At 67.5% G+C, this 56,307-nt stretch carries 56 protein-coding genes and 3 pseudogenes (2 of these 59 only partly in view); 34 read left to right on the top strand and 25 right to left on the bottom strand.

All coding sequences use genetic code 11. The features are described from left to right. The 12 genes from BLU62_RS19515 to BLU62_RS19460 form a co-directional block, all read left to right on the top strand. Positions 1-727, top strand: the 3' end of a protein-coding gene (locus tag BLU62_RS19515; RefSeq protein ID WP_074851517.1) for a Gp37-like protein. The gene continues 920 nt to the left of window position 1, outside the view; the window shows 727 of its 1,647 coding nt (coding positions 921-1,647); its start codon lies off the left edge, out of view; it ends in the stop codon at positions 725-727. A 45-nt stretch (positions 728-772) separates the two neighbouring features. Beyond that, positions 773-1,885: an N-acetylmuramoyl-L-alanine amidase gene (locus BLU62_RS19510; protein ID WP_074851515.1), complete on the top strand. Its 1,113-nt coding sequence runs from the start codon at positions 773-775 to the stop codon at positions 1,883-1,885. A 25-nt stretch (positions 1,886-1,910) separates the two neighbouring features. Beyond that, positions 1,911-2,384: a hypothetical protein gene (locus tag BLU62_RS19505; protein ID WP_139180050.1), complete on the top strand. Its 474-nt coding sequence runs from the start codon at positions 1,911-1,913 to the stop codon at positions 2,382-2,384. Positions 2,385-2,449: 65 nt separating this feature from the next. Then, complete coding sequence (locus tag BLU62_RS19500) at positions 2,450-2,632, top strand: hypothetical protein (protein ID WP_139180049.1); 183 nt, start codon at positions 2,450-2,452, stop codon at positions 2,630-2,632. Next, positions 2,632-2,814, top strand: a complete 183-nt coding sequence (locus tag BLU62_RS19495; protein WP_074851507.1) for a DUF7620 family protein — start codon at positions 2,632-2,634, stop codon at positions 2,812-2,814. Before BLU62_RS19500 ends, BLU62_RS19495 begins: the two co-directional genes overlap by 1 nt. Beyond that, positions 2,811-3,185, top strand: a complete 375-nt coding sequence (locus BLU62_RS19490; protein WP_074851505.1) for a putative phage holin — start codon at positions 2,811-2,813, stop codon at positions 3,183-3,185. The genes BLU62_RS19495 and BLU62_RS19490 overlap by 4 nt, the downstream gene beginning before the upstream one ends. Further along, positions 3,182-3,970 (top strand): cutinase family protein, encoded by a 789-nt coding sequence (locus tag BLU62_RS19485; protein WP_074851503.1) that lies wholly within the window; start codon positions 3,182-3,184, stop codon positions 3,968-3,970. Before BLU62_RS19490 ends, BLU62_RS19485 begins: the two co-directional genes overlap by 4 nt. Next, positions 3,967-4,341, top strand: a complete 375-nt coding sequence (locus BLU62_RS19480; protein ID WP_074851501.1) for a hypothetical protein — start codon at positions 3,967-3,969, stop codon at positions 4,339-4,341. Before BLU62_RS19485 ends, BLU62_RS19480 begins: the two co-directional genes overlap by 4 nt. Then, positions 4,334-5,401, top strand: coding sequence for a hypothetical protein (locus BLU62_RS19475; protein WP_074851499.1), 1,068 nt, complete (start codon positions 4,334-4,336; stop codon positions 5,399-5,401). Before BLU62_RS19480 ends, BLU62_RS19475 begins: the two co-directional genes overlap by 8 nt. Next, positions 5,401-6,381, top strand: coding sequence for a hypothetical protein (locus tag BLU62_RS19470; protein ID WP_074851497.1), 981 nt, complete (start codon positions 5,401-5,403; stop codon positions 6,379-6,381). Before BLU62_RS19475 ends, BLU62_RS19470 begins: the two co-directional genes overlap by 1 nt. 2 nt (positions 6,382-6,383) lie before the next feature. Next, on the top strand, positions 6,384-6,626 hold the full coding sequence (locus tag BLU62_RS19465; RefSeq protein WP_139180047.1) for a hypothetical protein: 243 nt from the start codon (positions 6,384-6,386) through the stop codon (positions 6,624-6,626). After that, entirely contained in the window at positions 6,619-9,111 is a 2,493-nt protein-coding gene (locus BLU62_RS19460) for a hypothetical protein (RefSeq protein ID WP_074851493.1), read from the top strand. The genes BLU62_RS19465 and BLU62_RS19460 overlap by 8 nt, the downstream gene beginning before the upstream one ends. Before the next feature lies 1 nt (position 9,112). Here the strand turns inward: BLU62_RS19460 and BLU62_RS19455 are convergent, their stop codons facing one another. The 3 genes from BLU62_RS19455 to BLU62_RS19445 all read right to left on the bottom strand — a co-directional run bounded on the left by BLU62_RS19455 (position 9,113) and on the right by BLU62_RS19445 (position 11,602). Next, positions 9,113-10,063: an acyltransferase family protein gene (locus BLU62_RS19455; protein ID WP_244278261.1), complete on the bottom strand. Its 951-nt coding sequence runs from the start codon at positions 10,061-10,063 to the stop codon at positions 9,113-9,115. Positions 10,064-10,241: 178 nt separating this feature from the next. After that, on the bottom strand, positions 10,242-11,270 hold the full coding sequence (locus tag BLU62_RS19450; protein ID WP_074851489.1) for a P63C domain-containing protein: 1,029 nt from the start codon (positions 11,268-11,270) through the stop codon (positions 10,242-10,244). Positions 11,271-11,374: 104 nt separating this feature from the next. Continuing rightward, the gene (locus tag BLU62_RS19445) at positions 11,375-11,602 is read right to left on the bottom strand and encodes a hypothetical protein (RefSeq protein WP_139180046.1); all 228 of its coding nucleotides are present in this window, start codon (positions 11,600-11,602) and stop codon (positions 11,375-11,377) included. Positions 11,603-11,634: 32 nt separating this feature from the next. Here BLU62_RS19445 and BLU62_RS19440 point away from each other — a divergent pair, with 32 nt between their 5' ends. After that, on the top strand, positions 11,635-12,066 hold the full coding sequence (locus tag BLU62_RS19440) for a hypothetical protein (protein WP_074851485.1): 432 nt from the start codon (positions 11,635-11,637) through the stop codon (positions 12,064-12,066). Here the strand turns inward: BLU62_RS19440 and BLU62_RS19435 are convergent. Together BLU62_RS19435 and BLU62_RS19430 are read right to left on the bottom strand one after the other, a co-directional pair. After that, positions 12,063-12,872, bottom strand: coding sequence for a tyrosine-type recombinase/integrase (locus BLU62_RS19435; RefSeq protein ID WP_074851483.1), 810 nt, complete (start codon positions 12,870-12,872; stop codon positions 12,063-12,065). The genes BLU62_RS19440 and BLU62_RS19435 overlap by 4 nt on opposite strands. Before the next feature lie 157 nt (positions 12,873-13,029). Then, on the bottom strand, positions 13,030-13,227 hold the full coding sequence (locus BLU62_RS19430; protein ID WP_074851481.1) for a hypothetical protein: 198 nt from the start codon (positions 13,225-13,227) through the stop codon (positions 13,030-13,032). 224 nt (positions 13,228-13,451) lie between these two features. Between BLU62_RS19430 and BLU62_RS19425 the strand changes: the two genes are divergently transcribed. Continuing rightward, on the top strand, positions 13,452-13,982 hold the full coding sequence (locus BLU62_RS19425; protein WP_244278259.1) for a hypothetical protein: 531 nt from the start codon (positions 13,452-13,454) through the stop codon (positions 13,980-13,982). 38 nt (positions 13,983-14,020) lie between these two features. On the opposite strand, the gene BLU62_RS19420 is transcribed toward BLU62_RS19425, so the two are convergent. Next, on the bottom strand, positions 14,021-14,374 hold the full coding sequence (locus BLU62_RS19420; RefSeq protein WP_074851477.1) for a Fe-S protein: 354 nt from the start codon (positions 14,372-14,374) through the stop codon (positions 14,021-14,023). A 73-nt stretch (positions 14,375-14,447) separates the two neighbouring features. Between BLU62_RS19420 and BLU62_RS19415 the strand changes: the two are divergent. Next, positions 14,448-16,072 (top strand): annotated as a pseudogene (locus BLU62_RS19415) (carboxylesterase/lipase family protein). A 3-nt stretch (positions 16,073-16,075) separates the two neighbouring features. Here the strand turns inward: BLU62_RS19415 and BLU62_RS35125 are convergent. The 3 genes and pseudogenes from BLU62_RS35125 to BLU62_RS35115 form a co-directional block, all read right to left on the bottom strand. Continuing rightward, entirely contained in the window at positions 16,076-17,410 is a 1,335-nt protein-coding gene (locus BLU62_RS35125) for a WD40 repeat domain-containing protein (RefSeq protein ID WP_244278375.1), read from the bottom strand. A gap of 183 nt (positions 17,411-17,593) precedes the next feature. After that, positions 17,594-17,677 (bottom strand): annotated as a pseudogene (locus tag BLU62_RS35120) (hypothetical protein); the annotation flags it as partial. A gap of 179 nt (positions 17,678-17,856) precedes the next feature. Next, positions 17,857-19,647: pseudogene (locus BLU62_RS35115) on the bottom strand (WD40 repeat domain-containing protein); the annotation flags it as partial. Between the two features lie 628 nt (positions 19,648-20,275). Here BLU62_RS35115 and BLU62_RS19405 point away from each other — a divergent pair. The 4 genes from BLU62_RS19405 to BLU62_RS19390 all read left to right on the top strand — a co-directional run bounded on the left by BLU62_RS19405 (position 20,276) and on the right by BLU62_RS19390 (position 24,562). After that, on the top strand, positions 20,276-21,490 hold the full coding sequence (locus BLU62_RS19405) for a winged helix DNA-binding domain-containing protein (protein ID WP_074851475.1): 1,215 nt from the start codon (positions 20,276-20,278) through the stop codon (positions 21,488-21,490). 61 nt (positions 21,491-21,551) lie between these two features. Beyond that, entirely contained in the window at positions 21,552-22,238 is a 687-nt protein-coding gene (locus BLU62_RS19400) for a DUF899 domain-containing protein (protein WP_074851473.1), read from the top strand. Positions 22,239-22,328: 90 nt separating this feature from the next. Beyond that, positions 22,329-23,051, top strand: coding sequence for a response regulator transcription factor (locus tag BLU62_RS19395; protein ID WP_074853029.1), 723 nt, complete (start codon positions 22,329-22,331; stop codon positions 23,049-23,051). Further along, on the top strand, positions 23,051-24,562 hold the full coding sequence (locus BLU62_RS19390) for a sensor histidine kinase (protein WP_084811837.1): 1,512 nt from the start codon (positions 23,051-23,053) through the stop codon (positions 24,560-24,562). Before BLU62_RS19395 ends, BLU62_RS19390 begins: the two co-directional genes overlap by 1 nt. Here the strand turns inward: BLU62_RS19390 and BLU62_RS19385 are convergent. After that, positions 24,555-25,397, bottom strand: coding sequence for a hypothetical protein (locus tag BLU62_RS19385; RefSeq protein ID WP_074851470.1), 843 nt, complete (start codon positions 25,395-25,397; stop codon positions 24,555-24,557). The two genes, BLU62_RS19390 and BLU62_RS19385, sit on opposite strands and share 8 nt — an antisense overlap. A gap of 10 nt (positions 25,398-25,407) precedes the next feature. Continuing rightward, positions 25,408-26,574, bottom strand: a complete 1,167-nt coding sequence (locus tag BLU62_RS19380; RefSeq protein ID WP_425284570.1) for a DNA adenine methylase — start codon at positions 26,572-26,574, stop codon at positions 25,408-25,410. Positions 26,575-26,588: 14 nt separating this feature from the next. On the opposite strand from BLU62_RS19380, the gene BLU62_RS19375 reads away from it, so the two are divergent. Further along, on the top strand, positions 26,589-27,014 hold the full coding sequence (locus BLU62_RS19375; RefSeq protein WP_074851466.1) for an HIT family protein: 426 nt from the start codon (positions 26,589-26,591) through the stop codon (positions 27,012-27,014). Positions 27,015-27,192: 178 nt separating this feature from the next. Beyond that, a complete protein-coding gene (locus BLU62_RS19370) occupies positions 27,193-28,560 on the top strand; it encodes a wax ester/triacylglycerol synthase domain-containing protein (protein WP_074851464.1) in 1,368 nt (455 codons plus the stop codon). A 25-nt stretch (positions 28,561-28,585) separates the two neighbouring features. Here the strand turns inward: BLU62_RS19370 and BLU62_RS19365 are convergent, their stop codons facing one another. Further along, positions 28,586-30,697: a RecQ family ATP-dependent DNA helicase gene (locus tag BLU62_RS19365; RefSeq protein ID WP_074851462.1), complete on the bottom strand. Its 2,112-nt coding sequence runs from the start codon at positions 30,695-30,697 to the stop codon at positions 28,586-28,588. Between the two features lie 105 nt (positions 30,698-30,802). Here BLU62_RS19365 and BLU62_RS19360 point away from each other — a divergent pair, with 105 nt between their 5' ends. From BLU62_RS19360 to purD, 3 genes are all read left to right on the top strand, one after another. Beyond that, entirely contained in the window at positions 30,803-32,056 is a 1,254-nt protein-coding gene (locus tag BLU62_RS19360; protein WP_074853028.1) for a bifunctional glycosyltransferase family 2/GtrA family protein, read from the top strand. Next, positions 32,053-34,080, top strand: coding sequence for an ArnT family glycosyltransferase (locus BLU62_RS19355; protein ID WP_074851460.1), 2,028 nt, complete (start codon positions 32,053-32,055; stop codon positions 34,078-34,080). The genes BLU62_RS19360 and BLU62_RS19355 overlap by 4 nt, the downstream gene beginning before the upstream one ends. An 88-nt stretch (positions 34,081-34,168) precedes the next feature. Continuing rightward, a complete protein-coding gene (purD, locus tag BLU62_RS19350; protein WP_208863651.1) occupies positions 34,169-35,422 on the top strand; it encodes a phosphoribosylamine--glycine ligase in 1,254 nt (417 codons plus the stop codon). 82 nt (positions 35,423-35,504) lie between these two features. Here purD and BLU62_RS19345 read toward each other — a convergent pair whose 3' ends face one another. From BLU62_RS19345 to BLU62_RS19335, 3 genes are all read right to left on the bottom strand, one after another. Continuing rightward, positions 35,505-36,452 (bottom strand): alpha/beta hydrolase, encoded by a 948-nt coding sequence (locus BLU62_RS19345; RefSeq protein ID WP_074851458.1) that lies wholly within the window; start codon positions 36,450-36,452, stop codon positions 35,505-35,507. A gap of 94 nt (positions 36,453-36,546) precedes the next feature. Then, positions 36,547-36,942, bottom strand: coding sequence for a DUF302 domain-containing protein (locus tag BLU62_RS19340; protein WP_074851456.1), 396 nt, complete (start codon positions 36,940-36,942; stop codon positions 36,547-36,549). 56 nt (positions 36,943-36,998) lie between these two features. Continuing rightward, positions 36,999-37,757, bottom strand: a complete 759-nt coding sequence (locus BLU62_RS19335; protein WP_074853026.1) for a DUF6882 domain-containing protein — start codon at positions 37,755-37,757, stop codon at positions 36,999-37,001. A 183-nt stretch (positions 37,758-37,940) separates the two neighbouring features. Here BLU62_RS19335 and BLU62_RS19330 point away from each other — a divergent pair, with 183 nt between their 5' ends. The 3 genes from BLU62_RS19330 to purB all read left to right on the top strand — a co-directional run bounded on the left by BLU62_RS19330 (position 37,941) and on the right by purB (position 40,502). Next, complete coding sequence (locus BLU62_RS19330) at positions 37,941-38,531, top strand: TetR/AcrR family transcriptional regulator (protein WP_208863696.1); 591 nt, start codon at positions 37,941-37,943, stop codon at positions 38,529-38,531. 130 nt (positions 38,532-38,661) lie between these two features. Next, on the top strand, positions 38,662-39,021 hold the full coding sequence (locus BLU62_RS19325) for a hypothetical protein (protein ID WP_375295831.1): 360 nt from the start codon (positions 38,662-38,664) through the stop codon (positions 39,019-39,021). A gap of 53 nt (positions 39,022-39,074) precedes the next feature. Beyond that, complete coding sequence (purB, locus tag BLU62_RS19320; protein ID WP_074851450.1) at positions 39,075-40,502, top strand: adenylosuccinate lyase; 1,428 nt, start codon at positions 39,075-39,077, stop codon at positions 40,500-40,502. 96 nt (positions 40,503-40,598) lie between these two features. Here the strand turns inward: purB and BLU62_RS19315 are convergent, their stop codons facing one another. Further along, positions 40,599-40,817, bottom strand: a complete 219-nt coding sequence (locus BLU62_RS19315) for a hypothetical protein (RefSeq protein ID WP_208863650.1) — start codon at positions 40,815-40,817, stop codon at positions 40,599-40,601. Between the two features lie 45 nt (positions 40,818-40,862). Further along, on the bottom strand, positions 40,863-41,141 hold the full coding sequence (locus tag BLU62_RS19310) for an Rdx family protein (RefSeq protein ID WP_074851448.1): 279 nt from the start codon (positions 41,139-41,141) through the stop codon (positions 40,863-40,865). A gap of 61 nt (positions 41,142-41,202) precedes the next feature. Here BLU62_RS19310 and BLU62_RS19305 point away from each other — a divergent pair, with 61 nt between their 5' ends. Both BLU62_RS19305 and BLU62_RS19300 read left to right on the top strand, forming a co-directional pair. Then, entirely contained in the window at positions 41,203-42,102 is a 900-nt protein-coding gene (locus BLU62_RS19305; RefSeq protein ID WP_074851446.1) for a phosphoribosylaminoimidazolesuccinocarboxamide synthase, read from the top strand. Next, positions 42,099-44,246, top strand: coding sequence for a S9 family peptidase (locus BLU62_RS19300; RefSeq protein ID WP_074851444.1), 2,148 nt, complete (start codon positions 42,099-42,101; stop codon positions 44,244-44,246). The genes BLU62_RS19305 and BLU62_RS19300 overlap by 4 nt, the downstream gene beginning before the upstream one ends. A gap of 80 nt (positions 44,247-44,326) precedes the next feature. Here the strand turns inward: BLU62_RS19300 and BLU62_RS19295 are convergent, their stop codons facing one another. Both BLU62_RS19295 and BLU62_RS19290 read right to left on the bottom strand, forming a co-directional pair. Then, complete coding sequence (locus BLU62_RS19295; RefSeq protein WP_074851442.1) at positions 44,327-45,874, bottom strand: DHA2 family efflux MFS transporter permease subunit; 1,548 nt, start codon at positions 45,872-45,874, stop codon at positions 44,327-44,329. Then, on the bottom strand, positions 45,871-46,383 hold the full coding sequence (locus BLU62_RS19290; protein WP_074851440.1) for a MarR family winged helix-turn-helix transcriptional regulator: 513 nt from the start codon (positions 46,381-46,383) through the stop codon (positions 45,871-45,873). The genes BLU62_RS19295 and BLU62_RS19290 overlap by 4 nt, the downstream gene beginning before the upstream one ends. Before the next feature lie 188 nt (positions 46,384-46,571). Here BLU62_RS19290 and BLU62_RS19285 point away from each other — a divergent pair, with 188 nt between their 5' ends. From BLU62_RS19285 to BLU62_RS19270, 4 genes are all read left to right on the top strand, one after another. Further along, entirely contained in the window at positions 46,572-47,054 is a 483-nt protein-coding gene (locus tag BLU62_RS19285) for a glutathione peroxidase (RefSeq protein ID WP_074851439.1), read from the top strand. 67 nt (positions 47,055-47,121) lie between these two features. Continuing rightward, the gene (purS, locus tag BLU62_RS19280; RefSeq protein WP_074851437.1) at positions 47,122-47,361 is read left to right on the top strand and encodes a phosphoribosylformylglycinamidine synthase subunit PurS; all 240 of its coding nucleotides are present in this window, start codon (positions 47,122-47,124) and stop codon (positions 47,359-47,361) included. 5 nt (positions 47,362-47,366) lie between these two features. Next, on the top strand, positions 47,367-48,047 hold the full coding sequence (gene purQ / locus BLU62_RS19275) for a phosphoribosylformylglycinamidine synthase subunit PurQ (RefSeq protein ID WP_074851434.1): 681 nt from the start codon (positions 47,367-47,369) through the stop codon (positions 48,045-48,047). Between the two features lie 10 nt (positions 48,048-48,057). Next, complete coding sequence (locus tag BLU62_RS19270) at positions 48,058-49,344, top strand: M18 family aminopeptidase (protein ID WP_074851431.1); 1,287 nt, start codon at positions 48,058-48,060, stop codon at positions 49,342-49,344. Here the strand turns inward: BLU62_RS19270 and BLU62_RS19265 are convergent. Continuing rightward, positions 49,338-50,105: a lytic transglycosylase domain-containing protein gene (locus tag BLU62_RS19265; RefSeq protein WP_074851429.1), complete on the bottom strand. Its 768-nt coding sequence runs from the start codon at positions 50,103-50,105 to the stop codon at positions 49,338-49,340. The two genes, BLU62_RS19270 and BLU62_RS19265, sit on opposite strands and share 7 nt — an antisense overlap. A gap of 184 nt (positions 50,106-50,289) precedes the next feature. Next, the gene (locus BLU62_RS19260; RefSeq protein WP_244278257.1) at positions 50,290-51,495 is read right to left on the bottom strand and encodes an outer membrane protein assembly factor BamB family protein; all 1,206 of its coding nucleotides are present in this window, start codon (positions 51,493-51,495) and stop codon (positions 50,290-50,292) included. Between the two features lie 156 nt (positions 51,496-51,651). Here BLU62_RS19260 and BLU62_RS19255 point away from each other — a divergent pair, with 156 nt between their 5' ends. After that, positions 51,652-52,128 carry an anthrone oxygenase family protein gene (locus tag BLU62_RS19255; protein ID WP_074851427.1) on the top strand — a complete coding sequence of 159 codons (477 nt, stop codon included), beginning with the start codon at positions 51,652-51,654 and terminating at the stop codon, positions 52,126-52,128. A 7-nt stretch (positions 52,129-52,135) separates the two neighbouring features. Here BLU62_RS19255 and BLU62_RS19250 read toward each other — a convergent pair whose 3' ends face one another. The 4 genes from BLU62_RS19250 to BLU62_RS19235 all read right to left on the bottom strand — a co-directional run. Beyond that, entirely contained in the window at positions 52,136-53,707 is a 1,572-nt protein-coding gene (locus BLU62_RS19250) for a DUF222 domain-containing protein (protein ID WP_074851425.1), read from the bottom strand. A gap of 228 nt (positions 53,708-53,935) precedes the next feature. After that, positions 53,936-55,258 carry a VOC family protein gene (locus BLU62_RS19245; protein WP_074851423.1) on the bottom strand — a complete coding sequence of 441 codons (1,323 nt, stop codon included), beginning with the start codon at positions 55,256-55,258 and terminating at the stop codon, positions 53,936-53,938. After that, positions 55,255-55,749 (bottom strand): RNA polymerase sigma factor, encoded by a 495-nt coding sequence (locus BLU62_RS19240; RefSeq protein WP_074853025.1) that lies wholly within the window; start codon positions 55,747-55,749, stop codon positions 55,255-55,257. The genes BLU62_RS19245 and BLU62_RS19240 overlap by 4 nt, the downstream gene beginning before the upstream one ends. Before the next feature lie 93 nt (positions 55,750-55,842). Next, positions 55,843-56,307: the 3' portion of an alpha/beta fold hydrolase gene (locus tag BLU62_RS19235; RefSeq protein ID WP_074851421.1), read on the bottom strand. The gene runs 414 nt beyond the window's last position; the window shows 465 of its 879 coding nt (coding positions 415-879); its start codon lies beyond the right edge, outside the window — the gene reads right to left on this strand; it ends in the stop codon at positions 55,843-55,845.

Below are 56,307 nucleotides of genomic sequence, written 5' to 3'. Positions count from 1 at the left end.
CGACAAGGTCGAGGGGACGATCGCGAACAAGCCGATCGCGGTGTACACCACCGGGAAGTACACGCCCGCAGACGAGTACGAGCAGACCACCCACACGGCGATGGCGTCGCGGGTGACCGCTGGTGGCAAGTCGCCGGAGTGGGTCAACACGCTGCTGGTCACCGGCGCCAACATGCTGCTGTCGGGGATCGGGGCGGCGGTCGGCGCCGCGCTGGTCGCCGCGACCGGCGGTGCGGCGGCACCGATCCTGCCGTTCCTGACGAACCTCGAGCTCGGCGCGTTCGAGGGTGTCGTCAAGGACACCGTCATGGCGTTCCACACCTCCGAGGACATCCAGCGCGCCAACGAGGCCGGTCCGTGGCGGTTCAAGGAGACGTTCGCCGAGTCGTCGTCGACCGGACTGTCGATGGAGACGCTGTCGGGGATGAAGTCGGCGCACTGGGCGACGAGACCGTACATCTCGCACGCCATCTCGGTGCAGAACGGATCGCCCTACTACATCGGCAAGGACCTGCAGCTCGGCGACCTCGTCGGTGTGCAGATGGCCGACGGGAAGGTCGAGGTCGAGTACCTCGAAGAGATCACCTACGAGGACTCACGCAGCGTGCGCGGCAAGTTGACGCTGCAGATCGGACGGCCCGACGCCGAACGCGAACCCGGGTCGATCGCCCTGGGCAAGATCCGCCGATTCGGCACCTGGCTCACACGAGCCGCACTGAGCGAATGACCTATCCAGCAAGCCAACCCACCACCCAGTACGGAGGTACTGACCATGGCTGATCCGATCGCCGTCTACGAGCGGCTACAGAAGGACCCCGTCATCAAGGCGACGCTGCTCGACGGCGCTCGCACCCGAGGACACGGCGACATGATCTCGCCGCTCTGGGGCAACATGGACCACCACACCGGCGCGTCCGGCAACTCCTCGCCGTGGTCGATCGCCAACCATCCGAGCCTCGGGCTGTGCTCGCAGTTCTTCCTGCCGCGCAACGGAAAGCTCGTGATCTGTGGCTACGGCATCGCCTGGCACGGTGGCAGCGGCTCCGGTTACGGCATTCGCGACGTCAACGCCCAGCTCACCGGCATGGAGATGGACAACAACGGCACCGAGGGCTGGGGCTCGATTCAGTACTGGAACGGTGTGCGGATCAACGCGATCATCCATCTGGTCGCGAAGACCAAGAAGCACGGCAGCTTGGCGTGCAACACGATTGGGCACAAGGAGTGGGCCGGCGCGGCACAGGGCAAGTGGGATCCGGGCGGCATGAACATGTCCAAGCGGCGTTCCGACATCGCCGCGGTCATGGCCGAACTCGGCGCACCGATCCCGCCGCGCGTGATTCGCAACGAGATCGACCACGTCCGCTCGTTCTCCCCGTGGCTCGGCGCCCCGACGTCGGGCGAACTCCCGCTTCGCGGCAGCGTCTCGGGCAAGGTCCGGCGCTACGAGCGCGGCAACATCTACTGGCTGGCCGCGACCAACTCCACGGTCCCGGTCCCCACCGCGATCCTCGACGTATACGAGCGATTCGACTTCGAGAACGGTCTACTCGGTGTCCCGCTGAAGTATCACGCCCTGATTCCGGCGAAGAACGCCGACGGCAACGTTATCCCCGACCTGTTCCTCGGCGACGTCCAGGGCTTCAAGAACGGTGCTATCCAGCGCCGCTACGGCCACGACGGCTACGCCCTGTACGGCCAGATCGGCGAGCGCTACGCCCGCGAGCAGTGGCACGAGGGCTCGCTCGGCTTCGCCATCTCCGACGAATACGAGCAGGACGGCATCATCCGCCAGGACTTCGAGCACGGCGCTCTGCTGTGCGATCGCAACGGCACCGTGAAGCTCGATCGCGGTGACTACCTGTACATCCCCCCGGGTCGCTGACCCCACTCACAGAAGGAGTTTCACCGTGTCTGTACCCACTCATACCCCCACGCTGGTGTTCGGTCGCGAGCCCGCGGCGTGGACGGCGGCGATCATGTCCGCGGTCGCGCTGGTCGTCGCGTTCGGCATCAACGTATCCACCGAGACCCAGGGCATCATCCAGGCGTTCGTCAACGCGGTGCTGTCGCTGATAGTGGTCATCACCGTCCGCGAGACCGTTCTTCCGGCGATCGTCGGTGTCATCGGCACCGGACTGCCGCTGTTGGTCGCGTTCGGATTCGACCTCACCGATCAGCAGCAGGGCGCGATTCTCGCCGCCGCACCGCTGGTGCTCGGCCTGCTGGTGACGCGCCCCCAGGTGACTCCCACGGTGAACGCAACAATCCACCGCGATCAACGACAACCCTTCATCACCAACACACTCCGGGACGAGAGAGTGCAGCGCGCGGACCTCGGACTGCCTCCCCGCCACGCTGCGCCCGATTCCGCCGACGACTGATGGAAGCCCTCGGGGGTTTGCCGTGGGCGGACTTGTCATCCGGCGCACTCCTCGCGGTAGTCGTCATGCTGGTGCTCCTCGGTCGGTTGGTGCCGAAAGCGCAGCTGGATCAGGCCTATAGCGACCGCGATCACTGGCGCACCGTGGCCGAGGAAGCCACCGCGCAGAACCGGCTGTTGCTGGATGCCGCCCGGCCCGCGGTGCGGATCGCCGAATCGGTACAGCAGCAAATCGCAGGGAGCGAGTGATGCGCTGGCCGTGGCAGCGCCGTCGGGAATCCGAGAGCTCCAGCGAGGCGCGCGCGGAGCTGGATCGGCTGCAGGCACAGCGTCCCGAGGTGGAGTGGCTGGCGAAAGAGGGCCGCCGCCAAACCGACCACAACCACTTCGGTGAGGGAATCGAGAAGGCGATGAGACGGAGGTATGCATGAAGCGGGCAGCGAAGAGCGCGGCCGGCACCTTGACGGCCGGTGCAGTGCTGCTGCCGGTCCTCGACCTGGTTGGTGTTGAGGCGAGGGTTGGCGCGAACGTGCTGATCGTGACGATCGCCGTGCTGTCCGGACTGTTCAGCCTCCTGTACGGATTCCGGTCGCGGTGGTCACGCACCCATGCGGGGCGGGCCGTGCTGTACCTGGCTGTAGCGCTGACCCTGTTCGCCGGTCAGGTCGGTATCTCGGCGTGGACGGGCTCGGCGTATCTGTGGCGCAACGAGATTCGATTCGTCCTGTACTTCGCGCTCGCGGTGACAGTGGCGAACTTGATCTGGACGCTCCTCATCGAGCAAGCGAAGGACAGACGATGAACCGCTATGTGGTGACAGTCCGCGGTATCGGTGAGCCGATGGGCCGGAACATGCTGACCCCGTTCGTGGATCGGCTCGGCGCCGGGTGGACGCACGTCGAGGTCGACTATCCGGCGGCGTACGGGTTCGTCAATGGCCAGCGCAACCCGCACGCCCCGGACTACGAGACGACGAAACGTTTTGGCCGCACGAATGTGCGGATCGAGTTGGCGATCATCGCAGCGGACCACCCGGACGCGGTCGTCGTGCTCGCCGGATACTCGGCCGGCGCCGACATCGTCGACGACCTCGCCGTGTCGGGCATCATGGCCGAGTTCCCACAGGTAAAGCGCGCTGTGGTGGTGGCGAACCCGTCGAACCCCGGCTCGAATGGGCTGGCCGACTACGGGATCGCCGCGCCGGAACGCGGCCGCCAGCACGTCGACTCGCGCGTCATTCCGGTCAACCACCCGGGCGATGTCATCTGCTGCTGCCCGCCGCGGTCCCCGCTGCGCGTCATCGCGACCCTCACACCGCGGATGCAGCTCGCTGACCGGTCCGTGTGGGTGCGGGACGTGCTGGCCAAGCTCGGGAACCCGACGGTCCGCGCGGAGATCGACGACAAGCTGGGTGCGTGGTGGGACCCGCGGAACTGGGGCCGCTACGACCGGGCCGCGAAAGACGCCCGCGGTTACCTCGGTGTCGGTGTCCGGTCGACGCACACGATCTACAACCGGCGGCCCCTCGGCGGGCTGTCGATGCTCGAGCACGCCGCCGACCGTGTGAAGAGGGAGGTCGCGCCGTGAGCGACGACGACGAGACCAGGCCGATGCCGTACGCGCTCGACGATCCGACCGTGCTGCGGCTCGGGAAGTTCCTGCGCAACACACCGCTGTCGAACAACGCATTCGCCCCCATCCCGGACCCTCTGTCGGAGTTGGTCGCCCAGGCGGTGTGCAACTACACCCGCGACCTCGTGTGGTCGGGCGAGGTCCGCGACTTCGTGCCGCTCGGGCACTGGGAAGCGACCCCCGACCTCGGCGACGTTCAGAGCGAAACCGTCGCGGGTGAGGTGACCCGCATGACCCACCGCGTCACCGGCATCTCCGTCCTCGGCGAAAACCCCGACCAGGCGTGGAAGCTGCTGCGAGAGAAAGTGAGACAGCACAATGGCTGACGACCCGATCGAACGCATCGGTGTAGAGCTCGAGATCTTCGCGATCCCGCAGCCCGCCGGCGCCCCGCCGATGACCGAAACGTATCTGCACGTCCGTCGCCGCCAGAACGGTGCCGCCGAACGGGCAGTGATGGGGTTGCCCGCGTACGAGGGTGCGCCAGGTCCGCCCGGGCCGCCCGGAGCGATCCACCGCGGCGAGCTCACCACCGACGAGCTCAACGCTCTCGCGCTGGTGCTCGGCGAGGACAACACCAACTGGGCGTGGCGCAACACCGACACCAACGACCAGTACGTGTGGTCCGGGGCGTCGTTCGTCGTCTACCACGGTGTGTACGGCACACCCGGTCCGGTGGGTCCGCCGCCCGCGCTCACTCCGGGGACGCTGACGATCGACGGGGATCCGGTGGCGGGCCCAGACTTCGGTGTGCGGGTGTCGGGGTCGGCCGGCTCGTACGCGGTGGGGATCGACCTGCCTGAGATGCCGAAGGGCGACCCCGGTCCGACTGGGCCGTCGGGGTCGGTCATCAACTCCGTCGACGTCGCCGCCGACTCCGACCCCACCGACGGCGACGTCCTCACCTTCCGCGAGGACGACGGCAAGCTGGTGTGGCAACCGGGCCAGTTCGTCACCGAGGAGTACGTCGTCGGCCCGGGCGGGTTCCCGAACGTCACGAAGTTGTCGACCGACACCCGCCACACCCTGTTCTCCGTCGCGATCCCGGCGAAGCCGTGGCCATACCGCTTCGACTTCGCCGGAGGCGTCGACGTGTCGTCGAAGTCGGGCACCCAGATCGACATGGAGCTGCGCACCGACAACGCCACGTCGGGACCGCTCGTCGGGTACGGCAAGGGCCAGGACGGTGAGGGCTACCGCGAGGTCGCGTTCCGCGCGCACTCCGACGTCGACCTCACCCCGGCATCGACCGAGGGCGTGATCCCCGCGAACACCGCGGTGACACTGTTCGCGTCGGCGGTGAAGGTCGCGGGCAACCTCAACTCGTGGCAGATCCGCAACACGAAGGCGCAGCTGCGGATTCGGCTGATGCGGGTCACGGTCTGATGACACCCCCACCGGAGGGGCGGGACCGCCATTACTGGCCCGCCGCCGAACCGCCTGATGACCGGATCGCGGCGACACAGGTGATCCCAACGCGGTCTGCTCCGAAGATCACGATGCCGCCACCGCAGTCCGAGGACCAGATGTCGCTGCGGGAGAGGGCGAACGCCATCTTCGGCGAGTTGGGCACCCGCTACGAACTCGAGAAGGTGCAGGAGGCGATCGCCAATCTGGAGGAGGTCGCACCCTCGTCGCCGGTCACTCCGGCGTATGTCGCCGACATCGACGACATGGTCACCTGTGGCCGTGCCGACCTGGTGCGGTGGGTGGCGGCAACGCACAACCACACCTCGGGCAGCTATGCGGCGAACTCCACCACCGGCAACGTGGCGGGCAGCTCGGGCAGCACGGTGGTGTCGCTGAATCCGGCGCCGGCCACCTACAAGCCGTCGACACCGACGAGCCTGTCGAACAGTCTCGCTCCGGTCGACTACACGCCGATCATCGTGGACCGCCGCGGCGTGGTGAAGAAGCTGCGCTGGCGGGTCGGGAACGACGCGAACGTCTTCTCGATCGAGGCGTACTACATGGCGCTCTGCGTGTACAACCCCGCGACCCTGTCCATCGAAAAGGTGTGGGACAGTGGCAACATCAAGGATGGGGTGGCGAACACCAACTCGCTGCGCGAGGTCGGCGTCGACCTCGCGATCGACCAGATCTGCACGCCCGGCCAGATCCTGTTCGTTGCCCACCAGCAGATCGCACCCGGTCTCGCGCAGGAGGCCCGCACCTATGCGTGTCGTCCGCAGACCGGCGATGTGGCCCGCCCGGGCCAGCTGCTCGACGCCTGGTACTTCCGCACACCCAACAACGTGGGCTCCATCCCGTCGACGGTGACCCTCGCGTCACTGAACCGCCGAAACGACTGCATCCCCTGGGCTGGCGTCACCGTCGACACCTCGACGCGCGGTGAGGCGGCGTGATCATGATCAACCCCAGCAACGTCGCTGACTTCCACGCCGCCGGCGAGGGCACCTACTGGTGGCACGACTCGGCCACCGACGCCTACCTCGTCACCGACACCTTCGACCCGCCGACCACCGACTCGGTTTACCTCATGCCCTGGGACGGACCGTGGTTCGCCCAGTGGGGCGAGAACTGGGCTGCGGCGGCCGATCAACTGAATTCCGTAATCGCTCGCCAAGAGGAGGAACCCACCGATGGCTGATGTCACGTACATGACCGTGACGGGGCTGTGGTCGCACATCGTCGACGACGGCATCGTCGACGGCGACCCCAACCCCGACACGGTGCACCCGACGGGGAAGGTGGTGTTCGCGCCGAAGCCGTCGAACACCGGGTTCGTCACCGCGGGTGCGGCGGGGGCGTCCGAGAGCGTCACCCTCGCCGAGGTTCCCGGGCTCGTCGCCGCGGGTGTGCTCACCGACCTGCAGGGCAACGAAGGCGTCCGGCTGGCCGCGACGATCGGCGGGAACCCCGTCCGGTGGGTCGCGCAGCCGACGCTCATGTGGGGCAAGAAGACCCTGCCGTCGAAATCCGTCACCTTCGACCCGCCCGCCGTCGGGACGACGCTGCACCTCAACGATCTGTTCGACGACATCGGCCCCCAGTCGCCGCTCGTCACCACCGAGGTGAAGGCGTACCGCGACGAGGCCGTCGCCGCCCGCGACGCCGCCCAGCAGATCCTCGACGACGTCGCCGAGGGTGTCGTTCCCGATGCGGGCGTCGCGGCACGAATCATCGATCCGGACTCGGAGACGCGAACGGCACTCGACACCACTTATGCCCCTCAGCTGGGCAAGACCTTCTACGTCGGGCAGCACGGTCTCGTGGGCGACTGGACCGGCGGTGACGCCAACACCGGCACCGGCACGAACGACACCGCCGCACTCAACGCGCTCATCGCCTCCGTGCCTGACGGATCGACGCTGATCTTCGATGCCGCCAAGACCTACCGCCTGGACCCGATCTCGATCACGGGGAAGTCGCTGACGCTGGACTTCAACGGTGCGAGCGTCGTCACCAAGACGATGTCGTCGGCCAATCTCGCGGTCGCCAATCCGTTCATCACGTGGACCTCGACGTTCGGCCCCGAGGTCGCGCTATCGTCGACCACCTTCGCTCGCGGCGCGGTTGAGGTCGTCACCAACCCATTCTCCGGCGCGAACAGCTTCACCACCGACGACCTGGTCATCCTGTCTGACAAGTATCCGGTCGCCAAGTGGGATACCGGCACCAACGTGTCGTGGGCGGGCTACGGCGAAGTCAACATTGTCCGATCCACCACTCCATCTTCGGGCCTGGTGCGACTGCGGGTCCCGCTCGCCCATACCTACCGCGTCAACGGCTCTGACGCACCGAAGCTGCGCAAGATCCTCAACCCGGTGCGCCCAGTCGTGCGGAACATCGGCCTGCTCATTGATACCAATCCCGGCGGGCTGTACACAGGCTCGATCGAGGATGGCGGCGCGCACATCTTCCACTTCAACGGCTGCATCGACCCGCTGGTGGAGAACGTCGTGGTGCGCGGATGGCAGAACCACATCTGTAGCTTCCGCGCCTGCCTGCGGCCCCGTGCTCGCCGCGTCGAGGGGCGAGACCCCTTCCAAACCGGATCGGGACACGGCTACATCGGTCGCATGATGCACTGTGTCGACGGCGAATTCGAAGACGACGTCTCCTACGGCACGCGACACCTCGCCAACTATGTGGCATCCGCCCGCTGCGGGTCACGCCGCTGCAAGGCGTACCGCCCCGCCGGCGTCAGCTTCCAGACCCACGGCCACGGCTCCCGAGACACCTACTCCATCGACGACACCGTGGTCGGCGGCGACAACTCGGGGTGGTCACATGGCAACCCGCAGTACGGCGCCGACTATGACTTCGATATCGTCCGCCCCACCTACTACGGCGAACAGAACGCGATCCTGTCCCGGTCGGGCAGCACGGGCACCCGCGTCGCGGCCCCGAAGATCCGTACCTCAGCCAAGGGCGTGGAGGTGTCAGCGCTGGCCACCGATGTCACGATTGACCTCAGCGGCGGCCTGGTTGAGATCTTCGGAACGAACCCGTCTTCGTATGCTGTCCACGCGGCCGACGTCGATAGTGGGGGAACCTCCAAGCCGGGATCGGTCCTCGTGATCGGGCCTGGCACACTGACCGGCAGCCGGGCCATTATCGCTCTCGATGTCACAGGCAATGCCGATGTGAGCGGTGTGCGCTACGGCGCGGGCCAGGCGAAGGTGTGGGACGGGGCAGGCTGGCGCACTACCGCCGCGCAGGCCGCGATCGGTTCGGCGACTGCCGACCTCGGTACGGTGCTCTCTGACGCCGGCCTCCGCACCGCTGGCGGTGCGTACCCGATTAGCACCAGCGGCCCTGCCGCGTTCAGCGGCGGCTTCCGGGTGGGCACCAGTGTCCGTACCGCCGCCGCCACCCTGACCGTCACCAACGGACCACACAACCTGTGCAACGCGACCGCGGGCGCCTTCACCCTGACCCTGCCGAACACGAGCACCGCGGGCTATCGCTTCCTGTTTAAGAAGATTGACGCCTCGGCCAATGCGGTCACGATCGCTGCGGGCGGTTCGATCGATGGTGCCACCTCAGTCGTCCTGGACGCGCAGTACGAGTGGGTTGAGGTGATGAGCAACGCCACGTCCGGCGTGTGGAGCATCGTCGGACGGGGCTGACTCAGGCGTCCTCGGGTTCCCTCCGTCGCTCCTCCTGGACCTGCGGCGGGGCCTGGCGCTTGCGACTCGGTAGCTCGAACAGCCATCCGACGGCGGTGAACTGGTCGCGCAGAAGCATGAACACGACGCTGGTGCCGATGCCGATCGCGAGCAGGACGGGGAACAGGACCCACGGGTTGGTCAGTCCATGGTTGCCGAGGACGGTGCCGGCGGATTTGATCGCGATCAGATGCACGACGTAGAGGATCAGCGAGTTCCTGCCTAGGTACTGAAGGGCGCTGCGGGCCTTCGACGCTGGGATGCGGGGCACCAAGCAGATCGCGAGAAACAGCCCGCACACCACGGGGACCACGTAGGCCGGTTCATACAGCACCTTCCAGTGGGCGATGTTGAAGCCCGAAGCGATTGCGCCGACCGCGAACACGGCGACGAGAATCAGTGGCCGATTGAAACGGGACAGCTTGTCGGCGTGCTCGGAATACACCTTGCCGAACATGAAGAACGCGAACAGAAACGCCATCTTCTCCAACCGGAAATCCTCAGTGAGGAACTGTGACGCGGCGAGCGCAATGAGTCCGGGAATCCAGAACGGGATCGGCTTGATGACGAAAGCGATGGTGTAGAAGATCAGCAGGAACCACAGATACCAGAGGTGTGTCTCGACGGGGTTGTAGACGGCGCGCCCGAGTGTGTATGCACTGATGTCGCCCTGGGCGGTGAGAGCGATTGCAGTCCACACCAGGTAGGGCCACAGAAGCTTGCGGCCCTTGCCCTCGAAGTACGTGGGCGCCGGCTTCGACAGCGACTTGTTCAGCAGCATGCCGCTGAGAAACATCAGCGTCGGCATTCGAAATGGCTGAAATGCGAGATTAAAGATCTCAATCACGCGGGGGTAGGAATCCGCGTAGTAGTTCAGCGCCAATCCGGCGTGGAGGACTACAACGAGCAGCATGGCAATTCCACGCAGAGTGTCCATCCATTCAAACCGCTGTGATTTCACTCAGTGGATATTGCCTTGAATTCCGTCGGGTAGCACATCGAGAGCGCGGTGATCGGGTTCGTTCATTCGTTCGGACTACATCACGACCCCGCCCATAACCAGAAGTGTTGGGCGGGGGGACGGACGCCGCTTACCTGGCGTCGAAGTCGAGCGGGATCGTCTCGTCATACTTCGGATGGATGCGGTCGAGGTTCTGCTTGAAAGTGTCCCAGTCGGGGCTCATCTTCATGATTGCGACAACTGATCCGAGGTGCTCTCGCAACTTCGGATAGCCGGTGTTCTGAGTGAGGTGCTGGAACAGCTTGTCCTTCGGCTTGCCCGTCTTCCCCTTACGCTGGACGCGCTTGAGCTCTTCGAGGACGCCAGGCGCCAGACGCTTATAGACGATGTCGTTGGTGAACAGTCCAAAGTACTGGGGGCGCGCGCCGAGCCCGTCCTTGGGCGGGTACTCGAGGTCGCGGAGCCGGAACATCTCCTTGTAGAAATCGTCCGGAAAGGTGCGAACCCACGGTTGCAGCTCCTTCTCGACGAAGGACTCAAGGATCTTGGCGAGTGCGTCTCGGGCGCGAATCTCTTGGTAACCGGTCGCTTCGTCAACGAGAGCAATGATGCCGGTCTGTGCGAGACCTCGGACGAGGATCTCTGCCTGTGCGGCGATGTGTTCTTGGTTCGCTGGAAGTATCCCGTCGTGCCGGGCTTTCAGGTACAGCTCGCAGACGACGGGGAGTAGTTCGGCCCGGAATCCCTTTGCTCGGCCACCGCGAGGGAGAGTGAATGTGATGGGTCGGCTAGCGGCGACGATGTCATCAGTGATGTACGGGCGGATGCTCTGTGTGCGCAAGAACGGCGGCAGGTTCTCGTCGGCGAGACCACTGCCACGTGGGTTACGACCGATTGAACGCATGAACGACGCCTGGGTGATGACACGGGTGCCGTCTTTGAGGACGTAGCACTCGATCTCGATGCCGCCGATAGTGAGTGGGGAGTCGGCGGACCCGCAGATGGCGGGAGGCGCTTCGACGGACCATCGGTCGGTCGCTGCCTTCTTTGCGATGGCTGATCGCTCTGCTGGGGTGAGTGCTTTCGCGCGGGCTCGTCCTCCGGCGGCTGCAGGGGGCGGCTCGACGCCGGTGCTTGCTGGTTTTTGCTTGCTAGTCATAGGCAGAAGGTACCACGAGCAAGCATAGGATCGGCGAATGCATGCCGCTTCGGCGATTTGGAGCGTTCGCGTCTCGCCTACGAACGATGCAGGTCGGAGTCCCCTCAGGGCTCCCAGGCATCCCCGAGCACCGCCGCCAGCCGGTCGGCGAGATCGGTCGCCTCGGCCCGCTGGTTGTAAATCACCTCGTCGCACTCAATGCCCAGCGCCAGTAGCTCGGGGTCCGGCGGCGCCCACCCTCCGTCGGAGCGGAGCTGTTGTGCAGCCTGGCGCCGGCGCATCAGGGCGCGCACAGCCTCGGCCGCGGCACGCAACACCTCGCGATCAGTCACCACATCATTGTCCCCGGCCGTAGATTCGTCCCATGGATGACGCGAAACGGGCCGAGAAGGACCGCAAGAAGGCGGAGGCGAAAGCCTCGCGCGAGGTGATGAGCTCGCTCAAGTTGCGCGAGCAGATGACATTGAAGATGGGGTTCGGCGGGCTCATCTCCAACGGTGTCAGCATCGGGTTCGGCCGCAACTCCGACCAGTGGTTCGCCCTCGCTGGATGCCACGCCACCATGCGGTACGGCGCGATCGAGAGCCACCAGAGCATCGGACGGATGGCCGCCGGCCACGCGGTGGCGGGGTGGAAAGGCGCCGCAGTCGGCGGCGTGATGGGAGAGACGGCCCAGAACATCCTCGTCGACATCACTTGGCCCAACGGCTACACCATCACCGGCATGGACACCGGCGAGGCTGACGCGATGAAATTCGTCGAGCTCGTCAATCGGCTCAGCCAGCGACCGAATTAAGCCGCCAGCCGGTCGATCGCTTCCCGTTTCCTGTCGTCGGAAGTGGCGACGTAAATCGCCGTCGTCTGCAACGAGGAATGGCGAAGAAGCTCCTGGGCGACACGCAGGTCGGCGCCGTTCGAAACGAGCTGGGTGCCGAAGTGGTGGCGCAAACAATGGGGCGTACCGGGGACCCGATGTCGAATCATGTGCAGGTGAATTCGTTCGGACACGGTACGGCCACCGAGGTGTTTCGCCCTCTGTGACGGGAACCAAAATCCGGTCTGCGGCATCTTCCGGGCGTGGTCGATCACCGGCTGGGCGGCGGGCAGCACGTACGACGCGCCGCCTTTGCCGGTGACCTCGATCGTGCGGGCCTCGACGTCGAGGTGGCGGGAGTGGAAGCGGGCGACTTCGTGCACGCGAAGTCCCTGCATCCCGGAGAGCAGCAGCATCGCGGTGGTGACGGGGTCGTCGGCGGCGCCGTCGAGGAGGCGTCGGTACTGATCGGGTGTGACGGGCCGCGGCTGCCGGCGCGGGCGCTTCGCCGCCTTGATGGGGGCGACGGGGTCGTCCTCGCGGAGCTTGACGGCGATGGCCCACTTGTAGAACGCGGTGAGGATCGAGTGGTAGACGGATCGGGTGACGGTGGCCAGGTCGTCACGTCCGAGCCATGCCGCGATTTGACCGGTGGTGGCGGCGAGAATGGGTGTCTCGATATCGCGTTCGAATCGGCGGAGAACGATTCGGCGGTCTTTCACGGTGCGGTTCGATTTGCCCTCGGCGTAGAGATGGGTGATCCAGTCCTCAATTACGTGGGATGTCATTTCAATATCGTTCGCCACGGGAACCACTTTCGCCTCATAAGTCACATAACGGTCTAACAACGCACGTTGCCCAAAACGCAATCATCTGCACTGATCGGAAACACAATCCGCCATCGGAAACCACTGGCACGGATGTACCAATCTGCAACGTCCCATTTCAGGGGACAGCGACGCCCTCTGTGGCGCGAGCGCACGCCACCCTGATCGCGTCCGCGAAGCCGCCGGCGTCGATCCTCGCGGCCTGCTCGGCGGTCAGCCTGCCCGACCATCCGTCGCCCATCGTGAGTTCGACCGACGACCCGTTGACCCAGACGGACAGGCCGATCTCGTCGTCGGACCACACCAGGCCGCTCACGCCGCGTCGGCCCTGTCGGTGTCGACCCTGTGCAAGGGGAGCGTGCTCACCGTCGCCCCTGGTTGGCTGCCGACCTTGTAAGCGAGCGGTCGTCAGTTCAATCCTGACAGGGGGCTCCACGAGGGCCTCGGGCCCGCGGGGGGAGCCAGATGACGCACGGTCGCAGCGGACCCGGAGGTCGCTGGTCCTCGACGCGGACCGGGGCTTCGCTCGTATCCGGACCCATGCCGGACAGGCCCGGAGCCGAACTCCTCCGCCATGGTCGGCCGTCTCCACGGCACCGCCGCCCCACGCGGTGGTGGCTGGTGGGTCTCGCCGCGGCGGTGGCACTCCTGGCCGCCGAGGTCCTGGTGTTCGCGCTGCGCTCGGAGGAGCCGGAGGAAGAGCCCCCGATCGACGATGCGGCCGTCGTCGAGTACGCGCGACTGATGGTCGTCGATCTGCTGACCTATTCGCCCACGGACACGAGTCGCGTCGAATCGGCGCTGGATCGGTTGTGCGACGACTCGCCCGATGCCGGTTCCGCCGATGGCCTCGTCGCCCAGTTGCGGAACTCGGAAGCGGGTTCCGAGGTCAAGGAGTCCTCGATCGGTCAGATCGTCGGGCGTACCCCGGCCGGCGACCTGGTGGTGTCGTTCCGGGTCATCACCTGGGTCGGCACGTTCGGTCGTCCGGCAGAGAAGACGAACCACGACCTGGTGACGGTGCGGCCGGAACCGGCGATGTGCGTGTACCGGCTCGAACTCGCCGGGTGACCCGGCGAGTTCGAGTCAGGTGACCCGGCGAGCGCCCGTCACCAGATGACGGCGAGACCGGCCGCGAGCAGCGACAACGCGCCGACGGACCAGAACAGCGCACGCGGCACCGGTTCGCCGGTGCGCTTCTGTCGCGCGCTGCCGATCCCGAGGATCGCGCCGAGGGCGACGAGGATGACCAGCTTGATGCCGATCTTCGGGTAGTTCAGGTCGATGCCGGCCGGCCACGGCGCGGCGAGCGCGAGTCCGGTGATGAACGACAGCAGCACGCCGTAGTCCATGACGCGGGTGAAGCGGAACTCGCGGGTGACGGTCTGCGAGACCCACGTTCCGAAGGTCACGGCGAAGCCGACGATGTGTAGCAGGATTACGACGTTGCGTAGTACTTCCATGCATCGCACTCTACCCATCCTTGGCCACACGTTCCTGCCACCCGGACACGGCTTCTCGGTGCACGATGGACGGATGCAGCATGACGAACCGGGTACCTCCGCCGTTGCCGAGACGACCTCGACGGTCCCCGCCGCGGATCCGCTCGCGCACACCGCGCTCGGCACGTACCGAGGGGTGGCCACCGACCGTGCCGACGTCTGGCGCGGTATCCGATACGCCGAACCGCCGGTGGGCGACCTGAGATGGCGTCGGGCGCAACCGCTCCCGCCGGCCGGCGACACCGGGTCCGTCATCGACGCCCATACCTTCGGCGCGGTGTGCCCGCAGGAACTCAACCCCGCGGTCCGGCTCGGCCCGGACGTCGTGATGGACGAGGACTGCCTCTACCTCAACGTGTGGACCCCGCCGGGGGCGTCGGAACATGCGCACGACGCCGTCGCACTGCCGGTCATGGTCTGGCTGCACGGCGGGGCGTACGTGCTGGGGTCCGGCAGTCAGCCGTACTACGACGGAGCGGCACTCGCCTCCGAGGGTGACGTCGTCATCGTCACCCTGAACTACCGGCTCGGGGTGCTCGGTTTCGCCGACCTGTCGTCGATCGACCCCCGCTTCGAGTCGAACGTGGGACTCAGCGACGTGCTCACGGCGCTCGAGTGGGTGCGTGACCACATCGCGGCATTCGGGGGCGCGCCGGACAAGGTGACCGTGTTCGGCGAGTCGGCGGGCGCCGGACTGGTGACCGCGCTGCTGACGATGCCCGCGGCGGAGGGTCTGTTCGGCCGGGCGATCGCGCAGAGCTCGCCGGTCACGTCGATGTACGGCGCCGACCGGGCCGCGCGTGTCGCGCAACTCCTGCTCGAAACCGCCGGCATCGATGGCTCCGGCGACTCGGCCGACATCGTGAGCAGTCTCGAATCGATCGACGCCACAAGGTGTTCGACGCTCACCACGGAGCTGTTCGCGAAGGTGCCGACCGACTCGCCCGGCACGATCGCCTTCGCGCCGGTCGTCGACGGCGACCTGCTGCCCGAACATCCCCTCGACGTCTACCGGAATGGCCGGGCCCTGCCCGTCCCGCTGATCATCGGCACCAACCGCGACGAGGCGAACCTCTTCAAGTACATGAAATCTCCGCTCATGCCGATCACCACGGAGGAGATCGAGCGGATGTTCGCCGGCATGCAGGCGGAATATCCCGATGTGGTGTTACCCGAACGCGCGCAAGTGCTTTCGGCCTACTCGGGACTGCGGCCCAAGGTCACCGGGCTCGGGTGGCCCGCGACGTCGCGTTTCGCATGCCGACGCTGTGGCTCGCCGACGCCCACGCGCGGCGGGCCCCGGTCTACGTGTATCGCTACGACTGGACCACCCGGATGTTCCGGCTCCTCGGCCTCGGTGCCGCGCACGCCACCGAAGTGCCCTATGTCTGGGGCAATCTGGGGGCGGGACCGCGCGACATCACGTTCCTGCTCGGCGGACGCAAGCACGGGGAGGCCGTGTCGCAGAGGCTGATCCGTCGTTGGACGTCGTTCGCGCATGGTCGAGCGCCCGACGCCGGCGCGCTCGGCGACGCCTGGCCCACCTACGACACCGGTCGTCGGCCGGTGTTGCGGATCGACGCCGAGGACCGGGTGGTCCAGAACCTCGACGGCGACCTCTGGGAGGCGTGGGGCGACGAGGTGCTCGGCTTCCGCTGAGTCTCAGTCGCAGTCACCCTGGAGATAGGCGTGCGGCAGGTAGGTGGCCCGCTGCGCCTCGGTCAGCGGGGTCGTGTTCTCGCAGACCCATTCTCGGGCGTCGGGAACCGCCAGTGTGTGCACGTAGACGTTTCCGGTGGTGTCCCCGCCGGCGATGATCTCGTCGTCCGCGGGGAGACTCACCGGGACCTGCCAGGTCGTGGTGGTGTCGGTCGAGTTGAGCAGCGTCCCCACCGGTTGCCGATCGCTCAGCGTGCCGTCGTCGGCGAGCGCGAAACTGACCAGCTCATGGGTGGAGGTGCCCACCGCCACGCGGTTGGGCGAGGTGGACAGCGTGTTGGCGAACATGTCCTCGTGCCGGTCGATCAGTTCGGCATCGCCCGCGGTGTCCGTGGCCGGCAGTCGCCAGGTGGACAGGTCGCGCGACGCCACGACGAGGACCTCGCCGTCGTCGTCGAAGGCCGCCTGCGTGACGGGTGCGTCGTCGGAGATCACCGTCACCGGCTCGGTGTTCGGGGAGGTCAGGTCGTAGACGTAGACACGTTTGTCGTCCGAGGTGGCCGCGAGGCGGGTGCCGTCGGGGCTGAAGGCGACGCTGCGGATGAGATCCTCCGGACCTCGCAGAGGAGCGCCGATCCGCCTGGGCGACGTCGGGTCGCTGGTGTCCCAGAGGGCGATCGTGGTGTCGGTGTCGCCGGTCGCGAGGACGTCGCCGGTGGGCGCGAAACCGACCGGGAACGAGTAGCGCGTCGTGAGGGGCAACCGGGCCGCCGACCGCGGGGCGTCGGGGTTGCCGATGTCCCACAGCTCGACCAGGCCGCCGTTGTTGTTGGCCGTCGCCGCCAGGGTTCCGCGTTCGTTCACCGAGACGCGTGGATGGTCGTTGACGCGTCGTTGGATGGGTGTGCGCGATCGCAGCGTCATCTCCTCGTCGCCGAGGGTCCACACGTTGAGGGTGGTGTCCGAGCCGACGGTGGCGAGGATGCGCTGCGCTGGGTCGGTGGCCACTCCGCTGATCGTGCCGCCGCGGTCGGGGACCGAGCGGTCGGGCAGCGACCAGACGTCGATCGTGCCGTCGGAACGCCCGGACACCAGGTGGTCGCCGGTCGGGTCGAAGGCGGCCGAGAAGGTTCGGCCGGAGCCTTGCTCGGACGCGGTCTGCAGAGCCCACTGGGCGGTGGGCGAATTCCGGTTCGTCGTGTTCCACACCCGGACCATGCCGTCGGCGCGTGCCGAGGCGACCTGCGAACCCGTCGGGTCGAAGGCGATCGACCAGGAACCGGCGGTGGCGGTCGGGAGTGCCGTGCTGAGCGGCCGGGGGGACAGCGGCTCGGTCACGTCCCAGAGTTGGGCGTTCGGGCTGTCGCCGGTGACGGCCAGCGAGCGGCTGTCCGGGCTGAAGGCGACGGCGTGCGTGATGCTGGGGAACCCGGCGATGGGTTCGCCGACCGGCGACGGCTGCTCGCCGGTCGTCCACAGGCGCACGAGACGGTCGTCCCCGCCGCTGGCCAGAAGACGCCCGTCCGGGCTGAAGGACAGTGTCCGCGCAGCGGCGCCGTGACCGTCGAGTACCGCGGTCTCGCGCAGTGTCCCGGTCGGCGACACCGCGAACACGGTGATGGACCGTCGTCGGACGACGCGGCGAGCGTCCGTCCGTCGGTGGAGAAGCGCGCCATGTAGACCGTGCCGTGGCCGAGCGACGCCGTCTCCCGCAGAGCGGGCCGGGTGGCGTCGCCGAGGTCCCAGATCCGGACCGAACCGTCGCCGCTGCTGGTGGCCAGGAGTGGCCGCGTCGGATGGAAGCTCGTGGAGGTGACGTAGTTGCCGAACCCGTGCAGCGCGGCCACCTCGCGATACCGGGGTGTGGTGTCGGTGCGTTCCCAGACCCGGACCGTGCGGTCGCCGCCGGCCGAGGCCAGGTAGCGGCCCGACCGGTCGAAGGCGAGGTCGTAGACCGGGCCGGTATGGCCGGTGATCTGCGTCGCGAGCGGGCTCGTGGCAGCTCCGCGCAGCTGTCCGACCACCGTCGGGTCGTCCGGGTAGAGCTGATGTGCGATGAGGAGGAGACGCGCGGCCAGCGATGGGTTGGAGTGCTCCATGCTGTCGATGTGGGACAGCAGGGCCGCCCGTTCCGCGGCGTTGCGCTGCTGCCGCAGGTCGTGGGCCTGCCGGAAGCCGATGACGGCGGTGATCGACGCCGCGATCGCGAGGACCACGATCACCGAGACCGCGCCGACCTGTAGCAGCCGGCGTCGACGCTGCATCGCGACCGACGAGTCGAGGAAGTCGTCGTTGTCACTGCTCAGCAGGTGGACGTAGTTGCTCCGCAACGACTCGCGATGGCTCTTGGCGTCCTCGAGCCGCGAACCGGTGTAGAGGAAGGACCGACTCCGGCCGTTGGCGACCCACGATTGGGTGTCGGCGTCGAGTTGCTGCCACCACACGTGGGTGTCTGAGTCGTCGGCGATCCACGCGGCCAGACGCGGCCATGCGGTCAGCACGACGTCGTGCACCAGCAACACCGACTCGGCGGACACGGTCAGGAGCCGGGCCTGCGCGAACTCGTCGATGACGGTCGAGACCTCCGGCGGGAAGCGGCTCCTGATGGTCGAGGACGACAGCGGAACACGCAGGGCGATCCCCGCCGGACCGACGTGGACCAGCGCCAACAGCACCGCGCGGGCGAGTTCGCGGTGTTCGGGGGCGATGGCGTCCCAGGCGGCTTCCGCGGTGTCGGCGACGGCGCGGGCGATGCCACCGGTCGCCCGGTAACCCGACAACGTCATGCGGTTGCCGGAGCGTCGGGCCCAGGTCGCCTGCAGGACGTGGGCCAGCAGCGGCAGCCGGCCCGCGCGGTCGCCGACCGTCGACGCCTCGTACAGGTCGGTGATCATCACGTCGGCCAGGCCCGCCTCGATGCGTCCGCCCGCCAGCCGGACCGGGGCGGTGATGACCTCGCGCAGTTGGGTGCGCGTCATCTCCGAGACGATCACGCAGCGGTGCTGCCAGGCGTCGGCGAGGAACGGGTACTCCACGCACTGGCTGAAGAAGTCCGCGCGCACACCGACCACCACGACGGTGTCGGCGGCGAGATCCTCGACCTCGCGCAGCGTGGACTGTCGCAGCGCGTCGGCGAGGGAGAAGACGTTCTCGAACTGGTCGATGACGATGACCGCGTCGGCCTCCCCGTCGACCGGCGGCGCGATGACGAGTCCTTCCGGGGTGACCTCCGCGAGGCGCGGCGCCGATATCCGCGGGTCGCGGGCGAGGCCGGCGCGCAGCAGCGACGACTTACCCGAGCCGGAGACACCCGTGACGACGACGAGCCGAGAGGAGGGGGACAGCGGCGACGGCCCGGAGCAGGTCGCGACGATCGTGTCGACGAGAGTTCCGACCAGGTCGTCGCGCCCGAAGTAGAGCTCGCTGTCGGCGGCGGTCAGGGTGGCCAGCCCGGCGTAGGGGCGGGCGTGCTGGGCGGGCGGCGCGGGGGTGTCGACCGCCTCCTGGTTCAGGTGGCGGTCCCACAGCTCGCGCCACTGGGGGATCGTCAGGACGTCGGCGACGCCCGCGGCCACCGCCCGCGACGTCAGCCAGACGAGAAGGGGTTCGACGGTCGCGAAGTCGCGCGGGAGATGTCGGCCGTTGCGCCAGTCGCTGATCCGCTGCGCGGAGACCTTGGCACGGGTGGCCGCGGCTCGGAGGGTAGGGCGACCCGCCTGCACGAAAAGGCGCGCGAGCGCTTCACCAAAATCCACTCACCCGACTCCACGCTCTGACCGCACGATTGATCGACCGGTCCATCATGCGCCAGTGGTGACCGCGGCGCCAGGCTCGGAGGCCCAAAGGTGGCGACGGACACGTCCGCGGGAGAACGACCAGGTCATCTGACCTGAACACGTCCGGAACCGGAACCGGCAGTGTCCGGTCCGGATAGTCCATTTCCTGTCTGACCTCGGTGTTCGCCGACGATTGCGGAGCGGGGCTGTACTCCGGTCGCATCGTGAGGTCTGCTTGTGAGGCGTTCCCGACGGGGGTCGGGACCGTAAGGATGCGTTGGTCGCAGGACACACGGAGGTGTTCTCAGGCACTGCCCGTCGGGGGCTGTGTGTCGTCCGGCCCACGCAACCGGGCGGGTGCCGGAGAACCGGGTCGATGGGGGTCGGCCGGTCTCCGGCACCCGCTTCCCCTCTCTAAGATCACGGCATGCCAGTGCGCCCGCGGATTACCGACACCCAGCGCCGGTCCCGGCTGATGCGCCGCATGCATCTCGACGCCGCGTCGCGAGCGTCGTCCGCCGTCGAAGCGGCCGAGACGATGGTCGGCCTCCACGCCACCACGCCGTCGACGGTGTACCTGTCCGCGTGGGCGCGCGTCGACGGCCTGACCCGTGCCGACATCGACACCGCGCTGTACGACGACCGGACCCTCGTCAAACATCTCGCGATGCGCCGGACCCTCTTCGCCTTCCCGCGCGACGTCCTGGCCGAGGCGATCGGCGCGCTCGGCCCCCGCATCTCGGCCTCCGAGCGCACCAACATGCTCCGCGATCTCCGGCGCAGCCCCGACGTCGACGACCCGGAGGGCTGGATCGAGGCCGCGCGGGAGGCGGTCCTCACCGAGCTTGCCGGCGGTGAGTCACTCACGTCGACCGAACTCCGCAGCCGGCTGCCCGCGCTCGACGGATCGATCACGTTCGGCGAGGGCAAGTCGTGGGCGGGCAAGAGCCATTTCGGCCCGCGGGTCCTCAACATGCTCGACGCGTCCGGCGACATCGTCCGCGGGCCCAACCGTTTCGACTGGCACCTGTCCCGCCCGGCGTGGACGTCGATGAAGGTGTGGCTCGGCGAGACCCCTGACGCGCCGAGCGTGCACGACGGACACCGGGCACTCATCGAACGCTGGCTGCGCACGTACGGTCCGGGCACCGAGGCCGACCTCGTGTGGTGGCTGGGCTCCACCAAGACCGCGGTGCGGGCCGCGCTCGCCGACCTCGGCACCGTCGAGGTCGATCTCGACGGTGGCGATCTGCACGGGGGCGGCGTCGGCCACGTGTTGCCCGACGACCTTCCCGGCGACCACGGCAACGGGGACGACGAGGACTGCGAACCACAAGCGGTGCTGCTGCCCGAACTCGACCCCACCACGATGGGTTTCAAGGAGCGCGGTTTCTACCTCGGCGACCACCGGCCCCAGATCTTCGACTCGGTGGGCAACGGTGGCCAGACCGCGTGGTGGGACGGCCGGATCGTGGGCGGCTGGTATCGCCGGGATGACAACTCGATCGCGATCCACCCGCTCGAACCCCTGCCGGCCGCGGCCCGGAGGAAACTCGACGCGCGGGCCGAGGAACTCGCGGCGTGGCTCGGCGACACCTCCATGAAGATCGGGTATGCCGCCCCGTACATGCGGCAACGATGAGTTGAACGCTCCGGCGCGGTCTGCCTCTGCGGGACCCCCGCGATCACCGAAAGGCACCGTCATGAGCGATCGGCTTCCACCCCTGACCGACCACGACACCTGGGCCGCGGCCCTGGCGGAACTGCGCGTCCGCGAGAAAGCGGCCACCCGCGAACTCGACGCGATCGCCGCGCAGCGTCGCCGGCTGCCGATGGTCGAGATGCCTGACTACATCCTCACCGGACTCGACGGTCCGATCCGCCTCGTCGACATCTTCGACGGGCTTTCCCAGCTGATCGTCTACAACCACATGTGGACCGAGAGCGAGAAATATCAGTGCCCGGGCTGCACCGGGTACACGACGCAGTTCAGCCGTCTCGACTATCTCGCCGACTACGACGCCCGGTTCGTGATCATCACCCACGGACCGATCGACGAGGCGTTGGCCTACAAGAATCGCGTCGGCAACCGGATGGACTGGTACTCGTCGGCGGGCACGAGCTTCTCCGCGGACGTCGACGCCGCTCCGGGCGAGGGGTTCGCGATCAACGTATTCCTCCGCGACGGCGACACGGTCTACCGCACGTGGCACACGACCGGCCGCGGGACCGAACAACTCGGTTTCACGTTCGGGCTTCTCGACGTCCTGCCGTGGGGGCGTCAGGAGGAATGGCAGGACTCGCCCGCCGGGTGGCCTCAGAGCCCCACGTACTCACGGTGGCGCGGCTCGGACGCCATCGCCGCCGCCTACGGCGACGCCACGCTGTGAGCTTCGCCGATCGAACCGCAGGTCGGCGTTCACAGGAATCTCCCAGTGTCCGGCCAGGGACGTTCCAGGCGACTCTGGAACAGTGACGGTGTGAGTGGACCGACCAAGAACGACGAAGCGCGCGGCGCGAAGGTCCTCGTCGTCGACGACGAGGAGAACATCCGCGAGCTCTTGTCGGTGTCGCTGAAGTTCCAGGGATACGACGTCGACACCGCCGCCGACGGACCCGCCGCGATCGACAAGTGTCGCAGCAACAAAACCGACGTGCTGATCCTCGACGTGATGATGCCGGGCATGGACGGGTTCGGGCTGCTGCGGCGTCTCCGCGCGGACGGGGTCGAGGCACCCGCGCTGTTCCTGTCGGCCCGTGACTCGGTCGCGGACAAGGTCAACGGCCTGACGATCGGCGGCGACGACTACGTCACCAAGCCGTTCAGCCTGGAGGAGGTCGTCGCCCGGTTGCAGGTCCTGCTGCGACGCAGCGGATTCGACGAGGAACAGAAGTCCTCGTCGCGGATCACCTTCGCCGACATCGAACTCGACGACGAGACCCACGAGGTCTTCAAGGCCGGCAAACCGGTCCAGCTGTCACCGACCGAGTTCACCCTGCTGCGTTACTTCATGGTCAACGCGGGGACGGTGCTGTCCAAACCCCGCATCCTCGACCACGTGTGGAACTACGACTTCGGCGGCGAGGTCAACGTCGTCGAGTCCTATGTCTCCTACCTGCGTCGCAAACTCGACAACGGCGAGAAGCGTCTCATCCACACCCTGCGCGGTGTCGGCTACGTGATGCGCGAGCCGCGCGACTGATGACCGTCTCCGGGCCACCGCCGACGGCGTCTCATGCGCGGCCTCAGCCGACGGCGTCCCATGCGCGGCCACAGCCGACGGCGCAGGCGCGCAAGCGCGGTGTGCCGCTGCGGTTCTCCCTGGTCGCACTCACGCTCGCTCTCGTGGTCGTCGGGTTGCTGGCCTCCGGCGTGGCGGTCACCTCGTCGATGCGCCAGGACCTCATCTCCCGTGCGGACGAAGGACTGGTCAACGCCACGCGTACGTGGGCCGATCCGCGATCACCGGCCAACGAGCCGCGCTCCGGCCCGCCGGGGCCGCGCCGTCCGCCGTCGCCGTACTACGTGGAGTCGACTCTCCAAGGGCCGGGCGGTATCTCGGCGGTCAGTGTCTACAACCAGTTCGACCACTCGCCGGATCTGACCGGACTGACCGGTGACAACGTCGGACCGGTCACCGTCGGATCGGCCGAGGCGGATGGTCCGCAGTGGCGGGTGATCAAGCACAGCAACATGTTCGGCACCACCGTCGTGGCCACCCCGATGTCCGACATCGATGACACGGTGAGCAGGCTGATCTGGTTGCAGTTCGCCATCGGCGTCGTCGTCGTGGTGCTCATCGGGGTTCTCAGCTATCTGCTGGTGCGGACCAGTCTCCGCCCCCTCCGGAGGGTCGAGGAGACCGCACACGCGATCGCGGCCGGCGACCTCACGCGGCGAGTTCCGCCGGCCGCGCCCAACACCGAGGTCGGCAGCCTGTCGGATTCGCTGAACACGATGCTCGGCCAGATCCAGCAGGCCTTCGCCACCACCGCGGCGTCGGAACGACAGGCCCGCGCCTCCGAGGAGGAGATGCGACGCTTCATCGCCGACGCCAGCCACGAACTCCGTACCCCGTTGACGTCGATCAAGGGTTTCGCCGAACTCTATTCGCAGGGCGGCGTTCCCGACGTCACGGACGCGATGCGGCGGATCAACGACGAGGCGGGACGGATGAACCTGCTCGTCGAGGACCTGCTGATGCTGGCGCGTCTCGACGTGCAGCGTCCCATCGCCACGGCACCCGTCGACTTGCTGGGCCTGGCCGCCGACGCCGTGCAGTCGGCGCGGGTCGCCGCGCCCGAACGCGACATCCGGCTCGAGGTGACGCCCGGCGACCAACCGCCGGTGGTGTCCGGTGACGCGCCGAGGCTCCTGCAGGTGTTGCGCAACCTCATCGGCAACGCGGTCAACCACACGCCCGCCGAGGCATCCATCACGGTCGGGGTCGCGGTCGACGACTCGGATGGCAGGTCTGAGGCGGTGCTGACGGTCGCCGACACCGGACAAGGGCTGACCCCGGAGGATGCCGAGCACGTTTTCGAGCGGTTCTACCGCGGTGACGAGTCACGCCACCGTGGTTCGGGCGGTGGAAACGGCCTGGGGCTGTCCATCGTCGCCGCGCTCGTGGAAGCGCACGGCGGCCGGGTCGGCGTCGAATCGACGCCGGGTGAGGGCGCGACCTTCTGGGTTCGCCTGCCGCTCCTCAGCTGATCAACCTCCGCAACCTAGCGAACTCGGCCACGTCAGTGCGGAACCGGTCGAGGGTGACGAGGGTGTACATGCCGTCGATCTGACGGGTGGCCCACAACTGGTGGATGCGGCGAAGGTCGGATTGTCGTGACTTCCAGCCGATTCCGTCGATCACCGCGAGCACGAGCTGGGTGGGGAGACGTACCTCGGCCATCTCCTCGATCTCCCGGACGGCGTCGGTGAGTTTGGACCCCGTCGAATCGAAACCCTTTGCGGCCACCACGATGTCGGCGGAGTTCGGGTCGCCGACGATCAAGTCGGCGGGGGCCGTGCGTCCGTTGCGTCCGGCGAATCGGGATCGGGTCGTGTAGTTCAGGCCGAGGTCGCGCGCGATGTCCTCGATCTCGTCCTCGATCCGCCGGCCCGACGCCCCGGCGCGGGTCGCGGTGGCGCGGGTTCCGGCGCGGGCCACTAGGATGTCGGCGAAGGTGTAGGTGCGTTCCATCTGGGTGCGCAGCATCCGCACGAGGTCGAACTCCGCGTCGAGCCAGGTAACCAGTTCGACGGGCTGGGTGCGTGCCAGGCCGTGCCAGCCGCTGGTGTCGAAGTGATCGCGCAGCGCATTCTTGAGCTTCTCCTGCGACAACCCGACCGCGAGTCCGAGTACGGGGACGTCATTGGGGTTGTCGCGCACCCATGCTGCAAGCCCGGTGAGGTCGGTGTCGAGGAGTCCGCCGAGGCTTCCGGTGGCCTCGACGATCCGCTCGGCCTCCGGTGTGGAGGCGGTGGGGTCGACGTGAGAGGTCAACCGTCCCAACGACTTCAGATAGTCCTCGAAGTCAACTGCATCACTCATGTGCTCGGCGTCAGTCCCGTCCGACGAACAGGAACTCGCTGACGTCACGACGGGTGGCCGCGGCGTGCGTCCCGAAGCTGTACTTGTGATCGATGGCGATCACCTCGACCGACGGCTTGACCTTGCCCAGCAGATCGACGATCCGGTCCTTGCCGGGCAACGCATTCGACGAATACGACAGCACGATCGCGCCGGCATCCTCGAAGTGTTCGAAGGTGCGCAGCAGGGCGTCCTCGATGGTCCGCTTGTACGCGAACGGGGTGAACCGCTTGGGCAGCTTCTTGGTCTTGGTGTTCTCCATGATGGTCATGCCGCGCCAGTACGCGGAGAGTCCCTCGAGGAAGTGGTAGCGCTTGATGTAGTCGTTGTCGTCGGTGGGCGGCGCGTACGGAGGGTCGAGGTAGACGAGATCCGGAGGCGTCGACCACGGGAGGTCGAGGTCGAAGATGTCGCCCTGGACGCTCCGGTTGCTGCATCCGTTGCTGAACACGGTGGAGTTGTAGTCGGCCGCCGCGCGCAGACGGAAATGGTCGCGCAGCGACATCGTGAGGTCGCGGCGTCCGTCGGCGTACCGCGTCGAGTCGGTGAAGGTGAACACCCCGCGCGGCTGCTTGCGTGCAGCGGACAGGACGAGGGCCGAGATGGCCAGGTCGCGGCGATACCCGCGCAGCGCGTCGATGTGCGACCACGCCGAGTCCAGGAACGCCCGGTCCTCGGCGGTGAAGTACAGGCCGTCGAAGGTGCTGGAGATGTAGTCGCGGTCGTCGGCGGCCGGTCCGCAGATCTGTTCGATGAGTTCCGGCTCGAGGCGGACGCTCGAATTCGCCACCGAGGCACGCGTGATGATGTGCGGGAAATGCAGGAAGTCGTTGCTGACGACCTCGAAGCCCTGCGCCTTCAGCAGGTAGGACACGACACCTGACCCGGAGAAGGCATCGACGGCCGTGGTCCCGCCGATCTCGGCGAAGGTGCGTTCGAGATGCGGCAGCAGCCGGTACTTCGACCCCATGTACCGCAACCTGGGAAACCGCTGCGCGCGGGCCAGGACGTCACTGGATCCGACTGCTCGTCCCGGTCGGGAGGTTTCTGGCCCACTCACACCGAAAAGGATGTCATGGACCCCCGACAGCTTCGTGGACAACACGGCTGCGTCCGGCGGTGCCGAACCACACAACATCTAGACTCGGGCGCATGGCATCGGTTTTCAGCATGATCATCAACGGCGACATCCCCGGTCGATTCGTCTGGAAGGACGGCGAGGCCGTCGCATTCCTGACCATCGAGCCGGTCACCCCCGGCCACGTGCTGGTGGTGCCGCGCAACGAGGTCGACCACTGGGAGCAGATGGACAGCACGCTGTTCGCTCACCTCAGCGGCGTCGCGCAGAAGGTCGGTCAGGCCGTGAAGGACGCCTTCGACGCGCCGCGGATCGGTCTGCTCATCGCCGGCCTCGAGGTTCCCCACGTGCACATCCACGTCTTCCAGGGGCTCTCGCTCGAGACCTTCGACCTCGCGAACGCGAACAAGAACGCCAGCCCCGAGGACCTCGACGCCGCGGCCGAGAAGATCCGCGCCAGCCTGCGCTCGCTCGGCTACGGCGAGTACGTCGCCGACTGACGCCCGTCCGCAAACCCACCCCTTTTCGGCAAACCCGCCACCCCGCAGGGTGGTGGAAATGCCGAAAGAGGGCGGGTTTCTGGAATGCCGGGCGTTTGGCCCGGGCACAAAGTCCTCTGGTGGGCCGAAACCGATCGGCGCCACAGCGAGCTGAGTACCGTCATGACCGGAGGCGGTCATGACCGAGTACATGCGCAACAGTGATGCTTTCACCTGGGCGATGGAGTCCGACCCGCGCCTGAGATCGACGGTCGTGACGGTGATCCTGCTGGAGCGCACACCCGACTGGGAAGCGACGCGCAGCCGGTTCGAGACCATCAGCGCCGACCTGCCGATGTTCCGCGAGCGCGTCGTCTACTCGCCGCTGTCGGCGCCGCCGCGGTGGGTCCCGTACCAGGATTTCGACCTCGACTTCCACATGCGCCGGGTCAGCGCACCCGCGCCGGGCACCGTCGACACCGTGCTGGAGATGGCGCGGATCGCCGCGATGGAGGACTTCGACCGCGCCCGTCCGTTGTGGAAGGCGACCCTGGTCGACGGTCTGGCCGACGGTGGTGCCGCGGTCGTCTGCAAGTTCCATCACGCGCTCACCGATGGTGTCGGCGCCATCGAGATCGCGATGCGGCTCTTCGACCTGACCGAGGAGACCGACCAGCCGCCGGCCGCACCCGAGTCCGCATTGCCGTCGAACGACGAGGCCTGGTGGCGGGACTATCTGGACTCCTTGCGATTCGACGCCGCCCGCGCGTCGAACACCGTGACGGGGCTCGTGAGATCGGTACCGGGTCTGGCGTTCAACACGATTCGCCATCCGCTCGCGACAGCCGGTGCCGCCGTCGAGACCGCCGCGTCGGTATACCGCACGGTTCGCCCGGTCAATGACACCGGATCGTCGCTGATGACGGACCGGTCGCTGGTCCGGCACCTCGACGTCCACCAGGTCCCGCTGCAGCAACTCCGCGACGCCGGGCATCGTGGCGGTGGTTCGCTCAACGACGCCTTCGTCGCCGGCGTCGCCGGAGGCCTCCGTCTGTACCACGAGAAGCACGGCGCCGAGGTCGGAGACCTTCATCTGTGCATGCCGGTGAATCTGCGCACCGAGGACGATGCCCCCGGCGGCAACCGGATCACCCTGATGAGGTTCGATGTGCCTGTCGCAGAGGCAGATCCGGCGCAGCGGATCGCCAGGATCCACCGGCGGACCTCACGTGTCCGCAACGAGCGTTCGCTGCCGTATACCCAGTGGATCGCCGGCGCCATGAACCTGATGCCGCGCTGGTACATCGGGTCGGTCCTGCGACACGTCGACTTCCTCTGCAGTGACGTCCCCGGTATCCCCGTGCCGCTCTACCTCTGCGGCGCCCGGCTGCGCGCCCAGTACGCTTTCGGCCCCACCATCGGGGCGGCGGTCAACGTCACCCTCCTCACCTACGTCGACACCTGCGAGTTGGGTATCGACGTGGACACCGGTGCGATCGAGGACGTCGATCTCTTCCACGCATGCCTCGTCGACGGGTTCGACGAGGTGCTCGCGCTGGCCCGGTGAGCCGAAACCCCGGTGTGTGGAGTGCTCAGACCGTGCGGTGGATCAGCAACGGCAACACCGCGTTCGCCCCGGCCTCGCGGAGTGCCGCGGCGGCGAGGGTGATCGGCCAGCCGGAACTGTTGGCGTCGACGACGAGCATCACGTTCTGGCCGGCGACCTCGGGCGCATCGCCGAGGTGATCGCGCCAGTAGGCGGCCTCGACGGCGCCGGTCGCGTCGGTGGGCGGATCGCCCGGGCGGACGGGGAACGTTCCGCCGCCGCGTTTGCCGACCGTGCGCAGATGCTCGGCGAGCGTCTCGGCCAGGGTGGTGCCGGTCAGACGCAGTGACACGATGACGTCGGCGCGGACACCGGTCTCGCGCACCCAGGCCGAGAGGGTCGCGACCGCTGCGTCGCCGAGTTCGCCGAGTGCACGCTCGTCGCCGTTGCGGGCCGCGGCCAGCACCTCCACCCATTCGGGTGCGTCGGCATGGGCCAGGACGCGGCCGGGGTGGGCGAGGAGGTCGGCGGAAATCCTTCCGCGACGGCCGAATTCGCCGCCGGGCCACATCTTCCGCGGGTCGAGGGTCGATGCCTTGCGGCGCAGCGTCGACGTCACGGTGCGGACGATCTCGGCGTCGACGGCGTCGGGAAGGCCCTCGCTCAGCGCGCCCCGGCACACCGAGCAGCGACCGCAGTCGGCTGCCTGCGGATCGTCGAGCGACTCGGTCAGCAGACGCATCAGGCAGGTGCGCCCGGCGATGTAGGTGCGCATGATGTCGGCCTCGCGGCGACGGACGGCGAGTACGCCGTCGTAGTGGGCGGCGTCGTAGGTCCAGGGTTTGCCGGTGGCGACCCAGCCGTCGGGGGTGCGGTCGGTGACGCCGTCGACGGCGAGTTGCTTGAGCATCAACTCGATTCGCGTGCGGCGGAAGCGGGTGGCGGCCTCGAGCTGGATGACCGACTGCGGCTCGTCGGCGGCTTCCAGCGCCGCCAGGAGGTCACGCATCTTGTCCGGATCGGGGATCGTCGCGGTGGCGAAGTGATCCCAGATCCGGTCGTCGGTCTGTGAGGCCAGCAGCATCACGACGGCGTCGTCCAGCGCGCGCCCGGCACGGCCCACCTGCTGGTAGTAGGAGACCGGCGACGGCGGCGAACCCACGTGCACGACGAAGCCCAGGTCCGGCTTGTCATAACCCATCCCCAGCGCCGATGTCGCCACGAGTGCCTTGACCTTGTTGTGCAGCAACGCATCTTCGAGTTCGTGCCGGCGGTCGGCGTCGAGCTGCCCGGTGTAGGCCGCGACCTCGACGGAGTCCCCGTGCACCGCACGGATGGCTTCGACGAGCCGGTCGGCGTCGGCGACGGTGAGGACGTAGACGATGCCCGAGCCCGGGAGATGGGTGAGGGACTGAGCCACCCAGCCGTATCGCTGCACCGGCGAGAGTCCGTCGAGAACGTTGAGATGCAATGACTTTCGGGCGAGGGGACCGCGGAGGACGAGCGTCGGCGCGTCGGAACCGGAGTCGAGCTGCGCGGCGACGTCCTCCGTGACGCGGGCGTTGGCGGTGGCGGTGGTGGCCAGGACCGGCGTCGTCGGGTTGACCGAACGGAGTACATCGGCGACACGACGGTAGTCGGGCCGGAAGTCGTGTCCCCAGTCGGAGACGGCATGCGCCTCGTCGATCACCAGCAGCCCGAGATTGCCCGCCAGTGCGTCGAGCACGCGGCGTCCGAAGCCGGGATTGGCGAGGCGTTCCGGTGACACCAGCAGGACGTCGAGATCTCCCGCCCGCAGCTGCGCCTCGATCGCCGACCACTCGTCGACGTTCGACGAGTTCAGCGTCGCCGCGGAGAGCCCCCCGCGGGCCGCGGCGGCCACCTGGTCGCGCATGAGCGACAACAGCGGGGACACGATGAGCGTCGGCCCGCCGCCGCCGGCCCGGATGATCGCGGTGGCCGACCAGTAGACCGCCGACTTGCCCCATCCGGTCGCCTGGACCACCAGGACCCGTGCGCCGGGAGTGCCGGGCTCACCGCCGGCCAGTGCGGTGACCGCCCGCAGCTGATCCTCGCGCAGCGCGGCGCCCTCACCGGCCAGGCTGGTGATGACGCGGTTGGCGGCGGTCAGCTGGTCGGGGGAGAGGGTGGCAACCATGAACCCAATGTAGTGGCGACGCCCGACAACGCAGATCGACGGTTCACAGGAACCTGGCAGCCGGGTTCCAGACCGGTTCGAGGGTGGGGACAGATCGTGGTCCTCATGATTCCCCAAGCACCGCCGGACCGGACGGCGCAGGTGTACACGCTCGCCGACAGTTCGGTGTCGACCCCGGTCCTCGACATCGTCGTCCCCGTCTACAACGAGCAGACCGACCTCGCGTCGTCGGTGCGCCGGCTCGCCGGCCATCTGCGCCGGCACGTGCCGTATCCGGCCCGCATCACCGTCGCCGACAACGCCAGCACCGACGACACCGTCGCGATCGCCGTCGGCCTCGTCGACGAACTCGACGGCGTCCGCGTCGTCCACCTCGACGAGAAGGGTCGTGGTCGTGCGCTGAACGCGGTGTGGCAGCGCAGCGATGCCGAGATCGTCGCGTACTGCGACGTCGACCTCTCCACCGACCTCAACGCGCTGATGCCGCTCATCGCGCCGCTGGTGTCGAAGCATTCCGACATCGCGATCGGCACCCGGCTCAGCCGGTCGTCGCGTGTCGTCCGCGGACCCAAGCGGGAGTTCATCTCGCGGTCCTACAACCTCATCCTCCGAACGGCGATGGGCGCCAGGTTCTCCGACGCGCAGTGCGGGTTCAAGGCCATGCGCGCCGACATCGCCCGCGAGTTGCTGCCTTTCGTCGCCGACACCGGGTGGTTCTTCGACACCGAGCTGCTCGTGCTCGCCGAACAGATCGGGCTGCGGATCGCGGAGATCCCGGTCGACTGGGTCGACGACCCGGACAGCACCGTCGACATCGTGCCCACCGCCCTCGCCGATCTGAAGGGCTGTGCGCGAGTCGGTCTCGCGCTGGCGATGGGGCGGCTGCCGATCGCCCAGCTCCGCGCTTCCATCGGTCGCGACCGGGCGGCCGGACCCCAGATCGACGGGGTGCCGAGGGGACTGGTCGGCCAGCTCGCGCGGTTCTGCGTGGTGGGCGTGGCGTCGACCGCCGCGTTCGCGGTGCTGTTCCTCGCGCTGCACTCGTTCCTGGGAGCGCAGATCTCGAACCTGGTCGCCCTGGCGATCACCGCTGTTCTCAACACCGCGGCCAACCGCAGGTTCAGCTTCGGGGTGCGCGGACGTGACAATGCGCTGCGCCACCAGTTGTTCGGGCTCGGAGTGTTCCTGTTCGGCTGGCTCGTCACCGCCGGCTCACTGTTGCTGCTGCACACCGTCGCGCCGGACGCGACCAAACACATCGAACTGATCATCCTGGTGATCGCGAACCTGGTGGCCACGCTCACCCGGTTCGTCGGTCTCCGCTGGGTGTTCCGCAAGACCCAGGAGTCCGCCGCATGACGACACTGACCATCGACCCACCCGTCGACTCCGCTCCGCAGGCGCCGGCACAGGCGAAGAACGTTCTGTGGGAGCGGCTCTCGCTGGCCGCGCTGCTGATCGGCACCGGGGTCCTCTACCTGTGGAATCTCTCGATCAACGGTTGGGCGAACTCCTTCTACTCGGCGGCCGTCCAGGCCGGTTCGGAGTCGTGGAAAGCGTGGTTCTTCGGGTCGTCGGACATGGCGAACTCGATCACCGTCGACAAACCTCCCGCCTCCCTGTGGATTCCGGGTCTCAGTGCGCGGATCTTCGGGGTCAACCCGTGGTCGATCCTGGTGCCCGAGGTCCTGATGGGGGTGGCATCGGTCGCGCTGCTGTACCTGATCACGCGAAAGTACTTCGGCCACCGATCGGGAATCCTCGCCGGCGCGGTGCTGGCGCTGACTCCGGTTGCGGCGCTGATGTTCCGCTTCGACAACCCCGAGGCGCTGCTGATCCTGCTGATGATCGCGGCCGTCTGGTCGCTGATGAAGGCGGTCGACGACGGCCGGTGGCGCTGGCTGATCCTCACCGGCGTGTTCGTCGGATTCGGATTCCTCACCAAGCAACTGCAGGTGATGCTGATCGTGCCCGCGCTGTCGGTCACCTATCTGGCCTTCGGCCCGCGCGGTTGGTTGCGGCGGCTCGGCCAGATGTTCGCCGCACTCGGTGCGATGGTCGTCAGTGCCGGCTGGTGGATTCTCGCCGTCGAACTCTGGCCGGCGTCGTCGCGGCCCTACATCGGTGGTTCGCAGAACAATTCGATCCTCGAGCTCACTCTCGGCTACAACGGTCTCGGTCGACTGAACGGCAACGAGACCGGCGCAGTGGTCCCCGGTGGTCGCGGCGGTCCCGGTGGCCCCGGCGGTGGCGGTGGCGGCCCGTGGGGCGAGACCGGATGGCTGCGGATGTTCGAACCCGCACAGGGCGGTCAGATCGCGTGGCTCATCCCGACCGGTGTCCTGCTCGCCGTCGTCGCGGCAGTCCTGATCGGCCGGGCCCGGCGGACCGATCCGCGCCGCGCGTACCTCACGGTCTGGGGGATGTGGCTGCTGGTCACGATGGGTGTCTTCAGCTTCATGGCCGGCATCTTCCACCAGTACTATACGGCAGCCCTCGCCCCGGCGGTCGCCGCGCTGGTCGCCGGTGGTGCCGCAGTCTGCTGGTCGCATCGGGATCGTCTCTGGGTCCGGTTCGCCCTCGGTGCCTCCGTGTGGATCGCGGCCGTGTGGGGATTCGTCCTGCTGAACCGCACTCCCGACTTCGTGCCGTGGCTGCGCTGGGCCGTAATCGTCATCGGCCTCCTCGCCGGTGCCGCGATGGTCTTCGCGAACCTGCGCGGCGTCGCGGCGGCCGCGGTGGCGGGTGCGATCCTCGCCGGTCTCGCCGGTCCGGTGGCCTACACCGTCGACACGGTGACCACGGAGAAGAGCGGATCGATCATCACCGCCGGCCCGCGGGTCGAGGGCGAGTTCGGCCCGGGCGGACGAGGCGGCCCCGACGGTCGCGGCATGCCGGGAGCCCCCGGTCAGGGGATGCCCGGAGGCCAGGGGTACCCCGGTGGTCAGGGGACGCCCGGGGGTCGCGGCGGCGACGGCTCCGGTGGCCTGCTGCGCGGTTCGACGCCCGCCGCCGCCGTCGTCGAGAAGCTGAACGCCGACGCCGACCGGTACACCTGGGTGGCCGCGGCGGTCGGGTCGATGTCCGCCTCGGGCTACCAGCTCGAGACCGGCCACTCGGTGATGCCGATCGGCGGGTTCAACGGCAGTGATCCGTCGCCGACCCTCGCCGAGTTCCAGACGCTGGTCGCCGAGAAGAAGATCCACTGGTTCCTCGGCGGCGGTGGCGGACCGGGTATGGGCGCACCGGGCATGGGCGGTGACGGCATGGGCACGGATTCCGAACGTCCGGCGTCGCAGATCAGCGCGTGGGTTCAGGAGAACTTCACCGCGGTGACGGTCGACGGGGTCACTATGTACGACCTGACCCAGACGAGGACCTGAGCCGGCGCCGGTGCTGATGGTGATCGTCGACGAGGTGGTCGGGGCCGGCCGGCGTGAGCGAGCATCCCGGTCGTTTAGAGTCATGGTCGTGCGCGTACTCGTGATCGGCTCGGGCGGCCGCGAACATGCCCTTCTCATCGGCCTCAAGAACGATCCGTCGGTCACCGACCTGCATGTCGCTCCCGGCAACGCCGGAACCTCGGCGATCGCCTCGAACCACGCCGTCGACGTGGTGTCGGGCGAGGCGGTCGTGGCCCTGGCGCAGAAGCTGGAAGCCGACCTTGTCATCATCGGACCCGAGGTGCCCCTCGTCCTCGGCGTCGCCGACGCGCTGCGCGAGGCAGGCATCGCGACCTTCGGTCCGAGCGCGCAGGCCGCGCAGATCGAGGGATCCAAGGCCTTCGCCAAGGACGTGATGGCCGCGGCCGGCGTCAAGACCGCGCATGCGGAGATCGTCGACAACCCGGCGCATCTCGACGCTGCCCTCGACCGCTTCGGTCCGACCTGGGTGGTCAAGGACGACGGCCTCGCCGCCGGCAAGGGCGTCGTCGTCACGCCCGACCGGGATGTCGCCCGCGATCACGCGGCCGAGTGCCTGGAGAGCGGACATCCCGTCCTGCTGGAGAGCTTCCTCGACGGACCCGAGGTCTCGTTGTTCTGCCTCGTCGACGGCGAGAACGTGGTCCCGCTGCTGCCCGCCCAGGACCACAAGCGCGTCGGTGACAACGACGCCGGACCCAACACCGGTGGCATGGGCGCCTACACGCCGCTGCCCTGGCTGCCCGCCGAGATGACCGGGCGGATCGTCGATGAGGTCGTCAAACCCGTTGCGGCCGAACTGGTCAAGCGTGGCATCCCGTTCTCGGGTCTCCTCTACGCCGGCCTCGCGATCGGCAAGGACGGCCCGGCCGTCGTCGAATTCAACTGCCGCTTCGGCGATCCCGAGACCCAGGCGGTCCTCGCGCTGCTGGAGTCGCCGCTCGGCGAGGCGCTGAACGCCACCGCCACCGGTACGCTCGCCGACCTCCCGCCGCTGCGGTGGCACGACGGTGCCGCGGTCACCGTGGTCGTCGCCGCCGAGAACTACCCCGGCAAGCCGCGTACCGGTGACATCATCACCGGCGCCGACGCCGACGGTGTGCTGCATGCCGGCACCGCCAGGAACGCCGACGGTGCCGTCGTCTCCGCCGGTGGTCGCGTGCTGGCCGTCGTGGGTACCGGCGCCGACCTGGCCGAGGCCCGCGCCCAGGCCTACGCGCGGATCGAGAAGATCAAGCTGCCGGGCTCGCACTTCCGCACCGACATCGGGCGCAACGCTCTCGAAGGTCGCATCAGCATCTAGATCCAGACGCTGGACCGCTCACGTTCTCCGTTCCCGCTCACCCTATTTGCGTGAGCGGGAGCGGAACGAGTGAGCGAAACCCTCAGACCGCGAGGTTGCGGCCCAGGAACTCGACCTGCTCGGGCAGCACGCTGCGCCAGTACCGGTTGGTGTGTCCACCGGCGGCGGTGCCGAAGGCCGCCGGCGGGTGCAGGCCGGCGGCCCACTGGCGGGTGTAGGTGTAGAACTGGTCGCTCGAACCGATGTTGATCAGCAGCGGGATCTTCGCGAAGCTCGGCTGCGCACCGAACAGCGAGTTGGCCTGGTAGTCGGCGAGGCTGTCGAAGGCGCGCGGCGGGAAGTTGCGCGGATCGGCCCACATCGCGGGGGAGCTGACGGCCACGGCGGCGACGCGCGGAGCACCGAGCATCGACGCCAGGCGTAGCGCGCCGTAGCCGCCCATCGACCAGCCGAAGAGTCCGATGCGCTCGGTCGACAGGTTGAGCTTCGGATCGCTCGCGAGCATCGGCAGGAACTCGTCGAGGACCATCGCGCCACCGTCGGTGCCGTCGGCCCGGCGGTGGTAGTAGTTGCGGCCGATGTCGGCGGCGGCCAGCGCGAACGGGGCGTTCCCGTTGTCCACGTACTGCTGCATCACGGTCTGCATCTCGAGCTTCGGCCCGAAGATCGACTTCTCGTTGGTGTTCAGTGCGTGCAGCACGACGACCACCGGGAGCTTGCCGGTCACACCGTTGGGCCGGGCGACCGCCCAGCGGGTGTCACGGCCACCCATGCGGGCCGACCTGAAGCTGCCGGTGATCAGCGGGGGGCCACTCGTGACCGGAGGCGGCGACGTCTCGACAGGCAGTTCGTCGTCGGCGGCGCGGCCTTCGAGATTGCGGGGCTGCACCGGCGCCGACGGCGCCGAGTTCGCGCAGGCGGCGATCCCGAGGGCCGCTGCTCCGACGCCTGCGGCGAGCACAGCTCGACGGCCCACACGCGGGAGGTCGCGGTCGGCAGCATCGGGGAGACGAGATCGCTGGCTGGTCATCGAAGGAACAGGGTAATCGTGGACCCCGGGCTCGACGCAACGTCGAGTCGGGCGACTCGCCGAAGCTGTGAGAAATCTGTCCCCGACTTGACGTTCAGTCGAGGGACGCAATGGCCTTCTGCAGCAGTTCGCCCGCTCCGGACGCCACATCGGGGAGGCCGGGGGCGTCGGTCACGGCGACCATGATGTCGGGATTCATCGCCTCGACGATGACTGTCCCGGCGTGGTCGGTGTCGTCGCGCACCACCACATTGCAGGGCAGTAGAAGGCCGATCTGCCGCTCGATCCCGAGCGCCCGATGAGCGAACTGCGGATTGCACGCCCCGAGGATGAGGTAGTTCTCCATGTCCTCGTCGAGTTTCTTCTTGAGGGTTGCCTTCACGTCGATCTCGGTGAGCACACCGAAGCCGACGTCGCTCAGTGCTTCCCTGGTGCGGGCGACCGCGTCGTCGAAGTCGGTCTGCAGGGTGGTCCGGTATCCGAGTTTCATGACTGTCCTCTCGTCGGTGCCGAGTCTATCGACGGTCGTCGGCTCCGAGGGCGCCTTCAGCTCTGGTCGGCCAGTTCGCAGAGGTAATCCACCGGCCGGCCGCGACGGTCGAAGTTCACGTGGGCCACAGAACGACCATCGGTCACATCACAGATCGGTGAACGTCCGCCGTCGGTCCCGGTCCGCCAGCTGATGTGCCACCCGCGTCGCGCGGCCATGCCGTGGATGGCGACCCGATGATCGTTCACCGCAAGGGAACCCATGACCTTCGGCATCTTGGTGGCGAAGTCGGCGAAGGTAGGCTCGGGGAGGGTGATGCCGTCGAGCAGGAACACGCCGCGATCGTCACCTTCGAGACGAACCGTGCAATACGGACTCATGCCGGTGCTGCCGACGGCCGCGGCCGCGATGATCTCGATGACCCGGCTGCCCGGATCGTCGGCTCTGTCGCGGGACGGATTGGGCGGCAGCAACACTCGCGGGGAGGTGAAATCGTCGATGCCGAGTCGTGCGCCGGCCTCACGTAGCCTCGACGCCGGTCCGGACGTGTCGCCGCACGGGTGTGCCCAGCCCCAGACGATCGCCGACGGTTCGACCACGGCGACCAGCGACGCCCGCGAACGGACGGCCGTAACCTCTTCGTGTCCCTCGGAACCGGCGCCGTCGGAGGTGAACACGACGGCGCGACTGTCCTCGTCGCACCGTACGTCGAAGGTGCCCAGCCTCTCCCGGAGGAAGTCGACGAATGCGGACTGCCTCAGGGACGTGTAGAGCGCCGCGTAATCGGCGACAGCGTGGAGGCCGTCGAACTGCATGGGATCACGGTAGACGCGTTCGGGCGCGTACCGATCACCTGTCCGATGACCGACTGACACCGACTCTGAACAGCGCATTCACCACGAGTGTCGCCCGCTTATACGGGAATTCGACTGTGGTTGTACCGCTTTGGTCAAAAGCAATACGGCGGTACGGAGCCCTTTGGCAGCATGAAGCCCATGATGACGTCGGCAGCGACACCCAAGGGTGCGCGACGGCGGTCTCGATTGATCGAGGCCGCCGGCGAGCTGCTGCTCGAAGGTGGCTTCGACGCCGTGCGCCATCGTGCGGTGGCCGAGCGCGCCCAGTTGCCGCTGGCGTCGACGACGTACTATTTCGCCTCCCTCGACGACCTGATGGCCGAGGCCGCCGCGAGCCTCTGCAGCCACGACGCGACCGCAGTCACCGAGCGCTGCAACGCACTTCCCCGTCGACGCCGCGGGAGAACGGCAACGGCGACGGCTCTCGCCGAGGTCGTCGTCGGCGACGACACGATCCAGCAGCTGTCGGCCCGTTACGAGATGATCGCGCTGGCGGCGCGGTACCCGATGCTGCGCGAGGTGGTGAGCGACCGGTGGCGCGCGCTGTCCTTGTGCCACCTCGACGTTCTCGCCAAATCGGGCCGGGTCGCCGACCCCGCCCACATCGCCCAGCTGATCGGGATCGAGGACGGCGCCATCGTCGGCGCACTCGGACAGAACGGTGTCCGGCCCATCGACGCGGTGCGTGACGCCCTGCTCGAGGTGGTCGACGTCCTCGCGCCGCGGGCGTGACGGGCAAAACGCGCCCGCGCCGGTCCGGTTGGTGTCACGATGGGTCGTCAGGTCACCACCGGGAAGGGATCGGATGTCGGGGGAGTCGTTGGCCAGCCGCAGTACCCGCGCAGGTCTTGTCGCCGCGCTCATGTCCGTGATCGCCGGGGTGACGATGCTCGTCGCGCCCGGTGCGCACGCCGCTCCGGCCGGCCGTGTCGACGCCGGTGTCCCGCTGTCGTCGGCGGTCTACGGAACCGGCTGTACGTACCCCGTGACGGTCCCGGTCGACTCCTCCGGCTGGGTGGAGTTCTGGGAGGTCAAGCCCGGTCTGCCGGCACGATTCATCGGCCGCGATCTCCCGTCCGGCGCTCTCGCGTCGGTCACCTGGGTGCCCCGGCGGATCGGCGACAAGTACCTCTACGCGGTCCAGAACGGCAAGGCCTCGCAGCCCACCCTGGTGAAGGTGCGTCAGGGCTACGGGTCCAACGGAACGTGTCTGGCCTTCTGAGCGTCGGGTAGCGGGATTGCAGGATCTGTCCGCGGTCGACCTACACTGGGCGGGTGTCGAAGCCCGCCATTGCCAACGTCCTGGCCAGCCGCTATGCCTCCGCCGACCTCGCCGAGCTGTGGTCGGCGACCACCAAGATCGCACTCGAACGGCGCCTGTGGATCGCGGTACTGAAGGCTCAGCGCGATCTCGGGATCGACGTCCCGGCCGATGCCATCGCCGACTACGAACGCGTCGTCGATCAGGTGGATCTCGCTTCGATCGCCGACCGTGAGCGCGTCACGCGCCACGATGTGAAGGCTCGCATCGAGGAGTTCAACGCACTCGCCGGCCATGAGCAGATCCACAAGGGCATGACCAGCCGCGACCTCACCGAGAACGTCGAGCAGCTGCAGATCCTCCGCTCGCTCGAGCACGTCCACGCGCACGGTGTCGCGGTGCTGGCCCGCATCGTCGAGCGTGCCGCCCAGTACTCCTCGGTCGTCATGGCCGGCCGCAGCCACAACGTCGCCGCGCAGGCCACGACCCTCGGCAAGCGTTTCGCCTCGGCCGCCGACGAACTGATGATCGCGCTCACGCGGCTTCGTGAGCTGATCGACCGCTACCCGCTGCGCGGCATCAAGGGCCCGATGGGTACCTCGCAGGACATGCTCGACCTGCTCGGCGGCGACGCCGTCAAGCTCGCCGACCTCGAGTCCCGCGTCGCCGATCACCTCGGCTTCGCCCGCTCGTTCACCTCGGTCGGCCAGATCTACCCGCGTTCGCTCGACCACGACGTCGTGTCCGCGCTGGTGCAGGTCGCCGCCGCGCCGTCGTCGCTCGCACACACCATCCGGCTGATGGCCGGCCACGAGCTGGTCACCGAGGGCTTCCAGCCCGGTCAGGTCGGCAGCTCGGCGATGCCGCACAAGATGAACACCCGCAGCTGTGAGCGCGTCAACGGTCTCGCCGTGATCCTCCGCGGCTACGGCTCGATGGCGGCCGAACTCGCCGGCGCGCAGTGGAACGAGGGCGACGTGTTCTGCTCGGTCGTCCGCCGCGTCGCGCTGCCGGACGCCTTCTTCGCGATCGACGGTCTGATGGAGACCTTCCTGACCGTCCTCGCCGAGTTCGGCGCCTACCCCGCGGTCATCGCCAACGAGTTGGACCGCTACCTGCCGTTCCTCGCGACCACCAAGGTGCTGATGGCGGCGGTGCGCGCGGGCGTGGGGCGCGAGACCGCCCACGAGGCGATCAAGGAGAACGCCGTCGCCGTGGCCCTGGCCATGCGTGAGGAGGGTCGCGAGCCCGATCTGCTCGATCGCCTCGCCGCCGACGACCGCATCCCGCTCGACCGCGCGCAGCTCGACGAGCTGCTCGCCGACAAGTCGGTGTTCGTCGGTGCGGCCGAACAGCAGGTCGCCGACGTCATCGCCGCCGCGGAGAAGATCATCGGGCAGTACCCGGAGGCCGCGGCCTACGCGCCTGCCCCGATCCTGTAGGGCTCCCGGCCGCGTATCGAGGTCACTCCGGCCGGTGTCGACGGGACTGTCACGGTCCTGTCGACACCGGCCGGAGGTGTTCGACGACGCAGCTGACTACGCAGGCTGGTTCTTCTCTTTCTTCCGCTTGGAGATGTCGACGCGGAACTCGTCCTCACCCTCGGGCGGAACGTAGTCGAAGTCGAACGGATCGCGGTTGAGGACCACCCGGAGTATCAGGTAGAAGTGCGCGAAGCCGAGCGCGATCGAGGCGAAGCCCAGGAGTTGGGTGACCAGCCACGGAGCAAAGTATTTGTAGCCTCGACTTTCTGTCAATCTATAGTCGTTGATTAGAACTATGGGTCGATTCGTGGCGGAGTGTCAGGCCGGGTCGCCGTGCCCGAGGTTCCAGTCGGGGAGTGCGGCGTCGCGCACCAGCCGCTTGAGTTCGGGGGCGCCGGGGAAACCGCCGTCCCGTTTGCGCTCCCAGATCTGGGTGCCGTCGACGTCGATGTGGAACACGCCGCCGGTTCCGGGGACCAGGGTCACCGAGCCGATCTCGGTGCCGAAGGTGTTCAGCAGCTCCGACGCCATCCACGACGCCCGCAGCAGCCAGTTGCACTGGGTGCAGTAGGTGATGGTGATGTGGGGTGCGGTCATCGGTCAAGAATGTCAGAGCCTGCCGTCCCGCGTCTCCCGCAGAACCTCTAGGGTCGAGTCCATGCGTCCCGAACTGCAGTCCTACCGGCATCTGGCGTCGGGGAAGGTCCGTGAGATCTACGAGATCGACGCGGACACCCTGCTGTTGGTGGCCTCCGACCGGATCTCGGCCTACGACCACATCCTGACCCCCGCGATCCCCGACAAGGGCCGCATCCTGACGGCGATGAGCTTCTTCTGGTTCGACGAGCTCGGCGTCCCCAACCATCTCGCCGGTGGACCCACCGACGAGCGCATCCCGGGCGAGGTCGTCGGCCGGTCGATGGTGGTGCGTCGGCTCCCGATGGTTCAGGTCGAATGCGTCGCGCGCGGGTACCTGACCGGTTCGGGTCTGCTCGACTACCAGGCGACCGGTGCGGTGTGCGGCGTCGAACTGCCCGCCGGCCTGGCGGAGGCGAGCAAGCTGCCCGAGCCGATCTTCACCCCGGCCACGAAGGCGGAGCAGGGTGAGCACGACGAGAACATCAGCTTCGAGCGCGTCGTCGAGCAGGAGGGCGCCGAACTCGCCGAGGCGCTGCGTTCGGCGACCCTGGACATCTACGGACGCGGCGCTGCGGTGGCCGCCGATCGAGGAATCATCCTCGCGGACACCAAGTTCGAGTTCGGGCGCGGCGCGGACGGGGAACTGGTGCTCGCCGACGAGGTGCTGACGCCCGACTCCTCGCGCTACTGGGAGGCCGCGTCCTACGAGGCGGGCAAGGTGCAGCCGAGCTTCGACAAGCAGATCGTCCGGAACTGGTTGACCAGCGCCGAATCCGGCTGGGACCGTGCGTCCGACGTCGCCCCACCGTCGTTGCCCGACGACGTCATCCAACGCACCCGTCAGCGCTATATCGATGCCTATGAATGGATTTCGCAGAAGTCCTTCGCCGACTGGCCCACCGCGGAGGTGTCCTCGTGAGCGACGAGCGCGCAACCGCGACACCGCCGGTTGCCAAGAAGGTGCCCAAGGAGCGCACCCATCACGGCGACACCTTCGTCGACGACTACGAATGGTTGCGGGACAAGGACGATCCGGAGGTCACCGCCTACCTCGAGGCGCAGAATGCGTTCACCGAGGCACACACCGGGCACCTGAAGGACCTGCGTAAGCAGATCTTCGAGGAGATAAAGAGCCGCACCAAGGAAACCGACATGTCGGTGCCCGTCCGGCGCGGACGGTACTGGTACTTCGCCCGCACCCAGGAGGGCAAGCAGTATTCGACGTCCTGCCGGTGCCCGATCGCCGGCGACGACGACTGGACCGCGCCGAAGGTCGACGACGGGGTGACGCTCCCCGGTGAGGAGATCCTGCTCGACAGCAACGCCGAGGCCGAGGGGCACGACTTCTTCAGTCTGGGCGCACTGACCGTCAGCGACGACGGCAACTGGCTGGCCTACAGCACCGATGTCGTCGGCGACGAGCGATACACGCTGCGCATCAAGGATCTTCGCACCGGCGAGGTGCTCGACGACGTCGTCACCGACACCTCGGGCAGCGCGGTGTGGTCGGCGGACGCCCGTCACGTCTTCTACTCGACGGTCGACGCTGCGTGGCGTCCGGACACCGTGTGGCGCCACGACATCGGCGCCGGCACCGAGGACGTCAAGGTCTTCCACGAGCCCGATGAACGGTTCTGGGTCGGCATGGGCACCACGCGCAGTGACAAGTACCTCGTCATCGGCGTCGGTTCCAAGATCACCTCGGAGAGCTATATTCTCTCCGCCGACAACCCGACCGGTGAGTTCCGCAGTGTCGTACCGCGCGTCGACGGCGTCGAGTACAGCGTCGAACATGCGGTCATCGGCGGCGACGATCACCTCGTCATCGTGCACAACGAGGTCGTGGACGGCCAGAAGGCGGAGAACTTCGCCATCGACATCGCGCCGGTCGACGATCCGTCGAACCGGCGTCCGCTGATCGCGCACGACCCGACCCGACGCATCGAGGATCTCGACGCCTTCGCCGACTACCTGGTGCTGTCGTACCGACGAGATGCGTTGCCGCGTCTGGCCATCGCCGACCTCCGGCAGATCGACGGCATCCCCGCCGAATCCGACTTCCACGAGGTCGAGTTCGAGCAGGAACTGAGTTCGGCCGGACTCGGCGGCAACCCCGAGTGGTGGTCGCCGAAGCTGCGCATCGGCTACGGGAGTTTCATCGAACCGGTGGAACTGTTCGAACTCGACGTCGCGACCGGTGAGCGCACGCTGCTGAAGCGGCAGCCGGTGCTCGGCGGCTACGACCCGGCCGACTACGTCCAGTCGCGTGAGTGGGCGATCGCCTACGACGGCACCCGGATCCCGCTGTCGGTGGTGCGGCGCAAGGAGACCGACTCCGCCAAGCCCGCCCCGCTGCTGCTGTACGGATACGGCTCGTACGAGGCCAGCATCGATCCCTACTTCTCGGTGGCGCGCCTGTCCATGCTCGATCGGGGCATGGTGTTCGTCCTCGCCCACATCCGCGGCGGTGGCGAGATGGGGCGTTACTGGTACGAGAACGGCAAGGAACTCAGCAAGAAGAACACCTTCACCGACTTCGTCGCGGCCGGACGCCATCTCGTCGAGTCCGGGTGGACGACGCCGAAGCAGATGGTCGCCGAGGGCGGTTCGGCCGGTGGGCTTCTCGTCGGTGCGGTGGCCAATCTCGCGCCGGAGCTGTTCAACGGGATCCTGGCGTCGGTGCCGTTCGTCGACGCCCTGAACTCGATCCTGGACCCGTCGCTGCCGCTGACGGTCATCGAGTGGGACGAGTGGGGTGACCCTCTGCACGACCCGAACGTCTACGAGTACATGAAGACCTACACGCCCTACGAGAACGTCGACGCGAAACCGTACCCGCCGATCCTCGCGCTGACCTCGCTCAACGACACCCGGGTGCTGTACACCGAGGCGGCGAAATGGGTTGCGCGGCTACAGGAGAAGTCGACGTCGGACAATCCGATCCTGCTGAAGACGGAGATGACGGCCGGTCACGGCGGCGTCAGCGGACGGTACAAGCAGTGGGAGGAAGTCGCCTTCGAGATCGCGTGGATCCTGCAGCAGTCCGGCGCGCTGGACTGCTGAGCCGTACCCCGCTGGTTGAAACCACGAAGCCCCACCGACCCGAGAGTCGGTGGGGCTTCGTGGTTTCGAGACGAAATCGGTCAGTGCATCATGATCGGACCGCGGTCCAGGTCCTCTTCGGTGAGCGGCGACGCGATCTTCTTGCGGGGCAGGAAGAACGCCGGGATCAACGTGAGCACGATCAGTACGACCGACACTACGAAGGTGTTGGAGAACACGTCGGCAGCGGTGTCGAAGAACGACTCCGGCAGCGGGTCCGGGACACCCGGGGGCAGCGGCTTGTCGGAGGTGTTCGCCATGATTGCGAGACCTGCCTCCGGCTTGCTCGCCAGGCTGCTGGCGAGGATCACCGAGATCACCGCGGTGCCGATCGAGGTGGCCGCCTGCTGGATGACGTTCATCAGCGTCGACCCGTCGGGCACCTGCGCGTTGCTCAGCGTGGCGAGCGCCGCGGACATGATCGGCATCATCGTCATACCCATGCCGAGGCCCTGGACGAACAGCGAACCGCAGATCAGCCAGTACGAGGTGTCCGCGCCGAGCATGGTGAACGTCGCCATGCCGAGCAGGATCAACACGATGCCGACGAGCACGAACTTGCCGGGACCCATCTTGTCGGTGAGTTTGCCGGCGATCGGCATGGTCAGCATGGCGCCGATGCCCTGCGGCGCCAGGAGCAGGCCCGCCGCCAGGGTGGACTCGCCGCGGACGCCGATGAAGTACTGCGGGAACAGCAGTGCCGCACCGAAGAACGCGATCATGAACAGCACCATGGTGAGCACCGCGATGCTCAGCGTGCGGTTCTTGAACAGCTTCAGATCGAGGAGCGGGTTCTTCTTGCGCAGCGCGTGGAAGATGAACGCCACGATGAGGATCGCGCCGATGATCGTCGGGATCAGCACCTGCCCGCTGACGAAGGTCCGGTGTTCCGCGCTCGAGGAGATGCCGAACAGGAACAGCGCCAGGCCCGGCGACAGGAGGAGCAGACCGACGACGTCGATCGACGAGCGCGTGGTCTCCGCATCGTCGCGCAGGACGATCCAGGAGAAGACCAGGGCACCGATTCCGATGGGGACGTTGATCAGGAAGATCCAGTGCCAGCTCAGCTGCTCGATGAGGACGCCGCCGAGGATGGGACCCGAGATCGGGCCGAGGAGCATCGGGATACCGAGGACTGCCATGACCGAACCCACTCGTTCCGGACCGGCGGCCTTGGTCAGCATCATCATGCCGACCGGCATCAGCATGCCGCCGCCGAGACCCTGGATCACGCGGAACGCGACCAGCGCGCCGATGCTCGGCGCCAGCGCACACAGGACGGAACCCAGGGTGAACAGCACCAATGAGACGAGATAGACCTTCTTGGTGCCGAACCGCGACGCCGCCCAGCTCGACAGCGGGATGACTGCGGCCAGGGCGAGGGTGTAACCGGTCGCGGTCCAGGCGGCGCCGGCGGCGTCGGTGTTGAACTCCTGCTGGAAGGTGTTCTGCGCGACGGCCACGACGGTGACGTCGAGAATCGACATGATCGCGCCGAGAACGACCACGCCGGCGACCATCAGGACATTGCGGTCCAGCTTCGTGTCCGGCGGACCTTCGTGGAGATGGCCTCCGGTGGAGGATGTCATGCGGTGTGTTTCCTATCGATAGATCCGGTCAGGCAGAAGTGATCGACGGCGTCGTCGACGATGGGTCGCAGCGCCGAACACAGGTTGTCCCGGAGTTCGGCGGGCAGGCCGGCCACGAACCGTCGTACGGTCTCGTGCTGCAGTGCCAGATGGGTCTCGAGGTAGCGCATGCCGCCGTGGGTGAGTGAGACGCGCTTGATCCGACGGTCGGCCGAGTCCTCGCGACGATCGGCCAAACCGCAGCCGACCAGCTTGTCGACCGTCCGGCCCGCGGCCGCGAGGGACAGTTGAACCTGCTCGGCGATGGCGTTGACCGGCATCGGACCCTCGTGGCTGCCGAGGGCGCAGAGCACCCTCAGCTGGGAGAAGGTGATGTCGGTGGCGGCGAGACTCTCCATGGTCTCGGGCCGGCCGAGGTCGAGGAGCCGGTCGAGGAACGCGACGAGCGCCGACGAAGCGGCCTCGATCGATTGGTCGGCGCCGTGAGCGCACGGGGATTCCTCGGACACCGGGAAATGGTAACTCCGATGCAACTATTGCAGAAACGCAATAGGCGTGACATCGCACATATTGTGCAAAATCGTGTGATCTGAGTCTCTCGACGGGTCCGCGCAAGTACAGCCGTACCCGGTCGACTCGTTGCGTAGCAGCCTGTGCGGCCGATCACAGGGACGGGCCCACGGGCTAATCTCTCGTCATGGGCAACATCAAGGACATCCCGGTCACTTCTCTCGACGGTTCCGACGCCTCGCTGAAGGATTTCGGCGGGCCGCTCCTCATCGTCAACGTCGCCAGCAAGTGCGGCCTCACCCCGCAGTACGAAGGTCTCGAGCAGCTCGCGAAGACCTATGGCGAGAAGGGCCTCACCGTCGTCGGCGTCCCATGCAACCAGTTCATGGGCCAGGAGCCCGGCACCGCCGAGGAGATCGCGACCTTCTGTTCGACCTCCTACGGCGTCACGTTCCCGCTGCTGGAGAAGACCGATGTCAACGGCGACGGCCGTCATCCGCTGTATGCCGAGCTGACCCGCCACGCCGACGCCGACGGTGAGGCCGGCGACATCCAGTGGAACTTCGAGAAGTTCCTCGTCAACGCCGACGGCGAGGTCGTGAACCGTTTCCGTCCGCGCACCGAGCCCACCGACCCGACCGTGGTCGCCGCCATCGAATCCGTGCTCTGAGTCGATTTGGGGCACCCGGTAAGCTGACCAGGCGAGAACTGATCAGCAGACATTGAGGAGCGGTGCCATGGCGCGAGTGGTGGTCGACGTGATGCCCAAAGCCGAGATTCTCGACCCGCAGGGGCAGGCCATCGTCGGCGCCCTGGGCCGGCTCGGGTTCGCGGGTATCGGCGACGTCCGTCAGGGCAAGCGTTTCGAACTCGAGGTCGACGACACCGTCGACGACGCAACCCTGGAGCGCATCGCCGAAGAGTTGCTGACCAACACGGTCATCGAGAACTTCAACGTCTCCCGGGTCGCGGAGTAGGCGAGATGACTGCACGTATCGGGGTCATCACCTTCCCCGGCACCCTCGACGACGTCGACGCCGCTCGCGCGGTCCGTCTCGCCGGTGCCGAGCCCGTCGCGCTGTGGCACGGCGACGCCGATCTGAAGGGTGTCGACGCGGTCATCGTGCCGGGCGGCTTCTCCTACGGCGACTACCTCCGTGCCGGTGCCATCGCGCGTTTCGCGCCGGTGATGGGATCGGTCATTGAGGCGGCGGGCAAGGGCATGCCGGTTCTGGGTATCTGCAACGGATTCCAGGTCCTGTGCGAGGCCGGTCTGCTGCCGGGTGCGCTCACCCGCAATGAGGGTCTGCACTTCATCTGCCGCGACGAGTGGCTGCGCGTGGAGAACAACACCACGGCGTGGACGACCCGTTTCGAGCGGGGCGCGGACATCCTCATCCCGCTGAAGTCGGGCGAGGGTCGCTACGTGGCGTCGGAGCGCAAGCTCGAAGAGCTCGAGGGCGAAGGCCTCATCGTGTTCACCTACCCGGAGCGCAATCCCAACGGGTCGGCACTCGACATCGCGGGGATCTCCAGCCCGAACGGCCGGATCGTCGGACTCATGCCGCATCCCGAGCATGCGACCGAAGCCCTCACGGGCCCCAGCGACGACGGTCTGGGACTGTTCTACTCCGCGATCGACTCAGTGCTCGCCTCGGTCTGAGCGGATCCGTGTGAGCGCCAGACCGAAGATCTCCACGAACGCGTCGGCGGCCGGCCTCGGGGAGTTCATCGACGCCTCGCCGTCACCCTTCCATGTCTGCGCCACCGTCGCCCGCGAGCTCGAGAATGCGGGATACACAAGGCTTTCCGAAGAGCAGGCGTGGCCCGCGGCGGTCAGCGCGGCGTCGTCGAAGTCCTATGTCGTCCGCGGCGGCTCGATCATCGCCTGGGAAACCGGTGGCGGTCCGGCGTTCCGCATCGTCGGCGGGCACACCGACAGCCCGAATCTCCGGCTGAAGCAGCACCCCGACCTCATGTCGGCCGGGCTGGCGATGATCGCGCTCGAACCCTATGGTGGCGCCTGGCTCAATTCATGGCTCGATCGTGATCTCGGACTGTCCGGGCGACTCGCCTACCGGTCGGGGGATCGCGTGGCGCACACGCTCGTCCACGTGACCGAGGCCGTCGTCCGGGTGCCGCAGTTGGCGATCCATCTGTCCGAGGACCGCAAGGGAGTCTCGCCGGATCCGCAGCGGCACGTCAACGGACTCTGGGGCCTCGATGGCGGGACTCCCGACGTCCTCGGCTGGGTGGCGGAGTATGCCGGCATCGACCCGGACGCGCTGCTGGGCTGGGAGCTGATGACCCACGACATCGCACCGTCGGCGGTGATCGGCGCGGCCGAGAATCTGCTCAGCGCACCGCGTCTGGACAATCAGGGCACCTGCTATGCAGGCCTGCGGGCGCTACTCGACGGCTCCTCGTCGACGCACACGCGTGTACTGGCACTGTTCGACCACGAAGAGGTCGGCAGCGGTTCCGAACGCGGTGCCGCATCGGACTTCCTGGCCTCGATCTGCGAGCGGATCGTGTTGGCGCGCGGCGGTTCTCGCTCCGATTACCTACAGGCGATGGCTGCGAGCGTGTGCCTGTCGGGAGACATGGCGCACGCGACGCACCCGAACTATCCCGAACGGCACGAGCCCGGCCATCGGATCTCGATCGGCGGCGGGCCGGTGCTCAAGGTGAACCAGAATCTGCGTTACGCCTCGGATGCATTGGGAGAGGCCATCTTCGCAATGGCCTGTGACGACGCCGGCGTGCCGATGCAGCGGTACGTCCATCGCGCGGATCTGCCCTGCGGGTCGACGATCGGACCGATCACCGCGACCCGCACGGGACTCACCACGATCGACGTCGGGGCTCCGCAGCTCGCGATGCACTCGGCGCGGGAACTGATGGGCGCCGCCGACGTGCCGATGTATTCCGCTGCGCTGCAGGCTTTTCTGGCTCAGTAGGAGCGGGCGAACCCGAGGACGTTGTTCACGTACTCCATCGAGTTGTTGTACCGCAGGATGGCGGTGGTCAGGGACGCCGGGTTGCGCAGGTCCAGGTCCCCGTCGCACAGGTAGCGCGCGGTGGTCAGCGCGGCGTCGAAGATGTTCTGCGGGTCGGACTTTCCGTCACCGTTGCCGTCGGCGGCGTAGGCCTTCCAGGTCGACGGCAGGAACTGCATGGGGCCGACTGCGCGGTCGTGGGTCGCGTCGCTGTCGAGCTCTCCGCCGTCGGTGTCGCTGATGACCTCGTTGCCGGCGAGCGAGCCGTCGAGGACGGGACCGAAGATGGCGCTGCGCAGCACGCCGTCGGGGTTGACGTTGCCCTGGTCGGCATGATGGGACTCGACCTTGCCGATGCCGGCGATGACCTTCCAGTCGATGCCGCAGCGCGGGGCGGTGTCGGCGATCGTGGCGGCGGCCTTCTTGTAGGCGTCGTAGTTGGTCACGGGGACCGCGCCGGAGGTGACGCTCGCCGGGCGGATGACCGGGGCGGGTGCCGGCGCCGGGGCCGGAGCGACCGGGTGGGCGTTCACGGCGGGGGTGAGCGCCGGGGCCGCGACAGCCGTCACGCCCTTGGCGATGTTGTTCGGCTCCGGGGCGGCTGTCGGGTGGGACAGCTCGGCTCCTGCGGTGGCCGCGCCCGCCAGGACTCCGACGGGGAGCAGGGCGGTGGCCCATAGCGGTGTGCGTGTCTTCTTCCGTGGCTTGGAATGCTTACCCAAAACTGATGACCTCACGTGTACTGCTCGTGGTTCGTGCTTTCGGAACCGAGCCGACCGTACACGTGGTCGTGAGCAAAGCGTTATCTTTCCGTGATCAGCCTAGGGCTGGACACGCGGGCGCGTTTGTGTCGATGCAGGTCGTCGGGGGCACACACGCGTCGATGTGAGACGGCCCACACGAGACTCAATTCGGGCGCAGAACGGACATCGTGGCGCCCTCGCTCAGGACGATGAATCCCTCGACGACTTTGATCAATCCGGGTGAGCCGATGCCCTGTTCCCAGGCCACCGTGTTCTCCGGCGTCAGGGCGGTCAGCTGGCCCTGATTCGACAGGATCATGGTGGTGCCCGTGGACCCGATACAGGCGGGATTGGCCAGGATGGGCTGCTCCGGACCGGGCGGTGGACCGCTGCCGATGTGTTTGCCGTCGTCGAGTGCGTACGTGGTCCGTGACCCGTCGAGGCGTCCGAAGTTGACCAGCGACCCGCAGGCGATGGCTCCCGATTTCGACAGTTCCCGGTCGCTGATCCGCCAGAGCGCGCCGCGGCGGGCGGGATCGCGTACCTCGTACTCCCCACGGTCGGCGAAGATGCGGTTGGATGCGGTCAGCAGCGGCAGCGTCGACGGTCCGGACTCGACCTGCAGTCCTTCCGAGTCGTCGACGGGGTCCGGGTCGACTCGACCGTTGATCGTCGCGTAGGTGGCGACCCGCTCGGCGTTGTAGTCCTGGTGCTCGACGGCGACGCCCGTCGGATAGAGGGTGATGTCGCACTGGTCGCAGGCGATGCGGTTGTCGCCGTTCGTCGGGTTCACCAGGTACTGGCTGGCGTCGGCGGTCTTGACGACGACGATGTCGCCGGTGACCTCGATGTCGATGACCGGGGCGGCGAAGGTGCGTGCCCAGATGGATTTCCCGGCGGGTGTGTTCAGGGAGACCTGGTGGCCCACGCGATTCACGCGGAGGAAGTTGTTGCCGAGCCCCACGACCTTCTTGGTGTCCAGGTACTCGGAGGTCTGCGTCGGGTGTCCGGTGTCGTCGACGAGATAGAAGCCGTCGTCGAGCGGCGTGCCGAGCTGGACGGCGCACCCGACCTGTCCGGCTTCGTTGAAGGCGCAGTCGCCCTGGCCGGCGTTCACGGGCGCATCCCAGAGCAGGCGACCGTTGCGGCGGTCCACCATCGTGAACGAGCGGCCGAGGCCGGACGGGTAGGCGATGAGCCACCCCTCGTCCGACGTGTCGGCGACCTGGATGGTGACCTCGTCGCGATAGTCGGGCAGATCCTCGTGGCCGACGAGGGTCCAGGCGATGGACGGCGCACGGTGGTACTCGCGCAATTCCCCGTATGCGTACTCGGAGTTGTCGACCTGGTACTTACCGCCGGAGAGCACCACCCGACGGTGACGAGCATCGCTGCGCAGAGGATCAGTACGACCGTCCCGATACCGAACGGCAGACGCGCGAAGAGCGCCCGGGCGCGGGAGCGTGAGGACATGGCTAAGAGTGAACCATGGCGTTTCGGCGAGCCACGAGGTGCACTGTTGTATATGGACGTACTGCAGGACGTACTGGTGACCCTCACGGTCGTGACCGCCGGACTCAGCGCCGGTGTGCTGGCAGGTTTCGGCTACGCCGTGATCCCCGGCCTGACCCGCGCCGGCGCCGATGTCGCGGTCCCGGCGATGCATCGAATGAACAGTGCCATCCTCAATCCGCTGTTCGCGATCATCTTCGGCGGGGGTGTGGCGTTCGGTGCGTTCGGTACCTGGGCCGTCTGGGATGAGGGTCTGCGCTGGTGGGTCCTGGCCGCGACCCTGCTCACGCTGCTCGGCGTCGTCATCACCATGACCGTCAACGTCCCGGCCAACAACCGCCTCGACGCCGCCGCCGACGCTCGCGGCGAGGAGGCCGCGCAAGCGTGGGCCGAGTTCACCGCGGTGTGGGTGCCGTGGAACATCGTGCGGTCGGTGCTCACCACCGCCGCGGTGGCGGTGTTGGTGGTCGGTGTGCTCGTGGGTCGGTGACGGCGGGTCAGAACGGGGGAGGTCCGTCGATCTCCTCACGCCGTTCCCGCTCCCGCCGGTTTCGGGCACGTTCGGCCCGCCGGCGTGCGTGTTTGCTGGCAAGCCGGTTGGTGGTGGGCGGGGTGTCATCCCCGGCGATGACCCGTGGGGTCGGTGGCGCCTGGGGTGGCTGTTCGTAGCGGATTCGTCGCAGGTTGGGAAAGAAGTCTTCGAGGGTTTCGGCGTCACCGAGGATGGTGAAACCCTCCGGGGTGACGAACTCCGTGACCAGCCGGCCGTCGTCGTCGCGGTACTGCAGGTCGATCCAGTCCCCGAAGGTCTTGTGTAAAAGCCCGAACCGGCACTTGGCGTTGAGGTTCTCACTCGACGTCGCCCCACCCCGGGCGGGGTTGGTGCGGTCGTACTCGGTGACATGATCGAGGTCGGAGTCGAATGATGAACACGGGCAACCGGGTTCGATGCAGTACCCGTCACGCACCCGCACGAACTCCGCACACGCGGTGGTCGGGCGATACGGATCGGCCGCCTGCGCACCCGGATATACGAAGACGACCTCGGTCGACGAGGCGTCGCTCGCGTCGTCGGCGACAACACGGACCGGCGGGGTGCGGACCGGGGTGACCGGTTTGATGATGGCGTCGGGCCGGTTGGCGAGGTCACGGACGTGCTCGTCGGAGACGACGCCGTGGCCGTCGACCCAGCCGATACCGGGGGCGCCCTCGATGACGGCGGCGTCGGTGACGACGTGGATGACGATCTCGGTGCTCACCGAGCGGACAACCTCGGCGGGGTCGGGGATCTCGGCGTCACAATCGTCACGCCCGCACTGGCATTCGAAGATGGTGCCGGTCAACAGCGCGAACATGGCATCGGAATTGCGCTGGTTGCGTTTACGACCGTCATGCGCGCAGACGGTGTCGGCGAGCGCTTTCACCGCTTTCTCGGCGATGCGGATGTTCTCGGCGGCCATGACACCGGTGATCTCGCCGGTGCCGTCGATGAAGTTGTCGGTCCACACCCCGCGCTTGTCCAAGGTTTCGCGACGACGCTCCCGAACCGCATCAGGATCGTGCCGGAACACCAAGCGGTCCACCATGTCACGCAGTGTGAGTTTCGACCACGCCCCTTTACGGCTGCGCAAGCTGTGTTCGATGTCGGTGTCGAGGTCGGCGATCACAGCATCATCGGAGATGAGGTCGGTACGAGCGATGACAGTCTGGATCAACTCCCGCGACAGGATGCCGTCACGCAGCGTGGTCGCAACTTTCGGCAGCCGGTCTCGAAGACAGAGTGCTTCGCCCACCCACTGATCAGCCCGGTAGCGGGTGATCGCATCCTCACGGCACACCCGGGTCACCATCTCGGTGTAGCGATCGATGAAGAACCCGCCATCACTGTTGACGACGAGCTGGTCGTAGATGGTGGCGATCGATTGGTAGCGGCTCCACGCCAGGTAGGCTTCGCCGTGGCGGATCGACCGAAACCGTTCCATATGGGTTGCGGTGTCGGAGCGTTCGGGGTGGGCAGGATCGACCCCGGCATGGAACTCGTCCGGTAGATCGATCCACGGGTTCGACACGCTGCCCCCACAACGTCTACAACCCAACCTTGGATGGCTGAATCTGTTACCAACCAAGGTAAACCCCACCACCGACAAGTTCGGATACTCATCCACAGACGGGGTGACCAAGGGGTTGTGCAGCAATGGGTTACGCGGGAATCGGTCCTTCCACTCCCAGACCTCACTTCGACGCTGCGACCTCGATCGAAGTCGCAACGTCGAAATGAAGTCCTACAGTGAGGTTCCTCAGAACAACTGACCGAGGTAGAACTGCGCTCCCTGGTCGTCGGTGCATCGGGCGGAGACGCCGTAGGGCGCGGTGCGGGGTTCCTCGAGGATGCCGCCTCCGGCGGCACGGACGCGTTCGACCGCCGCCTCGACGTCGTCGGTCACCCACATCGGGACCGCGACGGAAGTGTCGGCGCCACCGGCGATCCCGACCTGCGGCCGGACGTCGTCGACCTCCCAGCCGTCGTCGATCCGGCCGCCGTGGAACGTCCAGCCGAGTACCGAGCCGTAGAAGTCGCGGAAGCGCGCACTGTCCGGCGTCATCACGGTCAGGTAGCTCATCGCGCCGGTGTTGCGCGGGTGCTGGTCGGGCCGGATGTCGCCGGGTTCGGGATCGAACACCGCGAAGCGCACACCCTGCGCATCGACGGCGTCGACGATGCGGTGTCCGTTCGGGCTCGTACCGAACTCGCCGCGTCCGCCGGCCGCGACGATGCGTGCATGCGCGGCCTCGAGGTCGTCGACGGCGTAGGCGCAGAACATCGTCGGCTCGCCATCGGTCTCGAAGATGTTCAGACGGTGTCCGACGTTGATCACGCGGCGGCCCGCGGGATCGAACTCCCAGCCGAGAACCGCGGCGTAGAAGCGTCGGGCGCGCGCGGCGTCGGGGGTGTTGAGTGACATGAACCCGATATCGCCCTGATGGATGTGGTTGGACAACTGCGCCTTCGACGGTCCGGCCAGCATCCAGCGGTGACCGAACGGGTCGACGATGACGCCGGTGCGGGTGCCGTAGCCCTCGTATGGTTCGCGGGTGACGGAGGCGCCGGCGCGGGCCGCCGTCGCGACGGCGGCGTCGGTGTCGTCGACGGCGAGCATCAGGCTGACCGACACGTGCCCGGGGGTGGGTGCCCGCAGTCCGAGGTCGGGGAACTCGGCCGCGAGATAGACGACACCGCCGCCCATTTCGAGCTCTGCGTGGCCGATGACGCCGTCGTCCATGACGATCGGCTCGCCGCGCAACCGTGCACCGAGGTTCGCGGTGTACCAGTCGATGGCGGCCTGCGGCTCGGCCACGGTGAGGTAGGGGAGTGCGCCGGGCCGCTCGACCACGGGCACCGTGCTCGCGGCTTCGGTGGTGGCGGGTTCGTCGAATTGTGTTGCGGTGGACATGATGACTCCTTGCGGTAGCGTCACCCCGCGTTCGAGACGATCACGCAGGGCGGCGGCGAAACCGCGGTCGGGTTCGACGGGATCGTCGAAGCCGGGGGTGTCGGCTGCGCGCAGTGCGCGCAGCGGATCCCGTGCCTCGCCGAAGCGGGTGCTGTTCCGGGTGCTCATGCGTGACCTCCTCTCCCGCTGCTCTGGGGTTGTGGTTCCGGGTAGGCCTCGCGGAAGGCACGCTTCGCGCGAGTGAGAAGCGCCTCGGTGGCACCGACCGTGCGACCGAGGATCTCCGCGCATTCGCCGACGGGGAGATCGTCGACGTAGCGCAACGTGAGCACTGAGCGATGGATCGGCGTCAGCTGCCCCAACGTGTGATGGGCGACCATGCGGTCGAGTTCGGCGTCCCAGGGGTCGTCCCCGTGGTCCGGAAGATCGTCGACCGGTTCCGGCGTGCGCTGAGCCCGCCGCCAATGGTCGGCGAGCTTGTGTCGGGCGATCCCGATCAGCCAGGGGGTCGTCGGCCGGGTGTCCCGGCGTCGACGAACGGAGTCCATGGCCGCCAGGAAGGTCTCCGAGGTCACGTCCTCGGCGATCCGACGATCCGCACAGCGACGGACGACGAATCCGTACACCGCCGGCAGTGCCTGGTCGTACACCGCCAGCAATCCCTCGGGTCCCGCCACTGGTTGGTCGCTGCTCACGTTCTCATCGTCGTGCGCAGGCCCCGGAATCCGACGCCCTTCGGGCAACTTTTCTTCTCAGCGCTTGGACGCTTCGGTCGTGAACGCCGCTATCTCCGACGCCACCGCCTGCGGCTGGTCCAGGGAGACAAACGTCCGGGCGTCGGGGATCTCGACGAATCGGGCGCCTTCGCCGTCGGGTCCCGGGAAGACCTCTGCGAACCGTCGTCCGTGGTCGAGGGTGAAACACCGGTCGTCGCGACCCCATACGAAACGGACGGGAAGATCGACCCGCGACATGCGGGCGGTCACCGTGGCGAGTTCCGCCGGGCTGATCTTCCGCAGGAACGCGATGAAGTCCTCGCGGATTCGTACGTCGTTCTGAAGGGGAGCGAAGACCGACCCGGTCAGCTCGGGGTCGGGGTCGTCGAGTAGCAGGCCGACGCCGAGCGGGGAATGTCGGAGAGTCTTGAGGCGCATCGCCTCGACGAGTGGCTTCAGCAGCAGTCGGTGCCGCATCAACGCGAAGTACAGCCGAAACGG

Source organism: Gordonia westfalica, assembly GCF_900105725.1.
GTDB classification, from domain to species: Bacteria; Actinomycetota; Actinomycetes; order Mycobacteriales; family Mycobacteriaceae; genus Gordonia; species Gordonia westfalica.
Note: the sequence above shows the minus strand (reverse complement) of the source record. Positions and strands in the feature narration are given on the sequence as shown.

Excerpts from the sequence above, each read along its gene's own strand:
- BLU62_RS19510 (WP_074851515.1), top strand. The coding sequence starts at position 773 with ATGGCTGATCCGATCGCCGTCTACGAGCGGCTACAGAAGGACCCCGTC.
- BLU62_RS19500 (WP_139180049.1), top strand. The coding sequence starts at position 2,450 with ATGCTGGTGCTCCTCGGTCGGTTGGTGCCGAAAGCGCAGCTGGATCAG.
- BLU62_RS19495 (WP_074851507.1), top strand. The coding sequence starts at position 2,632 with ATGCGCTGGCCGTGGCAGCGCCGTCGGGAATCCGAGAGCTCCAGCGAG.
- BLU62_RS19490 (WP_074851505.1), top strand. The coding sequence starts at position 2,811 with ATGAAGCGGGCAGCGAAGAGCGCGGCCGGCACCTTGACGGCCGGTGCA.
- BLU62_RS19485 (WP_074851503.1), top strand. The coding sequence starts at position 3,182 with ATGAACCGCTATGTGGTGACAGTCCGCGGTATCGGTGAGCCGATGGGC.
- BLU62_RS19475 (WP_074851499.1), top strand. The coding sequence starts at position 4,334 with ATGGCTGACGACCCGATCGAACGCATCGGTGTAGAGCTCGAGATCTTC.
- BLU62_RS19470 (WP_074851497.1), top strand. The coding sequence starts at position 5,401 with ATGACACCCCCACCGGAGGGGCGGGACCGCCATTACTGGCCCGCCGCC.
- BLU62_RS19465 (WP_139180047.1), top strand. The coding sequence starts at position 6,384 with ATGATCAACCCCAGCAACGTCGCTGACTTCCACGCCGCCGGCGAGGGC.
- BLU62_RS19460 (WP_074851493.1), top strand. The coding sequence starts at position 6,619 with ATGGCTGATGTCACGTACATGACCGTGACGGGGCTGTGGTCGCACATC.
- BLU62_RS19455 (WP_244278261.1), bottom strand. The coding sequence starts at position 10,063 with ATGCTGCTCGTTGTAGTCCTCCACGCCGGATTGGCGCTGAACTACTAC.
- BLU62_RS19450 (WP_074851489.1), bottom strand. The coding sequence starts at position 11,270 with ATGACTAGCAAGCAAAAACCAGCAAGCACCGGCGTCGAGCCGCCCCCT.
- BLU62_RS19440 (WP_074851485.1), top strand. The coding sequence starts at position 11,635 with ATGGATGACGCGAAACGGGCCGAGAAGGACCGCAAGAAGGCGGAGGCG.
- BLU62_RS19435 (WP_074851483.1), bottom strand. The coding sequence starts at position 12,872 with ATGACATCCCACGTAATTGAGGACTGGATCACCCATCTCTACGCCGAG.
- BLU62_RS19425 (WP_244278259.1), top strand. The coding sequence starts at position 13,452 with ATGCCGGACAGGCCCGGAGCCGAACTCCTCCGCCATGGTCGGCCGTCT.
- BLU62_RS19420 (WP_074851477.1), bottom strand. The coding sequence starts at position 14,374 with ATGGAAGTACTACGCAACGTCGTAATCCTGCTACACATCGTCGGCTTC.
- BLU62_RS19405 (WP_074851475.1), top strand. The coding sequence starts at position 20,276 with ATGCCAGTGCGCCCGCGGATTACCGACACCCAGCGCCGGTCCCGGCTG.
- BLU62_RS19400 (WP_074851473.1), top strand. The coding sequence starts at position 21,552 with ATGAGCGATCGGCTTCCACCCCTGACCGACCACGACACCTGGGCCGCG.
- BLU62_RS19390 (WP_084811837.1), top strand. The coding sequence starts at position 23,051 with ATGACCGTCTCCGGGCCACCGCCGACGGCGTCTCATGCGCGGCCTCAG.
- BLU62_RS19385 (WP_074851470.1), bottom strand. The coding sequence starts at position 25,397 with ATGAGTGATGCAGTTGACTTCGAGGACTATCTGAAGTCGTTGGGACGG.
- BLU62_RS19380 (WP_425284570.1), bottom strand. The coding sequence starts at position 26,574 with ATGTTGTGTGGTTCGGCACCGCCGGACGCAGCCGTGTTGTCCACGAAG.
- BLU62_RS19375 (WP_074851466.1), top strand. The coding sequence starts at position 26,589 with ATGGCATCGGTTTTCAGCATGATCATCAACGGCGACATCCCCGGTCGA.
- BLU62_RS19370 (WP_074851464.1), top strand. The coding sequence starts at position 27,193 with ATGACCGAGTACATGCGCAACAGTGATGCTTTCACCTGGGCGATGGAG.
- BLU62_RS19365 (WP_074851462.1), bottom strand. The coding sequence starts at position 30,697 with ATGGTTGCCACCCTCTCCCCCGACCAGCTGACCGCCGCCAACCGCGTC.
- BLU62_RS19360 (WP_074853028.1), top strand. The coding sequence starts at position 30,803 with ATGATTCCCCAAGCACCGCCGGACCGGACGGCGCAGGTGTACACGCTC.
- BLU62_RS19355 (WP_074851460.1), top strand. The coding sequence starts at position 32,053 with ATGACGACACTGACCATCGACCCACCCGTCGACTCCGCTCCGCAGGCG.
- BLU62_RS19345 (WP_074851458.1), bottom strand. The coding sequence starts at position 36,452 with ATGACCAGCCAGCGATCTCGTCTCCCCGATGCTGCCGACCGCGACCTC.
- BLU62_RS19340 (WP_074851456.1), bottom strand. The coding sequence starts at position 36,942 with ATGAAACTCGGATACCGGACCACCCTGCAGACCGACTTCGACGACGCG.
- BLU62_RS19335 (WP_074853026.1), bottom strand. The coding sequence starts at position 37,757 with ATGCAGTTCGACGGCCTCCACGCTGTCGCCGATTACGCGGCGCTCTAC.
- BLU62_RS19330 (WP_208863696.1), top strand. The coding sequence starts at position 37,941 with ATGACGTCGGCAGCGACACCCAAGGGTGCGCGACGGCGGTCTCGATTG.
- BLU62_RS19325 (WP_375295831.1), top strand. The coding sequence starts at position 38,662 with ATGTCCGTGATCGCCGGGGTGACGATGCTCGTCGCGCCCGGTGCGCAC.
- BLU62_RS19310 (WP_074851448.1), bottom strand. The coding sequence starts at position 41,141 with ATGACCGCACCCCACATCACCATCACCTACTGCACCCAGTGCAACTGG.
- BLU62_RS19305 (WP_074851446.1), top strand. The coding sequence starts at position 41,203 with ATGCGTCCCGAACTGCAGTCCTACCGGCATCTGGCGTCGGGGAAGGTC.
- BLU62_RS19295 (WP_074851442.1), bottom strand. The coding sequence starts at position 45,874 with ATGACATCCTCCACCGGAGGCCATCTCCACGAAGGTCCGCCGGACACG.
- BLU62_RS19285 (WP_074851439.1), top strand. The coding sequence starts at position 46,572 with ATGGGCAACATCAAGGACATCCCGGTCACTTCTCTCGACGGTTCCGAC.
- purS (WP_074851437.1), top strand. The coding sequence starts at position 47,122 with ATGGCGCGAGTGGTGGTCGACGTGATGCCCAAAGCCGAGATTCTCGAC.
- purQ (WP_074851434.1), top strand. The coding sequence starts at position 47,367 with ATGACTGCACGTATCGGGGTCATCACCTTCCCCGGCACCCTCGACGAC.
- BLU62_RS19255 (WP_074851427.1), top strand. The coding sequence starts at position 51,652 with ATGGACGTACTGCAGGACGTACTGGTGACCCTCACGGTCGTGACCGCC.
- BLU62_RS19245 (WP_074851423.1), bottom strand. The coding sequence starts at position 55,258 with ATGAGCACCCGGAACAGCACCCGCTTCGGCGAGGCACGGGATCCGCTG.